The following is a 54,817-nucleotide window of genomic DNA, read 5'->3' on the forward strand; positions in this document are numbered from 1 at the left end:
ACGGCTCACATCAGATCACCGCTTACGCCGGAGCGCAGGGGGCGTGATCCTCATCAGATGAGTCGGACGAACCGACTCTGCGAAACCGGGCCGAGTTGAACGGCCCGAGTCCGCGGTGCGTTTCTTCGCGTATCGACCGAACGGGCTTATACACTTAAGCACGTCGGAACGCTTTGACCGGCCGCGTCTGCGGCCGGTCGGTGCCCCCTCGTAGGGGGCGCCTCGCGTTTATTCGAATGCCCGGGTTGTATTTAACCCCGTCGAAGCATCTACGCCACGTCATGCGGTTTCATGGAACGATCCGCGACGAGCGATTTCGACAGGGAGAGGTAGCGGGGAGGGAGGAACGCGACCGTCGAGTGGCTCGATGGTGGGTCGATATCCGGAAAGTTATCCGATACTTGTCATAGTGAGCCGGTAGGATCCAGAGACTCACGCGTACGGGGAACAGAGGAGAGACGCGTTTTGGAGCGGGCGTGTCGTTTATACCACGGGCGTTTATAAGGGAGGGGGCCACATATAAAAGCGAACGATGACGAACCCTGCAGACTCGATCGAGATTCAGAACGTTGTTGCATCGACGGGTATCGGCCAGGAGCTCGATTTGGAGGCGCTCGCGGAGGACCTCCCGGGTGCTGATTTCAACCCCGACAACTTTCCCGGGCTCGTGTACCGTACCCAGGAGCCGAAGGCCGCCGCGCTGATCTTCCGTTCCGGAAAGATCGTGTGCACGGGCGCAAAGAGCATCGACGATGTTCACGAGGCGCTCGGCATCATCTTCGAGAAGCTCCGTGGCCTCCAGATTCCCGTGGAGGACGATCCGGAGATCACCGTTCAGAACATCGTGTCGAGCGCGGACCTCGGACATAACCTCAATCTCAACGCGCTCGCGATCGGCCTCGGGCTCGAGGACGTGGAGTACGAGCCGGAGCAGTTCCCGGGGCTCGTCTACCGGATGGACGAGCCGGAGGTCGTCATCCTCCTCTTCGGGAGCGGAAAGATCGTTATCACCGGCGGAAAGCGGACCGACGACGCCGAGGAGGCGGTCGAGGAAATCGTCGAACGCATCGAAGGACTCGGTCTGCTCGGCTGACGCGATCGCATCGATCGGTCTGTTCGGTGGCCTCGTCTCGACGGGGAGCGTTGCGGTGACGGTCAGTCGCCCGGAACTGCACCGGCGGTAGTTCGATCCCGAGTGACCGAGTGTGGCCCGACTATGGTTCCGTGTCGTCTTGGGTGAGGACTTCCTTGACGACGCTCGGGTCCTCGAGCAGCTGGTGTTTCGTGTAACTGCCCTCGGCGCTGCCGCCGCTGTGTTTCGACTGTTCGATGATGTCGAGGAACGCGTGTTCCTTCAGGAGGTCGCGGACGCGTCGCAGCGAGAGGCTGTCGGAGCCCTCCTGCCGACAGATGTTCTCGTAGATTTCGTACACGCGACTCGTTCGGAACCCGTCTTGACGCCCGTTCGAAAGCGACAGTAGCGCGAGCGCTTGGAGCACGTATCGCGAGTGCGGCGTCGATCCGCGGATGAGTTCTCGGAACCGATCGGTTTCGGCGCGCTCGCGCGCCTGCGTGACGAACTCCTCGCGGACCGTGGGCTCGCCGTTCGCTTGTGCGATCTCGCCGGCGTATCGGAGGATATCGATTGCCTTCCGCGCGTCGCCGTGTTCGCGCGCGGCGAGCGCGGCGGCGCGGGGGATCGTCGACGGTTCGAGGACATCGTCGTGGAACGCGTCCGCTCGCGCCTGCATGATTTCCCTGAGTTGATTCGCGTCGTACGGCGGAAAGACGAACTCGCGCTCACAGAGGCTCGACTTGACGCGCTCGTCCATTCGGTCTTTGTACTGGATCTTGTTGCTGATCCCGACGACCCCGAGCTTACAGTCGGTGATCTTGCCGGCCTCGCCCGCCCGGGACAGCTGCATCAGGATAGCGTCGTCGTCGAGCTTGTCGATCTCGTCCAGGAGGATCAGGACGACGTCGTACCGCTGGTCGAGGATCCGCCAGAGCCGCTTGTAGTACGTGGAGGTGGAAAGGCCCTTATCGGGGACGTTGATACCGGTCTCTTGGGGGTCGTTGACTCCCTCAGCGATCGTCTGGACCGCCTGCGTCTCCGTGGTGTCCTGCGCGCAGTCGACGTAGGCGAACGTCGCGGTAACGCCCTCCTCGCTGGCGGTCGAGACGAGCCGCTTCGAGACGTACTTCGCACACAGCGATTTCCCGGTGCCCGTTTTCCCGTAGATGAGCACGTTGCTCGGGCTCTGTCCGAAGATGGCCGGATTGACGGCCGTCGCTAAGTCGGCAATCTCGTCGTCCCGACCGACGATGCGCCCCTCGCCCGGTAGATGACTGATCTCGAGGAGTTCCTTGTTCGCGAAGATAGGGTCCTCTCTCGTGAAGAGATCGTCCGCTGCGTCCATGAGAGAGACACCGGGTTTCCGGTGAAATGCGTTCTGTTTCGTGACCGCGTGCGGGGTGGGGTTTGTGGTGAGATCGACGGGTCGAGACACACACCGTGTTTCCGGTGAAACGGGGGTGGGCGGTTGGGGGGTCGGGTGGGAAAGCCGAACAGGCGGTCGAAAAGGACAGGCTGGAACAGGCGGTCAAAAGGACAGGGTGACGACCCGAAGGAGCGTGAGGAGTCGGAAGTAGCAAGCAGCGCGAGAGAAAATACCCCTGAGCGTCGGTGAGCGGCCACTACTGGCACTAGTCGGCGCGGCGCCGACCGGTTGCGCTCTTTCACCGGAAACACGGTGTCCGGAGCCGGAGTCCGGGCGCCACCGCATGAGGAAGGGGGCGCCACCGCATGAGGAAGGGGAGACCGCATTTCCGGTGAAACGCCCGGTGTCGCCCAGCAGGCTGTCGCTCGTCTGGCTTGGCAGACTATACTCTGGAGTAAGTAATAAATCCTGTTGTTTTAGTTCGGTCACAAAGGCCGGCCACCGCCGCACGGACGCTACCCGAAGCCCACCACACCCCCATTTCACCGGAAACACGGTGTGTCTCTCCGATCGAAAACCGAATCCGAACCGCCTGTCGACCTACCGTTCGAGGGAGTCGCGTACCTCGTACCGAACGCCGTCTTCGCGGAGTCGCGTCGTGTGTCGGGAGAGTTCGTCGGTCGACACTAGTAGCAGTACGTCGAGGCCGCGGAGAGCGGCCTGCGAGACGCCCGTCGCGGATCCGAAGCGCACGTCCGGCCGAAGGTCGGCTCGGGTCGCGAGCGCGTACGCTTCGGTCCCGCCGACAGCGACTAACTCCGCCCCGGCAGCGCGATCGGTAATGACGTCGAGAGGGGGCGGACTGCCTTCGGTTACCGCCGGAACGGGAACCACCGTCACCATCCCCGGGTCGTACTCGACGACGCCCTCGAAGTCGGTGACGCCGACGGCCTCCCCCGCCTCACCGCCGGTAACGACGACGGCGGTCGCCGATCCGCCCTCGGGGACGGCGTGTAACACGCCGTCGCGCATCTCCAGTCCGACTTCGTCTCCCTCCTCGACCGATCCGGTCGTCACCGCGGCGTCGACGTCGACGCTTCCCAGAACGTCCTCCGACACCCGGGAAACGAACTCCGAGAGGGCGTCGGTTCGCGTGATGATCCAGTCGACGCCCTCCTTCGTCACCTCGTATCGGCCGCGACCGTGCTTCTCTACGAAGCCCCCGTCGACCAGATCCCGAACGTAATCGCTCACCGCCTGCGACGTCACGCCGATTACGTCCGCGATCTCCTCTTGGCTCACAGCCGGTTGTCGCGCGGCGATCTCGACGAGAACCCGGTAGCGAGTCGCGTCGCGCCTGTTGTCGAGCACTCGCGGTGCGGTCGCTTCCCCCGGATCCTCGCTCGGTCCCATATCAATACTATCGTAGTTGGAAACAAGTAAAATTGGTGTACCCACCGGCGTGGGACGTGCGACAATTCCCACCGGCGTGGGACGTGCGACAATTCCCACCGGCGTGGGACGTGCGACGAACTACTCCTGAGCGTCCACGACGGCGACGCTGGCGAGGTTGACGATGTCTTTCACCTCGTCGCCCCGCTGGAGCACGTGAACCGGTTCGTCCATGCCGACGAGCATGGGGCCGATGGCCTCGGCGCCGCCGAGCCGCTGAAGTAGCTTGTAGCCGATGTTCCCGGCCTCGAGGTTTGGGAACACGAGGACGTTGGCGGCCTCGTCGAGCTGGGAGAACTCGTAGGTTCCGTTGAGGATGTCCTCGACGACCGCGGTGTCGGCCTGCATCTCGCCGTCGACGGGGAAGTCGACGCCGTCGTCGCGCTGGAGGATGTCGACCGCGTCCCGCGGCTTCCGCGTCCCCTCGTTGTCGACGCTGCCGAAGTTGGAGTACGACAGCATCGCCGCGCGCGGCTCGACGTTGAAGCGGCGCGCGAGGTCGGCGGTGTGTCGCGTGACCTCCGCGAGCGTCTCCGCGTCGGGGTCCTGATTGACGGTCGTGTCCGCACAGAAGATGACCCGGTTCTTGAACGTGAGCATGTACACGCCGGCGACGGTGTCGGTGTCGTCTGCGGACCCGACGATCTGAAGCGGCGGGCGGAGCGCGGAGGGGTAGTGGTGGGTGAGCCCGGTGAGCATCGCGTCGACGTCGCCGTTTTCGACCATCACGCTCCCGAGGTAGTTGGTGTCGCGTTTGACGAGGTCGTCCGCCTCCCGCTTCGTGATACCCTTGCGCTTGCGAAGCTCGTACAGTCGGTCGCCGTACCCGGAGACGTCCCGGTCGTCGGGGTCGACGACCTCGGGCCGGAACGAGAGCCCGAGTTCGGCCGCGGTCTTCGAGATGCTGTCCGCGTCGCCGAGCAACACCGGCTCCGCGATCCCCTGCTCGGACAGCTGGTAGGCCGCGCGGATCATCTTCTCGTCGGTGCCCTCTGCGAGCGCGATCCGCTTCGGGTCGCTCTTCGCTTTATTCAGGACGACCCGCATCATCTCGCGGGACTTCCCGAGCCTCGCTTCGAGTCGCTCCCGGTACTTCTCCAGGTCGATCTCGGTTCGGGCGGAGCCGGACTCCATCGCGGCCTCCGCGACGCGCGGCGCCACCTCGAACAACACGCGCGGGTCGAGCGGCTTCGGGATCACGTAGTCGGGGCCGAATTGGAGCGGGTCGTCGCCGTACGCCTTCACGACCGCGTCGGGGACGTCCTTTCGCGCGAGGTCGGCGAGGGCCGCCGACGCGGCCGCCTTCATCTCCTCGTTGATCTCGGTCGCGCGCACGTCGAGCGCCCCGCGGAACAGGAACGGGAACCCGAGCACGTTGTTCACCATGTTCGGGTAGTCCGACCGGCCGGTCGCCATGATCACCGTGTCGTCGCGCGCGTCCTTCGCGTCCTCGTAGGTGATCTCGGGGTCGGGGTTCGCCATCGCGAAGATGATCGGGTCGTCGCCCATCGAGCGGACCATCTCCTGCGAGACGATCCCCCCCACCGAGAGCCCGACGAACACGTCGGCGCCCGCCATGGCGTCCGCCAGGTCGCCGCTCTCGACCGGGCTGGCGAACTGGCTCTTGTACTCGTTCACGTCGCCCGCCTCGACGCGCTCCTCGGTGATGATCCCCGAGGAGTCGCACATCGTGATGTTCTCTTTGCGCGCGCCCAGCGAGACGTAGAACCGGGCCGTCGCGATTGCCGACGCGCCGGCGCCGGAGAAGACGATCTCGATCTCGGAGAGGTCCTTGTCGGAGATGTCGACCGCGTTCATCAGGGCCGCACCGGAGATGATCGCGGTGCCGTGCTGGTCGTCGTGGAACACCGGGACGTCCATCTCCTCGCGGAGCCGCTCCTCGATCTCGAAGCACTCTGGAGCCTTGATGTCCTCGAGGTTGATCCCGCCGAACGTCGGCTCCATCGCCTTCACCGCCTCGCAGAACGGGTCGACGGCGTCGATATCGAGTTCGATGTCGAACACGTCGATGTCGGCGAAACGCTTGAACAGCACCCCCTTCCCCTCCATGACGGGCTTCGAGGCGGCGGCGCCGATGTCGCCGAGCCCGAGGACGGCCGACCCGTTCGAGACGACGGCGACGAGGTTCCCCTTCGCCGTGTACTCGAAGACGGACTCGGGGTCGGCCGCGATGTCGCGACACGGCGCCGCGACCCCGGGCGAGTACGCCAGCGAGAGGTCTCGCTGCGTGTTCGTGGGCTTCGTCGTCTCGATCTCGATCTTCCCGGGCGGATCCTGTCGGTGATACTCCCGCGCGTCGTCATCCAGTCCCATGTCTCCCTCCATTCGTGAACGGAGTAAAAAGCTATCCGAAGGCGTCGAACCCGATATTCGACGTTCGACGATCATCCGACGGTCGCTCACCGGTGCGGAGACCCCGGACGACGCGTACTGACCGGCGAATCACCCCCCGGCCGATTCCGACGGGCCGCGAGCGGCGAGCGTCGACGCGACCGGTGCCAGGTCGGGATCGAACCCGGCGAGCGTCGAGACCTCGAACGCGGTCAGGTACGTCCGCACTACCAGGGTGACCGGGAGCGTCAGGATCGCGACGGCGGCGAGCGCGCAGGCCAGAACGGTCGCGAGAACGACCGCCCCGGTGGTCGTCCCGATCAACGCCCCGACCCCGCCGAGCGGAACCGCCGCGAGGAGGAGCGCGACGAGCCCCGTCACGGCGACGACGCCGCCGACGAACGCGACGGCGACGGCCCGAACGATCCCGACGCCGGCCGCGAGGACGGCGTGAACCGCGAGGTAGGCGGCCACGTCGCCGGGCGATTCGCGGATCGACGCCCACACCGCTCGCCACCCGGCGAGCACGCCCGCGTCGCGGGCGACCATCGCGGGGGCGACGAACTCGAAGGTGAGCCGGGAACCGACGGCCCCGATCAGCGCCAGCGCGACCGCGGACGCGGCGAACGCCCCGACCGCTGCGGACGCGATCGTCGACGACCCGGAGGCCCCGCCGAACGGAATCCCGACCGTTCGCGACGCCGCCGGGTCGACGGCGACCGCGAGCGCGACCGCGGGGAGTCCGGTCGCCGCCGCGAGGGCTGCCGAGAATCCGAGCAGTCCCAAAGCCTGCCGGAACCGGTCGCGGAACGGCCGCCAGAGCGCGACCTCTGTCGTCGCGAGCGCGTCGTAGAAGGCGAGCCGGAACGCGATCGAACACGCGAGGAACACGGAGGCCACGAGCACCGCACCGACCGCGATCCCGGCCAGCAGCGCGGCGTCGAGCCGGGCGAGCCGCTCGGCGCCCGCGGCCGCGACGCGTTCGACGGCCGCGACGCGTTCGACGCCCGCGACGCGTTCGACGCCCGCGGGCACCGACTCGAGCTCGGTCGGGACGGGCTCGCTCCAGGCGCCGACTCCGCCGGCCGAGGCGCCGAGCGACGCCGATCCGACCCGCGACGCTCCGGCGCCCCCGCCCGCCATCACGAGCGCGAGAAACGCGAGCTTCGCCCATCGCACCGCCTCGAAGGGAAAGAGGAACCGCCGCGTCGCGTCGACGGCGCGGTCGACCGCGTCGACGGCGTGCCAGGTCATACCGACCGTTCGCCGGAGAGCGTGAAATAGGCTGGCCACGGATCGGGTTGCCCGTTCGAGGGACGGGCGTGCGACCCGCAGTCGTTTAGGGCGGACGCGACGAACCGCCCCGTATGAAGGTCCGCGGCGAACGCGAGTGCCAGTCCTGTGGCGCGCGGTGGTCGTACTACGAGACGGGCTCCGTCGCGTGTCCGAGCTGCGGCGACCTGCGCAGCGTCGGCGTCGACGCCCGCACCGCCCACACCGACGCCCCCGTCTCGCTCGACCTCGCCGCTCACCGCGAGCGGTTCGGGGACGCGCCCGAGACCCTCCCCCGGTCGGGGACGGACGATCTCCGGTCCGACCTCCGGGAGTACTGCCGGAAGCGCGGGTTCATCGACGGCGGCCGGCTCGCGCCGCTCGACGCGACGTACCTCGCGGCCCGCGAACTGCTGGAGGCCGTCGACTGTTTCGAGCGGCTGCGCGACCCGACCGACGCCGACCGCGAGTACCTCCTCGACCTCCTCGCCGGCGCCGACGACGGCGACCGACCCCCGGCGGACGAGGTCCCGACCGCGCTCCGCGAGGCCCGGGGGATGGCGGCCGTGCGCGCGGTCGAGGCGTATCGCAGCGACGCGCTCGACTTCCTCGACGAACTCGAAACCGGTGCCGATTCAGACGACGCCGATTCCCGCGGTGCCGATTCAGACGACGCCGGCGAGGGCGACGGTCCGGCGGTCACCGTAGAGGGAGAGAGCGCAAAAGCGAGAGTCGGACCGGCTCGCGACGCCTTCGAGCGCCTCCGCGACCGGGTCACGCGCGTCGACGCGCTCGGGGGCGACGTGCCGCCCGCGGCCGCGGACGCCCTCGTCGAGGCCGCAGACGCGCTCGGTGAATACGTCCGAACCGGCGACGAGACGGCGCTAACGAACGCCGACCGCCTGATCGACGACGCGAACGTCGACGACCTCGACCCGACGGGTCGCTGAGACCGACCGCCTCTCGCCGCCGCTCCCGGAGACGCTCACTCCGCGCCGGGCGCGACCACCGCGTTCGAGAGGGTACCGACCCCCTCGTAGGTGATCTCGACGCGCTCGCCGGGTTCGACGAGGCCGGGGTTCGCCGGGCTACCGAACGCGACGCAGTCCCCAGGTTCGAAGGTGAACCGCTTCGAGAGATGCGAGACGACCTCGCGCGGGCCGAACAGCATCAGCTCCGTGTTGGCGTCCTGGCGCGTCTCGCCGCCCACGGTGGTTTCGATGTCGAGACTCGTCGGGTCCGCGTCGGTCTCGACCCACGGCCCCAGCGGCGCCGACCCGTCGAACGCCTTGCGCGCGGTCCGGCCCTGCTGGTCCAGCGCGTCGACGTCGTTCATCACCGTGTAGCCGCGCACGACGTCGGGCACGGCTTCGGGGTCGAGGTCGCGGCACCGCTCGTCGATCACGGCGACCAGTTCGCCGGCGTACGTCAGTTCGTCGGTCCACTCGGGGTACCGGATCGGCTCGCCGTGCGCCAGCAGGCTCGCCGGCGGCTTGACGAAGAAGTCCGGCTCCTCCGGCCGCTCGTAGTCCATCTGTTCGAGCGTCTCGGCGTAGTTCCGACCGACGCAGTACAGCGCGGTCGGGTCGCACGGTGGGAGCAGCCGCCCGTCGCGACCGACCTCGTAGCGGCCGTCGCCGGTGACGACCGCGCCGTCGACGTAGCGGCCGGCGACGGGTCCGTCCGGCGTGAGCAGTCGAGCGAGTCGCATGGGGACACGTCCACGCTGTCACACGAAAAGGCGTCGGTGATCGCGGGCGACCGCGGAGGGGGACGCGGATCAGTCGTCGCCCGCTTCGCCGTCCGCGTCGACCCCGATAACGACTCCCGACCGGATCTCCAGCGCCGTGTCGAACTCCGCCCGGCGACCGCTCCCGGACCCGATCCGCTCGACGGCCGCCTCGTGGGCGCGGACCGCGGCGTCGCGCTCGCGGTCGCTGAGCCCGACGCGGTCGGCCACCGCCACCCAGTGGTCCGGCTCGACGAGGAACGTCTCGCGGTCCGGCTCGGCCGCGATCCGCTCGTAGCGCCGGCGATACGCGTCGATCCTGGGGCCGAGATCGGCCTGGACGCGCGCGAGCAGCGTCGGCACGCGAGCGGCCGGCACGCTCGCGAGCGCGGCCGTCTTCACCAGCGCGGTCCCCTCGATCGGGTACGGCCCGGGATCCCGGCCGGCGCCCTCCCGGTCGCCGCCAGCCCCGGCGTCGGCGTCGTCCGACATCACCCGCCGGCGCGCATCGCCTTCTGCCGGTACTTCGGGAGGAGCTCGGCGAGGACCTCGGGGTCGCCCACGAACTCGGCGGTCACCTCCGTGAGTCTGATGGCGGCCGCCGCGGTCACCTTCTCGGCGCTGAGGGTGACCCGCCAGCCGTCGCCGTCCACGCGGGTCGCCTCCGCGGGGTCGTCGGTCCCCACGAGTTCCCCGCCCAGGTTGCGGAGGTAGTGAGCCGCGAGCCGGCGGGAGATGCCCCGGTACGCCACCGTCTTGCGCTCCCAGCCTTCCTCCGAGACAGGGGGCCCGGGCGAGTCGGCACTCGCGTCGTCGTCGGTCCCCTCCGCCGCCGAGCCGTCGCCGCTCATGCGCCCCCCGCGACCGGCGGGAAGACGGAGAGCCGGTCGCCGTCCGTCATCGGCGTGTCGAGCCCGTCGAGGTGGAGCACCTCGCGGCCGTTCTTCAGGACGTTGATCTGGGGCGCGAGGTCGCCGTCGACGACGAGGCGACCCTCCATCCCCTCGTACTCCGACTCCAGTTCGCGCAGAATATCACCGACCGTGGAGCCGTCGGCGAACTCGGCGTTCACCGTCTTCCCGCCGGCGGCCTCGCGAAACGTCGCGAAGAACCGCAGTTCCAGTTCCATACCCGTAGTTCGGGCCGCGGCGGCTTAAAAGCGGCCGGCCGCGGAAAGCCGCGCCCACGGAGTCGACGCGCCGCCGGTCACAGATCGGACAGCCGGATGCCGTCCTCGACCAGTCGGAAGTTACGCTCGCGGTCGAGGTCGTCGGCGAGCCACTCGTGGTCGTACAGCTGCCCGATGAGTTCGAGGTAGAGGTTCCGCCACGCAATGGCGTAGATGGGCGACTGCCCCCACGCGCGCAGCTCCGGGACGAACTCGTGGTAGGTGCTCGCCTGTGACTCCATGCGCTCGACCGCGTCGGCGACGACCTCGGCGGCCTCGTCCGGGTCCGCGTCCGCGAGGGCGTCGTTCAGGCGCGACTGGATCCCCGTGATGGCGCGCCGCATGTCGCGTTCGGCGGTCCCCTCCTCCTCCGGGAGCGACTCGACGACGCCCTTCGGCACGCCGAGTTCGATCTCTGGCATGCTATCCACTCGGAGGAGCGCGCTCAAAAAACCCGTTCACCCGGCAACGACGATCGCGGCACCGAGCCTCTCGGCAGGGGTCTGGCGAACCCCCCTCACGGCGTCGGCGCGGCCTTCTGGAGCGCGGTCTCGGCGATGTTCCCGCCGTAGTCGGCCGACCGGAGGACGGAGTCGACGACGAGTCCGAGCAGTTGCGCGCGCGTCGGGTCGAGGTCGCGGAGGAGTTCGTCGATGGATCTGACGCGCTCGTCGATCGCCCTGACCCCGGTTCGCGCCTCGTTGGCCCGGCGGGTCGCCGCCTCGGTGTCGTCGTCGAACAGCGCGTCCATCGCCGTGTCGATCACGTCGACGGCGTCGCCGTGGAGGTCGCGTACCGCGTCGACGACCTCGTCGGGCAGGGGATCGTCGATGTTCAGGGTCAGGTGCGCGATCTTCGTCGCGTGATCGCCGATCCGCTCTAGCTGGCGGGCGCTGGAGTGGTAGTCGAAACACTCCTCGCGCGGGAGTCCGAGCTCCTCGGCGGCCTTCGGCGTCCGCAGCGTGGCGCGGAAGATCCGCGAGACGACGAGCCACAGCCGGTCGAGGTCGTCGTCGCGCCCGATCACGTCGCGCGCGAGGTCGTGGTCGCGCTCGGCGAGCGCGGTGATCGCGTCTTCGAGCATCGACAGCGAGATCAGCCGCATCCGGGTGACCGCGTTGTGGATCGAAAGCTCCGAGGAGTCGAGCAAGTCCTGGACGACGACGCGGTCGCGGGTCTCCTCTAACACCTCGAGGCCGACGAGGCTCTGGACCGCGTCGCGGATCGTCGAGCGCTGTTCGGTGGTGATCTCCGCGGCCTCCAGTTCGATGATGTCGAAGCCGCTGACGTACATGGTCGTCACCGCGCGGCGGAGCGCCTGCCCGGTCAGGTTCGCGATGTCCAGCGTTCCCCGCGTCCGCTCCGTCTCGGATCGCGGCGTGAGGAACAGCGAATCGCCGTCCGGGTGGAACTCGATCTCCGTCCCGGCCTCGACGTCGTTGTCGGTCGCCCACGTCTTCGGAATCGAGACTGTGTACGTCGAACCGCCGGTGACCTGAACCTTCCTCGTTTCCATACCACACCCTCCGGAGCGGATCATCTTAATTTTGATCAAAATATATACCTTCGGAAGAGCCCCTATCTGGCGGTTGAATCCGAGCGAAACGGGCGAAGCATACGCTGACGACGACAGTAATGGCTGTCATCCACCGAAGACGCACAGATTATATAGAGATATATAGTATCCGCCACCGTCGGTCGGGGTGCCCTCTCACACCACGCGGTTACGGAGTTCGTCGCCGGCGTCCAATCGCGCCACGTTGTCGGCGAGGATGTCGGCGACGCGCTCGTAGTACTCGGGCGTATGGCCGGCGTTGTGCGGCGTGATCGTCGCGTTCGACAGCCCCCACAGCGGGTGGTCCTCGGGGAGCGGCTCGGGGTCGGTGACGTCCAGCGCCGCGCCGCGGATGCGGTTGTTCCGAAGCTCCGTCACGAGCGCGTCGGTGTCGACGATCGGGCCGCGCGCGATGTTTACGAGGATAGCGTCGGGCCGCATCGTCCGGAGCGCGTCGGCGTCGACCAGCCCCCGCGTCGTCTCCGTGAGCGGACACGCCAGCACGACGTACTCCGCGTCGGTGACGGCCTCGTGGAACTCGTCGAACCCGTACACCTCGTCGGTCGGGCCGCCCTTCTCGGGAGAGTAGCGGACGCCGACCGTCTCGACATCGAACGCCGCCAGTCGCTCGACGACCGCCTGCCCGATGGCGCCGAGGCCGACCACGGCGACCGTCGAACCGTACACCTCCGTCGTCTCGTAGGTGCGCCACTCGCGGCGGGACTGCTGGCGGTACGCCCGGTGGAACTGCCTCGCGTGCGCGATCATGGACCCGACGACGTGTTCGGCGATGTTCGGCCCGTGGACGCCCGAGGCGTTCGTCACGGCGACCCCGTGGTCCGCGAGCAGGTCTCGGGGGAGATGTCCCGTCCCCGCGAACACGCAGGCGAACAGCTCCAGTTCCTCGGCCGCGTCGAGCAGTCCCTCGTCGACGTTGAGGCCGACGGCGACCCGCGCCGTCCGGATCAGGTCGCGCTCCGCCGCCGGTGTCCGCGCTCGTACGATCTCGGCGCCGGGAAGTCGGTCGCGGAGGGCGGCCGTCAGTTCGTCGGGACCGAGTCCGTGAATCGTCTGTCGGAGCACCAGGATATCCGGGTCGCTCATACGGGGAGTCTCGGCGGTACCGATAAAAATTGTGCAGTCGTCGGCCGCCGAGTGTGGCGGCGCGACCAGCGAAGCCGAAGCGGGGAGACCGACGAAGCCGAGCGACGCGACCTACGACAGCGCGGCGTCGAACGCGGCCTGAAGGTCGGCCTTCATGTCGTCGACGTGTTCGATCCCCACCGACACCCGAATGAGGCCGTCGGTGAGCCCGGCGGCGAGCCGCTCCTCGCGCGGGATGGCCGCGTGGGTCATCGCCGCCGGCTGCTCGATGAGGCTCTCGACGCCGCCGAGCGACTCCGCGAGCGTGAACACCTCGGTCTCGCTCACGACCGTCGACGCCTCGTCGAGGGTGCCGGCCAGCTCGAACGAGAGCATGCCGCCGAAGTCGTCCATCTGTTCGGCCGCCAGCTCGTGGTCCGGGTGGCTCTCCAGCCCGGGGTAGTAGACGCGCTCGACCGCGTCGTGGGCCTCCAGCCACTCCGCGAGTTCCATCGCGTTCTCGCAGTGACGGTCCATCCGCACGGGGAGCGTCTTCGTCCCGCGGAGGACGAGGAACGCGTCGAACGGGCCGGGGGTCGCGCCGACGGAGTTCTGGTAGAAGCCGAGCCGCTCGTCTAGCTCCTCGTCGTCGACGATCAGCGCGCCGCCGATGGTGTCGGAGTGGCCGCCGAGGTACTTCGTCAGCGACTGGGAGACGACGTCGGCGCCGTGTTCGAGCGGGCGCTGGAGGTACGGCGTCGCGAACGTGTTGTCGACCGCGCAGAGCGCGTCGCGCTCGTGGGCGATGTCCGCGAGCGCGCCGATGTCGTTGACGTTCATCAGAGGGTTCGTCGGCGTCTCGACCCACACCAGCTCGGTCTCGTCGCGCAACGCCGCCCGGACCGCGTCGTGGTCGGTGGTGTCGACGAACGTCGTGTCGATGTCGTACTCGTCGTACACCTGCGTGAGAATTCGGTGGGTGCCGCCGTACACGTCGTCGCCGGCGACGACGTGGTCGCCCGCGGACAGCAGGTTGAGAACGGTGTTGATCGCCCCCATCCCCGAGGAGAAACAGCGCGCGTGGCTGCCCGACTCCAGCGAGGCGAGGTTCGCTTCGAGGTCGGTGCGCGTCGGGTTCCCGGTCCGACTGTACTCGTAGCCGCGGTGCTCGCCCGGCGCGTCCTGCTCGTACGTCGAGTTCGCGTGGATCGGCGTCATCAGCGCCCCCGTCTCCGGGTCGGGCTCCTGGCCGGCGTGGATCGCTCGGGTCTCGATGCGGCGGTCGTCGGGGAGTTCGCCGTCGCCCTCGTCGGATCGGTCGCTCATGGAGACACCTCGTTTCCGAGGCTGGTGATTCTTCCCCTTCGGACCGACCGGCAGATGAGGCGCGCCACTCGCGGTGTGAGAGTGGATGCTCGGTCAGGGATTTGAACCCTGGTCGTCGGCTGACTTCCGAACCGGCGCCGAGGCGCCGCGTCCGCCGAAAGGCCAACATGATTGGCCGGACTACACCAACCGAGCGCGAACGGTGGTTACGTCGGGGGCGATTTAACTCTTCTCAAGTCCCCACAGCGTGGGACGGCGGCGCACGCGGTCGAGGGCGCAATCGACACGCGGTTGAGGGCGCATCAGCGCACGGTCGAGGGCGCAGTCGGCGTCGTTACTCGTCGACGTCGACCTTCTCGATCTCGACGGCCTCGCGGGGGTCGTCGTTGCGCCCGGTCGGCACCCCGCCGATCTCCTCGACGACGTCCATCCCGTCGATGACCTGACCGAAGACGGCGTGTTTACCGTCGAGGTGCGGCGTGGCGTCGAGCGTGATGAAGAACTGCGAGCCGTTCGTGTTCGGGCCGGAGTTGGCCATCGAGAGGATTCCGGGCCCGTCGTGGGTGAGGTCGTCGTGGAACTCGTCGTCGAACTGATAGCCGGGGCCGCCGCGACCGTTCTCCATCGGGTCGCCGCCCTGGATCATGAAGTCGTCGATGACGCGGTGGAAGACGATCCCCTCGTACAGCGAGTCGCCGCGCACCTCGCCGGTCTTGGGGTCCTCCCACGTGTTCGTCTCCGGCGCGGGCTCCGCGTCGGCCGCGGGGTCGTGACGGGCTAAGCCGAGGAAGTTCTCGACCGTCTTCGGCGCGCGGTCGGCGAACAGCTCGACGACGATAGTGCCGTGGTTGGTCTGAATCGTCACCTGCGGGTTGTCGGGGTCGGAAACCTCTCGTGCCATGCTTTCCGGGAGGGACGCGCGTCGGAAAACCCTGCCCATCCGTGCGGGAAGCTCGCGGACCGCGAACATCCCATTTATAAACGAACGTCGCAGACGCGTCGACACAGGTCCGACCCCCGTTCTGTCCGTCGCCGCGTTCGGACCGCAACGGACCGAGGTCCGACCGCCTCGACGGCCGGTATCGTTTTCTGCCGGGCGAGAGCAGTACCACGTATGTACGACGACATTCTCCTGCCCGTCGCGCCCGGCGGCGAGGCGAACGACGCGATCCCGCACGCCGCCAGCCTCGCCGAGCGGTACGACGCGACGGTCCACGTCCTCTCGGCCGCCGACACCGCCGTCGACACGCTCGCGGGCCCGCGGACCGGCGTCTTCTCCGACCGGCTCGCGGAGGCAGCCGAGGAGCGCGTCGAGGCGGTGACCGCCGAACTGGAGGCGAGAGGCGTCGAGGCGGTCGGGAGCGTCGTCCGCGGCGAGCCGCTGGACGTCATCGAGAACGCGATCGACGACGGCGCCGACATCGTCGTCATGCCGAGCCACACCCGACGGGGGATCCGCCGGCTGCTCCTCGGTAGCGTCACGGAAAAGGTCGTCCGCGTCGCGTCGGTGCCGGTGGTGACCGTTCCGATGGCCGATCCCGACGAGGCCGGGGGAGAGACGAAGCCGACCGACACTGACGAGGACGCGGGCGACTCGACGGACGGCGGCGACGCGTCCGGTCCCCAGTGACGGACGAGCCGACCGCGCGGGAGACGGTCACCCGCGCCTTCCGGGTCGCGTACGACGGCCGTGAGTACGCCGGATTCCAGCGCCAGCCGCACGCGCACACGGTCGGGGACGCGCTCCTGAGCGCGCTCGCCGAACACGGGGTCGTCGACCGCGGATCGGGGGCGACGCACGCGACGCCGCCCGGCTACGCCGCCGCCGGTCGAACCGACGCCGGCGTCTCCGCGGTGGCCCAGACGGTCGCCTTCGAGGCGCCGACGTGGCTCACGCCGCGCGCGTTCAACGGTCACCTCCCCGGGTCGGTCCGCGTGTGGGCCGCCGCCGACGTCGCGGACGACTTCCACGCGACGCACGACGCGGTTCGGCGGACCTACCGGTATCACCTCCACGCCCCCGAGTCCGGAGCGGACGCTCCCTCGAGCGCCGCGCGCCGAGACCGGGAACACGCGGTGGACGACGATCGGTTCCGAACCGCACTCGCGCGGTTCGACGGGAAACACGATTTCCATAACCTGACCGCCGACGAGACGGGAACCGTTCGCGACCTCGACACGGCGGCGACTCGCGAGGGGAACGCGCTCGTGGTCGAGATCGCGGCGGACGGCTTCCCGCGGGCGCTCGTGCGTCGCATTATCGGAGCGGCTCGCGCCGTGGGCCGAGGGACGGCTGACCCCGCGTGGATCGACCGCCTGCTCGACGCCGAACCGATTCCCGGCGAGCGAGGCGTCGGTCCCGCACCGCCGGAGCCGCTCGTGTTGTGGGACGTGACGTATCCCGACGCGGAGTTCGCCGTCGACCGCGAGGCCGCGGAGAGCGCGCGCGTCGCGTTCGGCGAGCGACACCGGGACGCCCGCCACGCCGCGGCCGCGACCGGCGCGGTCCGGGACAGGCTGTTCTCGGCCGCCGAGGAGGTGTGAACTCGATCCGCGAAGCGGCGCCGATCAGGCCGCTGACCCGCCGGTTGGCGTCTCCATCCCGTCGACGCGGACCAGCAGGCTGTTACCGTCGACGTTCGTCGCGTCGACGACGCCCGAGAGCCGCAGTCCGGTCGCGGGCGTCGGCCCGACGGTCACGTGATCGCCCGCGTCGAAGGGACCGACCGGACCCCGGATCACGAGTTCGGCGCGGCACAGCTCCGGGTTCGCGACGCTGGACAGGTCTATCTCCGCGACGGTGACGTCTTCGACGGGGTCGCCCTCGCGCTCGACCGGGGTCGTCGCGGCCTCTTCCAGCCGCTCGATACCGAGTACGTCGTACGCGTCGTCGGTCGGGAGGTAGCCGCCGTCCGGCCCGGCGACCCCCTCGACGAGTCCGAGCGTCCGGAGGCTCCCCATCCGGTTCCGGACCGTCCCCGCGTTGCGGTCGATGGCGTCCGCGATCTCTCGACCCTGTACCGGTGCCTCCCGGCCCTCCGAGAGGTTCACGAGCGCGGTGAGCACCCGTTTCTGACTCGAACTCAGACGAATTTCCGACATGTACGGATTGAAGCGCATTTGACTGATAAATGTTCGTATATAACGACATTATATTCTTAGAAAAGTCTTTGTACGACGTACTTTTCAACAAACGTTACTAAATACGGCACAATTTCTTCGAGATGAGAGATCGGTCTCCGTGACGGGAGCATTCTCCGAGACACTGTTATTATGCCGGATAGAATAAGACGAACATCGACTGAAAACGAGAGATAATTCTGTTATGAGATACAAACGTACTAATTCCTTATACCATCTACACCGCAAGTATTTACCAGCCCGACCGGAAGCGGCGGTCGACAGATGACGATCCAACGCGACGCTCGCGACCGCCCGCAGAGACGCGCCCGTGTTCCGCGAGGAGCCGCCGACGGGCCGGCCCGCCGGACGGCCCGCGCCGGAGGGGAAGATGGCTGACCGCGAGTCGGCGTTCGACCCGGACGGGGCCGCAGACGGGCGTTCGAGGGGAGCCTCCGCGTCGGGCGGCGACCGAGATGCCGCCCGGGCTCGGCCGGTTCCGCCCTCGCTGCTTCCGGACCGGGATCCCGCGGTCGAGCGCGGCCGGGTCCGGTCGTTCGTCGCCGACCGAGTCGACGCCGCGGGCGCCGACGGCGCGGTGGTGAACATGAGCGGCGGGCTCGACTCGACGGTGACGGCCGCGCTCGCGGTCGAGGCGCTCGGCGCCGACCGCGTGTACGGGCTGATCCTCCCGTGTAACAAGGTCGGGGCGCCACACGCCCGGGACGCCGAGGCGCTCGCCGAGGCGCTGGGGATCGACCACGACACGGTCCACCTCCAGCCGCTGTTCGCGCAGTTCGGCGCCGTCGTCCCGGACCGCTTCGACCTCCACGACGAGCCGGTCCGGTCCGGCAACGCCGTCGCGCGCCTCCGGATGGCCGTCGCCTACCTCGCCGCGAACGCGACGGACCGCCTCGTCTGCGGCACCGCGAATCGGAGCGAACTCCTGCTGGGCTACCTGACGAAGCACGGCGACGGCGGGGCCGACCTGTTCCCGCTTGGCCACCTCTACAAGACGGGCGTGCGAGCGCTCGCGACCGAGCTCGACGTGCCGGAGTTCGTCGTGGAAAAGGCGCCGAGCGCGGGGTTCCTCCCGGGCCAGCGCGACGCGGACGACCTGGGCGCCCCGTACGAGGTCGTCGACCCCGTCCTCCACCTCGGCGTCGACCGCGGGCTCGACCCGGAGTCGGTCGTCGAGCAGATCGGGGGAGCCGACGCCGACCTCGACGTCGACCGCGAGCTCGTCGCGGAACTGCTCGGACGCCACCGCGCGACGGCGCACAAGCGGCTCCCGCCGCCGACCCCGGACGCGGACGTGGAGTGATCGAGCGGTCGGCGCCGGTCGGGCCCGACCGCTCAGTCCCAGTCGGCCGGCCAGAGGTCGGCCGCGCGCATCCCCGTCTCGAAGTCGGCCTCGCGGAACGCGGCCGCGAGCTCGTCCCGGTCGAGTCGGGGCAGGTCGCGTTCGGGCGCGGCGAACTCGACGACGAGCAGGGCGATCAGCATCGCGTGTTCGCGGACGTTCCGGTCGTCCACCTTGTCGCGGGTGTCCGCGTGGGTGTGGCCCCAGCCCCGACCGCGGTCGCCCGAGTCGCTGTGGAGCTGGAGCGCCGGCACGCCGCGGCGCACGAACGGCCACTGGTCGGAGAACGGGTGCGGCTGCGCGTCCACCTCGATCGGCCGGCGCGTCGCGGTCGACACCGCCTCCGCGACCGACGCGGCCGCCGTCGAGGCGTGCGCGAGCGCGACCAGGTCGCGGAACCGCCCCGCGCCGTCGACGTTGACCACGCCCTTGACGCGGTCGAGGTCCAGCCGGTCCGCGAGGTGTTCGGCGCCGAGCAGTCCGACCTCCTCGGCGCCGACCGCGACCACGTCGACCCCGAGGGGGAGGGCGGCGTCCGCTAAGACCTCGGCCGCGGTCGCGACCGTCGCGATCCCGCAGCCGTTGTCGAGCGCGCCCTCCGCGATGTCGTGGGCGTCGTAGTGAGCGAGCAGGAGGACGCGCTCGTCGGTGTCCGGCCCGGCGCGCCCGATCACGTTGCGGCTCTCGCCCGGCGTCGTCGACGCCTCGACCGAGAGCTCGGCCCGCGCGACGGACCCCGATCCGCCCGTCGTCCCCTGGCTCGCCGTGTCGACCGCGCCGCCGACGGAGCCGCGCTCGGCGCCGCCGACGGTCCCGCCGACCGCGTACTCGCGGAGCCACGCGCCGGTCTCCTTCGAGACGCCGACCGCGACCGCCTCGGCCTCCTCCCCGAACGTGAGCGACCCGGTGGGCGGTAGCTGCCCGTCGACGTGGTTGACGAACACGAAGCCGACCGCGCCCGCCTCGACCGCGTAGCCGAACTTCTCCATGCGGTGGACGAACCGGCCTCCCTCCGGGGTGGTGGTCGAGGCGACCGCGATCCGACCCTCGACGTCGCGCTCGTCGATCTCCGCCGGGGTGCCGTAGCCGACGTCGACGAGTTCGCCCGCGACGCGCCCGGACGGCGAGTACGGGAGCGCCAAGGCCTCGAACGAGCGCGTGGCCGGCTCGCCGTCCCGGCCCGAGACGGTCACGTCGAGCGACGCCGACCCGCGCTCCCACGCGGGTAGGTCGAACGGCTCCGCGCGCACGTCCGCCAGCCCCGCGCGCTCGAAGGCGTCCGCGACGAGTCCGGCGGCGCGGCGCTCCCCTTCGCTGCCGGCCATGCGGCTCCCGATCGCGGTGAGGTCCGTGAGGAAGCGCCACGGTTCGTCCTCGGTCCAGGTCGCGCCGAGCGCGGGGGCGAGGGCCGCCGCCCGCTCGCGCACGCGGTCGACGGCGGCGCCCGCGCCCGTTCGCGTCGCGTCTGCTGCGTCGTCGGTCATGAGCGTGCCTGCGTCGGTGACGGCTTAAGCGTATGGCTCGCGGCACCGGATCGTCGGGGTCGGCCGGCGTCGGCCGAAACGCTACGTTGAAGTGGGACGGTCGGGTACCTCGAATCGAGCACCGTTGGTCCAGTGGTAGGACATTAGCTTCCCAAGCTAATAGCCCGGGTTCAATTCCCGGACGGTGCACTTCTGACTGACTTCGGCAGTCAACGTTTGCTTCGCTTCGCTCGGCGAACTCCCTACGGCGAGCAGATCGCGAGCCGCAGGTGTGCCGGGGATTCGCGTGGGCGCTGGCTTCTATCCCGGACCGGTGTAGCTGTCGAGCTCGTCCGTTCGGTCCGGGTGTTCTTCCTCGACGTGCTGGTGGACGCGGTGCGTGGCCTGCTCGGGCGCGTTCTTGACGTCGTCGTGCGGGACGTCCGGTTCGAAATCACAGAACGGGCACTCGGAGAGCGTGTCCTGTGACATGCGTTAGCATTGGGTTCGACGCCTGAAAAGCGATCTGACGACGCCGAGCGCGACTGACAGAAACGGAGTCCGGGACGCGGTCGCGTCTTGGAACGCGGTCCCGGCGACCGCTCAGAAGATGTTCGCCTGGTCGTACACGGAGATGCCGGTGTCGGTGATGTCGTACGGCTTCGTCTCGCGGGAGTGGTTCGCGTCGCGGATCTTCTGGATCTCGACGGCCAGGCGCGTCTCGCGGAAATCTGACCCGCGGACGTACTGGAGGACGAACACCGCGTCCGTGAGGTACTCGACGATCCCGTGTCGGGAGGCGTACGCCGTGTCCTCGCTCGCCTCGGAGGTGAGCAGCGTCGTGACGCCGGATTCCTTCAGCGAGCGCGTGAACCCGAACACCTCGGAGCGACGCTTCGCGGGGTGGTCGTACATCATCTCCAAGAGCGAGACGGAGTCGAGCACCAGCCGGTCCGCGTCGAACTCGGCGATGAGCCGGACGAGGTCGTTGCGGATCGACGACAGCGAGTTGGCCATCTCGATGGGGTCGATGGCGACGACCGCGAGGCGGTCCTCAGCGGCGTGCTCGCGGAACGACCACCCCTTCTCGGTCGCCGTGTCGAAGATCGACTCCCGGGTCTGTTCGAGGGTGATGTAGATCCCTTTCTTCCCCGATTCCAAGGCGTGGTTGAGGAACTGGAGCGCGAACGTCGTCTTCCCGGTCCCGGCGCCGCCGATGACGGACAGCAGCGACCGACTGGGCACCCCCCCGAGGATCATGTCGTCGAGGCCGTCGATCCCGATGTCGGTCCGGTCGATTTCCGACTCGAACTCCTCGGGGTCGACGTCGAAGTCGCCCCCGCCACCGCCGGCGTCGGCGTCGCCGCCTCCGAGGTCCTCGAAGCCGAAGTCGTCGTCGCCCGCGCCCGCCGCGCCGCGGTAGCCGCCGAAGGGGTCGCCACCGCCGCCGCTCGATACCGCATCGCCGTCCCCGCCGCCGGCACCGCTTCCGGATCCGCCGCCGCTCCGGCGCCCGCCGAAGGGGTCGTCCGCGCCGAACGGGTCCGTCTCGGCGTTCCCACCGTCGGAACCCGCGTCGACGTCCGCGTCGCCGCCGTCCTCACCGAAGGAGTCACCCTCACCGAAGGAGTCGCCCTCACCGAAGGAGTCGCCCTCACCGAAGGAGTCGCCCTCACCGAAGGAGTCGAACTCCCCGTTATCGGCATCGGCGTCGACATCGCCGAACGCCTCCGCCGGAAGGCCGCCGGCCGCCGAGTCGCCGTCTCCGGGCTCGTCCCCCTCGCGAACGCCACCGAAGGGATCGTCCGCGTCCTCCTCCGCGAGACCGGCTTCCCCGCCGTCCGATCCGCCCGCCGCGTCGACGCCGTCTCCCTCTCCCTCCTCGCCGTCGGGCTCCCGGCCCGCGTCGCCGGCCGGCCGCTCGTCGGACTCCTCGTCGGTCTCGCGTAACGCGCGCTCGAACCAGTCGTCCTCCTCGCTCATCGTTTCCGCCGCCCGTGGGGAGTCGACATGCGCCGAGCAACGCGGCCGAGCGGCTTGAAACTTTCCGGCGAGCTATCAGATTTCGAGAACTCGGTGGGAGCGGTCTGTCCCGACGTCCCGACGCGATTCGCCCGACCTCCCGGTGCGATTCGGCCGATGTCCGCACGCTTTTACCCGGCGGCGGGGATCGACTCCGCATGGAAGTCGGCATCGTGGCGCGAAAGGGAAGCGAGCGGGCGGCGTCGCTCGCGGCGACCCTTCGAGACGTCGTCGTCGAGGCGGACGAGGCCGTCTGGCTCGACGAGGAGACCGCCGCGGCGCTCGCCGCCGGGGACGACGCGCGGCCGGTCGACCGGTTCGACGACTGCGATTTGGTCGTCGCCGTCGGCGGCGACGGGACGTTCCTGTTCGTCGCGCGCAACGCCGGCGACACGCCGATCGTCGGGGTGAACCTCGGGGAGGTCGGGTTCCTCAACGCCGTCCCGCCGGCGGACGCCGCGGCCGCGCTCCGCGCCGAGATCAGAGCGTTTCGCAACGGCGGGCTGGACGTCCGCGAGGCCCCGCGGCTCGCCGCCAGCGCGGGTGACTGGACGTCGACGCCGGCCGCGAACGAGGTGGTCGTTCAGGGCGACCGGCGAGGGCCGGGCGGTGGGATCGACTACGAGGTTCGCGTCGACGGGTCCCGGTACGCCGGCGGCCACGCCGACGGCGTCCTCGTGGCCACGCCGACCGGCTCGACCGCGTACAACCTCTCCGAGCGCGGGCCGCTGATCCACCCCGAGGTGGACGGACTGGTCGTCAACGAGATGGTCGCGGACGAGGGGATGCCGCCGCTCGTTGTCGACACCGACGTGACCGTCACCGTCGAGATCGAGGGCGACGCGGGCGCGACGGTCGTCAGCGACGGCCGCGACACCGCCGCCCTCGACGGGCCGGTCGAGGTGAGCGTCGAGCGGACCGCGCCGCCGATACGGATCGCGGGGCCGCCCTCCGACTTCTTCGAGGCGCTCGGCAAGCTGTCGTGAGCCCGGAACGTGCGCCCTCGGGTCCCGTCGAACGCACCCACAAAGCGTTTATCGGACGCCCGACGACCTGGGAGCGTGAATCGCCGGTCGACGCTCGGACGGTACGCCCTCGCGGGGGTCGCCGTCGCCGCGCTGGCGGCGTTCGCGCTCGCGACGTCTCCCGAGGCGGCGCTCGCCCGGCTCCGCTGGCTCGCCACCGACCCGATACGGTTCGGGCTCGCCGCGGTCGCGCTCGCGGCCGTTAGACCCCTGCTCGCGTGGCCGACGACCCTGCTGGCCGTCGCCGTCGGCTTCGCGTACGGCTGGGTCGGGACCCCGTTCGCGCTCGCGCTCGTCGTCGGCACCGCGCTGCCGCCGTACGCGCTCGCCCGGGCGGGGCGACTCCGACTCCGGGACGACCCCGGAACCGGCGAGGAGCCGGGCGTCGCCGCGCGGTTCTGTCGCGCCGGCGAGCGCTTCGCGGCGGAATCGGGGAGCGTGCGCGCCGTGGCCGGCACCCGCCTGCTGCCGCTCCCCTCCGACGCGGTGACGGTCGGCGCCGCGGCCGCCGGCGTCGGGACCCGATCGTTCCTGCTCGGCACCGCGGCCGGCGAACTGCCGTGGGTGCTCTGCGGGGTCGCGGTCGGCGTCTCGCTCGACCGCCTCGCGGCGGGCGGCGGATCGCTCTTCGATCCGACCGCGATCCTCGGCATGGCCGCGGTCGGCGCGCTCCTACTCGCCGGACCCCTCTACCGGACGTTCCTCGGGCCGGACCCGACGGCGTCGGCGTGACGAGCCGCGAAAACCGCTCCAAGGGCGTCGATCGGCGAACGGATCGGAGAAAGCGAAGATCGCCCGAACGCGTCGTCGCGCGGGCGATCGTGCGGATCGTGTGCCTCTGACGGCGAACGGGTGCCTCGGTTCGGAGACCGACCGCAGCGACGCGCGCATTCCCCCGGTCCCCGAATCCCGGGAACCGACCCAGCCCTGACCCCGAAGCCGCGGTGCGGTCCGCGCTCGCTCCGCGCGAACGGCCGGACGCGACCGCGACTCCAACGGGGGACCGGGGGGATGCGGCGTCGCTACGAGCCGTCGGTCTCGTTGCCGCCGCTCGATCCGTCGCCTTCCGCGTTCTCCGACTCCTCGTACTCGACCTCGATCCCGCTCGGCACCGGTCGGAGGAGGTACCGGCCGTTCCCCCGCAACACCGGCGCGAAGTCGGCCGTGAACGTCGTCCGCGTGTTCTCGCGGACCTCGAACGACTCGTTGAACTTCAGCGGCGCGTCGCCCGGCAGGTCGACCGTCGCGTCGCTCCCGTCGGTAAGCGTCCCGTCGGCCGACGAGACGTCGAGTTGGAGGAACGGGTACGTCCCCGTCCGTAGCTCGCGCTCGTCGATCAGCTTCGTCTCGCCGTTCTGGAGCTCGACGAGGTCGGCCTCCTGCGGCTCGTCGAACTCGAAGTACTCGCGGCCGGCGGCGGCGTCTTCCTCGCCGTCGGTCTCGTTACCGGCGGCATCCGTCTCGTCGCCGTCGGCGGTGTCGGACCCGTCGTCCGCCCCCGCCCGTGTCCCCTCCGGTCCCAACCAGAACCCCTCGACGGTGACGACGAGCGATTCGAAGTCGTCGATGTCGGCGGGCTGGTCGGTGACGGCGGTCGCGAGCGTCCCCGTCGCGCGGCCGACGCAGCCGGCGAGGCCGGTCGCGCCGAGCGCGGCGGCGCCGGTCGCCAGTACGTACGTCCGGCGGTCGATCGCGTCGAAGTCGAGCGTGCGGTCCCGCACGTTACGTGCCCTCCTCGTTCGCATCGGACCCGTCGTTCGCGGCGGATCCGTTACCCTCGCTCGCGCTGTTCCCGGCGATGTCGCTCACGGTTTCCCCGAGGTCGTCGAGCCCGCCGTCGAGGAACTCGTTCACGCTGTCGAGGATGCCGCCGACGAAGTCGGGCACCTGGTCCGGCAGGTCGGTCGGCGGTCCCGCGTCGCCGGGGGCGTCGCCCGACCCGGGAGTCGCCGCGACGGCGCCGGCGGCCGCGCCGGTCCCGATCAGTACCACCGTGGCGAGCGCCACGATCAGCGTCGTTCGGATCGCGTTCATGACGGGCTCCCCTCGGTGCCCGACGCCCTTTAATGTCGCAAGCCGTTCAGCCGAGTTACGCCCGATTTAACCCGGTTTTATCGCCGGAAGACGGTCTGCTGCGGGATTTCTGCCACGAACAGCGGTAGTATATAACAGAACGCCTCGAACGGTCGCGGTCGGCGGCGCGGCCGCGGCCCTCGTCTCGGGAGGTGTCGGCGCGTCTGGCCGATCGCGGTCGACCGAGCCGTCCGGTCAGGGCTCCAGCCGGTTCGGGTCGCGCGGGAACATGATCGCCTCCTTGATGTTGTCGAGGCCGGCGACCTTCTGGACGAGGCGGTCGATGCCGAGCCCGTAGCCGCCGTGGGGGGGCGTCCCGTAGCTCAGCGCCTCGATGTAGAACTCGAAGTTCCCGGTCTCGACGCCCTCCGCTTCCATGACCTCGACCATGCGCTCGACGTCGTGTTCGCGCTGGCCGCCCGAAGAGAGCTCCTGGCCCTTGTAGATGAGGTCGAACTTCCGGGAGGCGATCTCGTCGTCGGGCACGTCCTGCATGTAGTAGAACTTCTCGTCGGGGTAGCCGACGACGAAGAACGCGGGGTGGCCCCGCTCCTCGAAGTGCTCGCCGAGCAGCTTCTCGCCCTTCGTGTCGAGGTCGGTCGGGTCGTCCGGGAAGTGCCCGTACTCGGTCTCCAAGATGTCGAGCGCCTCGTCGAAGGTGATCCGCGGGAAGTCGTCCTCGGGGACCTCCAGGTCGACGTCGAGCAGGTCGAGCTCGCGCTCGGCGTTCTCCGCGACCTCGCGGAGCGCGTGGCGCAGCGACGCCTCCTGGACGTCCATCACGTCGTCGTGGTCGTCGATGTACGCCAGCTCGACGTCGAACATCGCGATCTCGGAGACGTGGCGGGAGGTCGCGAAGTCCTCGGCGCGGAACGCGGTGCCGGTCTCGTAGACGGCCTCGTAGCCGGAGGCCATCAGCATCTGCTTGTACAGCTGGGGGCTCTGCGAGAGGAACGCGTCCTGGTTGTAGTAGAGGATCGGGAACAGCTCGGCGCCGCCCTCGGCGCCGCCCTTCGAGATCAGGGGCGTCTTGATGTCGACGAACCCCTCGTCGTCGAACCACTCCTCCATGGCGGTGATGAGCTCGGAACGCAGCGTGAACACCGCGAGCGTCTCCGGCTTCCGGAGATCGAGCGCGCGGTTGTCGAGCCGGGTGGAGAGGTCGACCTCGATGTCCTTCGAGATCTCGAGCGGGAGCGGGGACTCCGCCTCGTCGATGACCTCGTACTCGGTGGGCGCGATCTCGACGCCGCCGGGCGCCTGGTCGCTCGCCAGGGGCTCGCCGACGACCCGGACCACGTCCTCGGCCCCGACGTCTTGGACGGCCTCGAACAGCTCCGGCTCGCGCTCCTCCTTGAAGACTATCTGGATGAGCCCCTCGCGGTCGCGCACGATGAGGAAGACGAGGCCTCCCAGGTCGCGGATCTCGTGGACGTGGCCGGCGATGGCGACCTCGTCCGCGTCCGGTTCGACGTCCGACGTGTGAATTCGCTCGATCATAACGGACTGCTTACGCGCAACTGGTCGGGCGGCGGTCATAGGCCTGTCGTCTCGACGGCGACGGAACGGGGCGCCGGCGGCCGCTCCGGCGGATTCTCGGGGGCTCTCGGGTCGCGCACACCGTGTCATGTGGTCGCATAACTAACATAATTTTAATACGAAACCGACATATCTGGCGAACGACGGCGCACCCCGCGCCGCGGATCCCGACCATGACCCGTTCCGCCCTCTCGACGCTCGCGCGGTCCGCGAGCGTCGCGTTCCTCGGGTGGACCGGGACCGGCTACGGGATTCCGAATCCACGGTCCGTCCGCCCGACCGCGTGACGCGCGCCGGCTGGGGAGATTTCCCCCGGGACGGACCGCACCCCGTTCTCTCCAGCCGCCGCTGTCCGTCGCGCGCGTCGAGTCGGACGACCGTCACCCTCGCGAGCGCCGCCGTCGGCGACCCCCGTCGTCGCCGGCGCGGCGTTCGAGGACGCGCACCGGTCGCTCCCGGATCGTCATCCGGGACACCGACCGGCCGCGCCGCGTTCGACTCGCGGCGAGGGCGTATGGCGGCAGCCATCCACACGCCGTCGGTCGAGGCGACGGTGACCGTCCGCGTCTCGCAGGCGGCCGCCGGCGACCTCGTCGCCGGCGCCAGAGCACAGATCGAACGAATCGACGGCCTCAGCGTCGAGGCGATCGAGATCGCCGGCCTCCGGCCCGGCCTCAACGACACCACGGTCGAAGCGATCGCCACCCTCGCGGTCGACGAGGGGGCGGCGTCCGACGCCGAGTTCGACGGCGCCGAGCCCGACGGCGCCGACGAGTTCGTCGTCCACCGCGTCCGCGAGCGGCTCGCGGACGGGTTCGGCGTCGACCCGGAGCGCGTCGAGCGGGTCGACCCGCCCGACTGACGGGGTCCGGGACCGCGGTGTTCCAACCTAGTCGCCGTCGAGCCGCTCCCGCACCTCGGCCTCGGCGCGCCGGAGCACCTCGCGGATCGGAAGCCCGGTCGCCGCGGCGACCGCGGCCGCGTCGTCGTACTCTCCGCTGACGTCGTACACCTCCCCGTCCGTCGTCGACGCGACCTTCACCGCCACCTCGTGGTCCGCGCCGCCGACCCGGAGCGTCGCCGTCTCGAACTCGCGCTCGGCGATCCAGCGGTGGCTCGCGCCGGACTGACGCACTCCGAGCGTTCCGGTCTCGCGGGCGAGTCGATCCGCGACCGCCTCGGCGTCCTCCGGCTTACAGATCGCCTTCACGAGGTGGCCGGGGCGGGACTTCTTCATCGTCGTCGGGACGATCGTCACGTCTCGCGCGCCAGCGCGCGCGAGGGTCTCCTGAAGCCCGCCGAGCACCTCCGGTGCCGCGTCGTCGAGATTGGTCTCTAAGACGGCGATGTCGTCGTGAGCGAGCGCCCCACCGCGGTCGTGGCCGACGTGGGGGTCGCGTTTCCCGTCGACCTCGCCGTGTTCGTCGCCCGCCCCTCCCCCGTCCCCGACGAGCGAGCGGAGGACGTTCGGGTGGCGCTCGAAGTCGGCGTCGCCGGCCCCGTATCCGGCGCGTTCGATCGCGAGGTCCGGGACCGAATCGACGCCCTCGGCGATCGCCCCGAGGATCGCGGCGCCGGTCGGCGTGAGCAGCTCGCGATCGATCGGCCCGCCGACGATCCGGAACCCGGCTCGCCTCGCGATCTCGGTCGTGGCCGGGGCCGGGACCGGGTAGGTCCCGTGGCTCATCTCGACCGTCCCCCCGCCGGCCGCGAGCGGCGTCGTGACCACGCGCTCCGGGCCGAGGTCGTCGACCAGCAGCGCCGCGCCGACCACGTCGGCGATCGCGTCGTCCGCGCCCACCTCGTGGAAGTGCGTCTCGTCGAGGTCGGTGCCGTGGACCGACGCCTCGGCGCGACCGAGCAGTTCGAAGGCGTCGAGCGCGGTCGACTCGACCGCGTCGGGGAGATCCATCGACCCGACGAGGTCGACCACCTCGCGGTAGCTCCGCTGGACGCCCGCGCCCTCGGCGTGGGTCTCTGATTCGGCGGTGTCCGTCTCGCGGTCGTGGTCGTGACTGTGGCTATGGTCGTGCCCGTGGCCGTGGTCGTGATCGTAACCGTGATCGTGACTGTGGTCGCGACCGTGGCTGTGGTCATGGTCGTGGTCCGCGTCGGCCTCGACCGCACCGTCGCCGTCGTCGACGAGGACGTCGACGGTCGTCGCGCGGATCCCGTTCTTCTCCGTCTCGCCGATCGCGTACCGAACCGGGAGCGCGTCCCTCGCCGGGGCGAGGGCGTCGGGGTCGGCGCCGGCCGCGATCAGCGCGGCGCAGATCATGTCGCCGGCGGCGCCGGTCCGACCGTCGAAGACGAGCGTTCGCATGATTTCCCCGAGGCGACTGGCGGACAAATACCTCCGGATTCGGGCTTCCAACCGACGGCGAAAAGGCACGCTTACGACGGGGTTTTATGACCGGACTCCGTACCGTGCCATATGATCACACAGCCTACCGTGGCCGCCGATCGGACCGGAGGAATCGGCGGGCCGGAGACGGGCAACAGGCTTATTCCCGGACCGGGTCCAGATACGATCATCCCCCGCGAGGAACCATGAACGAAGTCCAACTCGAAGTCGCGAAGGCGTACCCGAACGACTCGGGACGCGGTATCGCGCGACTCGACCCCGACACCCTGCTCCACCTGAAGCTCTCGCCCGGCGACATCATCGAGATCGAGGGCGCGGAGACCACCGCCGCGAAGGTCTGGCGCGCCGACCGCCAAGACTGGAACACCGACACCGTCCGGGTGGACGGATTCACCCGACAGAACGCGGACGTGGGCATCGGCGAGCGCGTCACCATCCGGAAGGCGGAGGCCGAGAAGGCCGACAAGCTCGTCTTGGCCCCGCCGGAGGATGCGTCGGTCCAGTTCGGTTCCGACGCCGCCGGCATGGTGAAACGTCAGATCCTCAAGCGGCCGGTCGTCGAGCGCGACATCGTCCCGGTGATGTCCTCGACGAACCACCCGTTCATGCGGTCGCCCGGCCAGGCGATCCCGCTGATCGCGGTCGAGACCGAGCCCGACGGCGTCTGCCTGATCACCGAGGACACGGAGGTCGAACTGCGCGAAGAGCCGATCTCCGGGTTCGAGAAGACCGGCGGCGGCATCACCTACGAGGACATCGGCGGCCTTCAAAACGAGATCCAGCGCGTCCGCGAGATGGTCGAGCTGCCGATGAAACACCCGCAGATCTTCTCGAAGCTCGGGATCGAGCCGCCGCAGGGCGTCCTGCTCCACGGCCCGCCGGGCACCGGGAAGACCCTGCTCGCGAAGGCGGTCGCCAACGAGACGTCGGCGTCGTTCTTCTCGATCGCCGGCCCCGAGATCATCTCGAAGTACTACGGCGAGTCCGAACAGCAGCTCAGGGAGATATTCGAGGACGCGAAAGAGGAGTCGCCCTCGATCATCTTCATCGACGAGCTCGACTCGATCGCGCCGAAACGCGAGGACGTCACCGGCGAGGTCGAGCGCCGCGTCGTCGCCCAGCTGCTGACGATGATGGACGGGTTAGAGACGCGCGGGCAGGTGATAGTCATCGGCGCGACGAACCGCGTCGACAGCGTCGACCCCGCGCTCCGCCGGCCGGGTCGGTTCGACCGCGAGATCGAGATCGGCGTCCCCGACGAGGTGGGGCGCAAGGAGATCCTCCAGATCCACACCCGCGGGATGCCGCTCTCGGACGACGTGAGCTTGGACCACCTCGCCGACGAGACGCACGGGTTCGTCGGTGCCGACATCGAGAGCCTCACGAAGGAGGCCGCGATGAAGGCGCTGCGCCGGTATCTCCCCGAGATCGACTTAGACGAAGAGGAGGTGCCGCCGAGTCTTATCGACCGGATGATCGTCAAACGCGACGACTTCTCGGGGGCGCTGAACGAGGTGGAGCCCTCGGCGATGCGCGAGGTGCTCGTCGAACTCCCGAAGATATCGTGGGACGACGTGGGGGGACTCACCGACGCCAAACAGCAAGTCCAAGAGTCGGTGGAGTGGCCGCTCACCTCGCCGGAGAAGTTCGACCGGATGGGCGTCAACGCGCCGAAGGGCGTGTTGCTGTACGGCCCGCCCGGAACCGGGAAGACGCTGATGGCGAAGGCGGTCGCCAACGAGACGAACGCGAACTTCATCTCGGTGCGGGGGCCGCAGCTGCTCTCGAAGTGGGTCGGCGAGTCGGAGAAGGCGATCAGACAGACCTTCCGGAAGGCCCGGCAGGTGAGCCCGACGATCATCTTCTTCGACGAGCTCGACAGTCTCGCGCCCTCGCGCGGGCAGGAGGCCGGGAACAACGTCTCCGAGCGCGTCGTCAACCAGCTGCTGACGGAGCTCGACGGCCTCGAGGACATGGGCGACGTGATGGTGATCGGCGCGACAAACCGTCCCGATATGATCGACCCGGCGCTGCTGCGCTCGGGGCGGTTCGACCGCCTCGTGATGATCGGCCAGCCGGACCAGGAGGGTCGCGAGCGGATCCTCGAGATACACACCCAGAACACGCCGCTCGCGCCCGACGTGAGCCTGCGCGAGGTCGCCGAGATCACCGACGGCTACGTCGGGTCCGACCTGGAGGGGATCGCCCGCGAGGCCGCCATCGAGGCGCTGCGCGACGACGACGACGCCGAGGAGGTCGAGATGAAACACTTCCGGCGCGCGATGGAGTCGGTGCGGCCGACGGTAAACGACGACATCCTCGCGTACTACGACGACATCAAAGAGCAGTTCAAGGGCGGCGGCGGCGAGTCGCTCCGCGACACCGGCGGCCGGATCGGGTTCCAGTAACGCCGGCGACGCGCCTTTCCTGCGGGGACGTTTTGCGTATCGCGCGCGTAGCGGGCGCCATGTCCGACGACGTCACCGTCGACGTGGAGGTCGAAGTGGAGGTCGACCGCGACGAACTGGAGATCGAACGCGGCGACGCCGAACTGATCGAGGCGACCTACGAGGCGAACGGGATCGAGATCGAGGTCGAAGCCGAGGTGGAGACGCATGGGGGCGGTCACGGGGACGAGGAGGCCACGCACGGGGACGACGACGAACACGGAGAACGCGACCCCGAGTAGTCGTCCCCGTCCGAACCCCGAGCGTCTGGTTCCGCGCCTTTTAACCTCGCCAGCGACCAAGCGAGACCATGTCCCAGCCCCGCGTCCCCGGCGGCGACGAGAACGCGCTGGAGCTACCCTGCGGGGAGACGATCGGCGTCGGCGACCTGGACCTCGGAATGCGCGAGTACGAGTGCGACTGCGGCGAGGCGCACGCGGTCGTGATGGACGTTCATCCCCCCGAGCGATTCCTCCCGGAGTTCCTGGTCGAGGTGCTCCGCGAGGCGATCGAGACGACGAGCGAGGAGATGCCGGAGTTCGACACGCCGCACCTGCTCGGCGTGGTGTTAGAGGAGTTTCCGGAGGCCGTCGTCGCGCACGACGCCAGCGAGAACGCGGACGTGGGGTACGCGATGGCGTGGGTCACCCGGTTCGACTCGCGCCGACTCCACGAGATTGTCGTCGAACTTGTCATCGAACTGATGGAACACGCAGTGAGCCACGCCGACGACGACGAGGCGCTGTCGGCGTTCGAGCGGGAGATGGTCGAGTTCGACGTGAGCGAGTTCGTCGAGCAGTACCGCGCGGAGCGCGACCTCGAGGCCGAGGATCCCTACGCCTGAACTCCCTCCGAGCGCCGCTCGAAACACACCGAAGCGCCGGATAACGGCCGTCTCACGGCTCGTGTCTGACAACCGTCCGACTCCTGTCTCACTGAACCCTATATGTTCGGAGACCCTACGTAAGACGTATGAGCGCCGGCGAATACGACCGGTACGACCGGATCCGCGGCGTGCTCGCCGAGGCCGACGAGCCGCTGACGGCGCGGGAGATCCTCGCCCTCGTCGAGGAGTGCGACGAGTGCGAGGCGATCGACAGCCCGCACCGGGTCGCAACGGTACTCGGGCGCCGCGCCGAGCGCGGCGAGGTCGAGGTCATCGCGGGCCGGCCCTACCGGTACCGGCTCGAGACCTGAGTCGGTCGATACGCGGAAGGGGTCCCACGTCGAGGGGCTCGAGGCTCGACGCGGGCTCACGGCCATCGGGACGGACCGAATGCCGTGTAGTACCGACCACCGTGGTACTCGATGACTTTCGAAAATCGCAAACTCGCTGCGAGATTCGTACTCTACCGCCGACCTTATTACGATGAGCGTATTCCGTCCGCGTAATGAGCGAGGACCGGACGATTCTACTCATCGGCAGCGGACCGATCCAGATCGGACAGGCGGCCGAGTTCGACTACTCCGGCGCACAGGCGTGTCGGGCGCTTCAGGAGGAGGGCGCCCGCGTCGTCCTGGTGAACTCGAATCCGGCGACGATCATGACCGACCCCGAGACGGCCGACCGGGTGTACATCGAACCGATCACGCCCGAGGCCATCGCGGAGGTCATCCGGATCGAGGAGCCGGACGGCGTCATCGCGGGGCTCGGCGGCCAGACCGGGCTCAACGTCACCGCCGAGCTCGCCGAGGAGGGCATTCTGGAGGAACACGACGTCGAGGTGATGGGCACGCCGCTCGACACCATCTACGCGACGGAGGACCGCGACCTGTTCCGCCAGCGGATGGAGGACCTGGGGCAGCCGGTCCCCAAGTCGACCACCATCTCGCTGGACGAGGACGAGTCGGTCACCGACTTCGACGAGGAGTACTTCCGCGAGCGGGTCCAGGACGCGGTCGACGCGGTCGGCGGCCTCCCCGTCATCGCCCGGACGACCTACACCCTCGGCGGCTCCGGCTCGGGCGTCGTCGACGAGTTCGAGGAGCTGGTCGAGCGCGTTCGCAAGGGGCTCCGGCTCTCGCGCAACAGCGAGGTGCTGATCACGGAGTCCATCGCGGGCTGGGTCGAGCTGGAGTACGAGGTGATGCGGGACGCCGACGACTCCTGCATCATCATCTGTAACATGGAGAACATCGACCCGATGGGGATCCACACCGGCGAGTCGACGGTCGTTACCCCCTCGCAGGTGATCCCCGACGACGGCCACCAGGAGATGCGCGACGCGGCGCTCGAGGTGATCCGCGACCTCGGCATCCAGGGCGGCTGTAACATCCAGTTCGCGTGGCACGACGACGGCACCCCCGGCGGCGAGTACCGCGTCGTCGAGGTGAACCCGCGCGTCTCCCGCTCCTCGGCGCTGGCGTCGAAGGCGACCGGCTACCCGATCGCCCGCGTGACGGCGAAGGTCGCGCTCGGCAAGCGGCTCCACGAGATCGACAACGAGATCACCGGCGAGACGACCGCCGCCTTCGAGCCCGCCATCGACTACGTGGTGACGAAGGTACCGCGCTGGCCCATCGACAAGTTCGACGACGTGGACTTCGAGCTCGGCACGGCGATGAAGTCCACCGGCGAGGCGATGTCCATCGGTCGGACGTTCGAGGAGAGCATGGTGAAGGCGCTGCGCTCCTCGGAGTACGACCCCGCGGTCGACTTCGACGAGGTGGACGACGCGGAGCTCGAGTCGGGGTACCTCGAACGGCCGACCCCCGACCGCCCGTACGCGATGTTCGAGGCGTTCGACCGCGGCTACGACGTCGACGACGTGATCGACCTGACCGGCATCCACCGCTGGTACGTCGAGCGCTTCGAGAAGATCGCCGACGGCACCGCCGCGGCCGCCGAGGGCGACTTCACCGAGGCGGCGATGGTCGGCCGCACCGACGCCGAGATCGCGGCGACCGCGACGGCCGGCGGCGTCGACGCCGACGTGGGGCGGGTCGAGAGCGAGGTCCCGGACCGCACCTACAAGCAGGTGGACACCTGCGCGGGCGAGTTCGAGGCCTCCACGCCCTACTACTATTCCGCGCGGCTGCCGGAGTTCCTTCAGGGCGCCGACACCGCGGGCGCGGCGGACGAGGTCCGCGTCGACCCGGACGTGGAGAGCGTCGTGGTCGTCGGCGGCGGCCCGATCCGCATCGGGCAGGGCGTCGAGTTCGACTACTGCGCGGTCCACGCGGTGCGCGCGCTCCGCGAGCTCGGAATCGACGCGCACGTGATCAACAACAACCCCGAGACGGTGTCGACGGACTACGACACCTCCGACGGCCTGTTCTTCGAGCCCATCTCGGCCGAGGAGGTCGCCGACGTGATCGAGACGACCGGCGCCGACGGCGTGATGGTCCAGTTCGGCGGGCAGACCTCCGTCAACGTGGGCGAGCCGCTCCGGGCGGAGATCGAGCGTCGCGGGCTCGACTGCGAGATCCTGGGCACGAGCGTCGAGGCGATGGACCTCGCGGAGGACCGCGACCGGTTCAACGTCCTGATGGACGAGCTGGGCGTCGCCCAGCCCGAGGGCGGCACCGCGACGAGCGAGGCGGAGGCGCTGGAGCTCGCCCACGAGATCGGCTATCCGGTCCTCGTCCGCCCCTCCTACGTGCTGGGCGGCCGCGCGATGCGGGTCGTCGAGGACGACGCCGAGCTGGAGGAGTACATCGAGGAGGCGGTCCGCGTCTCGCCGGACAAGCCGATCCTGGTCGACCAGTTCCTCGACGACGCGGTCGAGCTGGACGTCGACGCCGTGGCCGACGGCGAGGACGTGCTTCTCGGCGGCGTGATGGAACACGTCGAGAGCGCGGGCGTCCACTCCGGCGACTCCGCGTGTATGATCCCGCCGCGCTCGCTCGGCGACGAGACGCTCGGCCGGGTGCGCGAGGTCACCGAGGACATCGCTCGCGCGCTCGACACGGTCGGCCTGCTCAACGTCCAGCTCGCGGTGACCGGCGTCCACGACCCCGACGCCGAAAGCGAGGTGTACGTGCTGGAGGCGAACCCGCGCTCCTCGCGGACGGTCCCGTTCGTCTCGAAGGCGACGGGCGTCCCGATCGCCAAGCTCGCGGCGAAGGTGATGACGGACGACCTGACGCTCGCCGACCTCGACGTCGACGAGCAGATCCCCGAACACCGCTCGGTGAAGGAGGTCGTCCTCCCGTTCGACCGCCTGCCGGGCTCGGACCCCCGGCTCGGCCCGGAGATGAAGTCCACGGGCGAGGTGATGGGCACCGCGACCTCCTTCGGGAAGGCGTACGACAAGGCGCAGGACTCGACCGGGAAGCCGATCCCGGAGTCCGGCACCGCGGTCGTCGACCTCTCGGCCGAGGAGTTCCCGGACCCAGGCACCGAGGCGGGCGAGGCGCTCGTCGCGGGGTACGCGGAGCACTTCGATCTGAGCGAGGCGACGGACCTGATCGAGGCGGCCAAGCGCGGCGAACTCGACCTCATCGTCTCGCGCCAGCGCGACCTGCTGGAGGTGGCAGTCGAAGAGGAGATCACCTACTTCTCGACGCACGCCTCCGCGAAGGCGGCGCTCGAAGCGCTCGACCACGCGAGCGACGACCTCGACGTGATGGCGGTCTCGGACCGTCCGAAGCGCGTCGCGGAGTGGGGCGCGGCGGAGTAGCGTCGGAGGGGCGACGCGTCCGTCCGGAGGGGGAACGCACAAGCCGCCCGCCGCCCTCCAGAGCGGTGTGAACGTCGACATTCTGCTGTACGACGGGTTCGACGAACTGGACGGGATCGGCCCCTACGAGGTGTTCGACTACGCGCTCGGCTACGCGGCGGAGGGGTCCGACGGAGACGGCGAGGCCGACGACGACGGCCGCGCCGGGCGCGTCCGCTACGTCACGCTCGACGAACGCGAGGCGGTGACCGCGAGCCACGGGACCCGCGTCGGCGTCGACGGGACCCTTCCCGACCCGGACGCCGACGCTTCCCCCGACCTGCTCGTCGTTCCCGGCGGGGGATGGAGCGCGCGCGACGAGGACGCGAGCGCGTGGGTGGAGGCGCGGAAGGGCGACGTGCCGCGCGCGCTCGCGGCGCACCACGCGGCCGGCACCCGGATCGCCTCGGTGTGTACCGGTTCGATGCTGCTCGCGGAGGCGGGCGTCACCGACGGGCGTCGAGCGGTCACGCACGCCTCCGCGATCGAGGAACTCCGGGAGTCTGGCGCCGAGGTCGTCGACGCGCGCGTCGTCGACGACGGCGACCTGCTCTCCGCGGGCGGGGTCACCTCCGGCATCGACCTGGCGCTGTACGTGGTCGAGCGCGAGTTCGGCGCCGGGGTCGCAGACCGCGTGGCGACCGTCGTCGAGTACGAGCGGCGGTACGAGGTCGCGGCGTAGGTCGCCCGCGACTCAGTCGTCCCCAGCGTCGTCGGGCAGCGGCGCGGCGTCGTCGCCGGTCTCGTCGACCGTGGTCTCGCCGTCGGCGTCGACGGTGATGACGGTGCAGTCGAGCTCGCCGCGGAGGAACGAGTCGATGTCGGGGTCCGAGAGCAGCTTCTGGACCATCCGGCGCCACCGCCCGGCCTGCTTCGAGCCGATGACGACGACGTCGGCGTCCTCGGCGACGATCTCTTCGAGGATCGTCTCCTCGACGAGGAACCCGCGCCGGACGACGTAACGCGCGCGGTCGACCCGGCCGATTCGCTCTTCGACCGCGCGCTTGAGATCGCTGCGCGAGACGCCGCCAGACCGCTGGTAGAGGTCGACGTGGAGGATGGTGAGGGCGGCGTCGCGCTCGGCGGCGACGCGGGCCGCCTCTCGGAGCGTCGCGGCGGAGTGCGACGAGGGAGGGAACCGGACCGGAACCACGACGAGCGTCATGTCGAGTCGGTGGGGCCCGGGGCGTAAATACGCTGTCGATGCGACGGCTCCCCGCGGTCGCCCTCTCGGTCGACCGGCGAGCGCGGTCGGGGTCGAGGACGGCTCAGCCGTGGCCGTCGATCGGGACCGGCTCGTACGGTTCCGCCAGCCAGTCGAGGCTGTTCGCCAGCTCCTGTTCGATCGCCTTCCGCGAGAGCCCGCCAGCGTTGGGGTCGTCGTCGTCCATTCGGAAGTACGCCTTCATCGCGATCACCTGCCGGTCCCGGTCGTACCCGTCGGGCGCCTCGCCGAGGACGCGCTCGCTCTCGCCGGCGTTGTAGGCGTTCGCGGTGTCGAAGAAGTTGATCCCGTGGTCGATCGCGGTGTCGACGACCGCCCGTGCCTCCTCGGCGGAGAGGTGCCAGTCCGCGTCCCCGCCGAACGTGTTCGTCCCGATCCCGATCCGACTCACCTTCGTCCCGGACCCTCCGAGCGTCGTGTACTCCATCCGACCGCCACGCGCGGCGGGGAGGAATTCGTTCGGGTCGCGGCCGCGCCCTCGCGGTGCCCGCGCCTTTTTGTCTCGGCCTCCCGATACGCCGGTAATGGATCGACAGGGAGCGCGGCCGTCGACGGAGGGGTGAGGTGGACCGACTCCCCACGAAGGGGCTCTCGCCGCTCGCGAGTCGGGTCGACGACGTGCTCGCGCGGTACGGCTACGAGATCGGCCCCGCCATCGAGGCGATCGACGACGCCGTGACCGGGTACGGCGGCCTGTTCGACCCGGGGACGAGCGACGGCGAGATCCGGACCGCGGTTGAGGCGGTCCTGGCCGCCGACCCGCCCGCCGAGGGCGACGGCTCGTGGGGCTCCGACGACCGCAGTGTCGTCCTCTACGTCGACGGCAGCTCCCGCGGGAACCGGGGGCCTGCCGGCGCGGGCGCCGTGCTGCGGACCGACGGCGAATCGGCGGTCCGGTTGGGGCGACCGGTCGGGAGGGCCGGGAACAACACCGCGGAGTACGCGGCGCTCCACCTGGGGCTGGAGGCGCTGGCCGCGCGCTGCGACCCCGCCGCCGTCGAGGTCCGCATCGACTCGCGGACCGTCACCGACGACGTCTGGGGGAGCGGCGACGGCGTCGATTCGGCCGCGCCGTACCGGCCGGCCATCCGGGACCGGCTCGCGGCGCTGTCCGCCTGCGACTGGACGCACCTGGCCGACAGCGACCCCAACCCGGCGGACGCCCGGGCGGCGGTCGGCGCCGACATCGCGGCGCTCGGCCCGTGATTCGAGCCCGAAGACGGCCGCTACGACCCGTCTACCTCTCCGTCGGCCGAGACGAGATCCTCGGCGCCGGTCGGCGCCTCGAGCCGGACGGGATGACGCGTGTGCCGCGCGTGCGTCTCCGCCCAGCGCCGGGCCGGCCGCTCCGCGAGGAACCGCTCGCCGTCCGGGCAGCGCCGACACCGAGCGGTCCACGGCGTCACGTCGTCCGGGTAGTGGCCGGTGTGGCGCTCGTGGTCGAGCGCGAACTGCTCGACCGCGTGACCGCCGGGGTCGAGGTCGTCGAGCTCGCGGTCGAGATTCCACTCGCGGCCGCACCGCTCGCAGGAGACGGTCGGTTCCTCGCGGTCGCCGTCGGAGAACGCGTCGTCGGTCACGGGTGCGCTTCGGGCCGCGCGCACTTGAACGGCGACCGGGCCGCGCCTCGACCTCGCCTCACAGCGCCGGCGGCTCGCCGCGACCGATCACGATCTCCTGGCCCTCGACGTCCTCTAAGGCGGCGACTCGACCGCCGATCTCGACGCGGCCGGTCTCGGTCTCGACGACCAGCGACGCCACCTCCTCGGTGTCGACGAACGCGACGTCGACCACCTTTCCGCGGACCGTCACCTCCTCGCCGGTCTCGATGTCGCGCCCCTCCACGCTCGCGTAGAACTCCTCGCCGTCGAACTCGCGGACGTCTTTCACGGCGCGGCGGATCGACGCGTAGCGGCGCGGGAAGGGACGTTCCTCCCCGTCGGCGGCGAGCGTCTCGGCGGTCGTCCAGAGGACCGTTCCGAAGAAGCCGGAGACGAGGAAGCCGAGCGCGGAGCGGTTGAAGATGACGCCGTATCGCTCGCGGTCGTCGCGCAGCGCGTCCTGAGTGGCGTACACGGAGTACTCCCCGTCCCCGACCGCGAGGACCGGCGTGGTGATCCCCCGCCGAGCGCGCGCGATGGTCGCGACCTCTAGGTAGTCGAACTCGGCCGGGTCGGGCGCGTTCGACGCGGGCGTGACGAGCAGTTCGACGCTGACGCCCGCGGCGACTTTCGCGGCGAGCTCGTCGCGGAACCGGCGGAGGAGGCCGGGCGTGAGCGAGACCGCGAGCTCGTACTCCGCGTTCTCGATCACCTCCTCGAGGTACCGGAGGATCGTCGAGCGCGACTTCACGAGCGACACGGCCTCGGTCTCGCGGGTCGGCGCGGTGTAGCGGGCCTCCAGCTCGTCGACCATCTCCGCGAACGACGAGCGCAGGTCGCCGAAGGCGTCGTCGGGGTCGACGGCGACGATCTTCATCGGCCGCGACTCGCGGAGTTCGACGAGCCCGCGGTCCGAGAGGCTCCGGACGGTGTCGTACACCCGCGGCTGCGGGATGTCGGTCCGGTCGGCGATGTCGCTCGCCGTCAGTTCCCCGTGTTCCAACACCGCGAGGTACGCGTCGATCTCGTACTCGCCGAGGTTGAATCGGTCCCCGACGCGATCGAGCGTGTCCCGGAGATCGTCGGTCATATCGGAAGAACGGGGGCGGGGATTATAGCTTTTTACTATGAGTCGAGTTGTACGCGTTTTCGGAGCGTCCTCTATCGGTGTGGACCATCCGGTCTGCCGTCGGTGGCGGACAGTGTGTTGTCCGATTCGCTCCCGGCCGTTCACGGTGGGATTCTCGCCTCGCAGAACGGCGGCGAGCCACGTGCGCAGCCTCGGTGCGCGTTCGGCGGCGCGGGTACCACGCCGCTCGGCGGGGCACGCGCCGACCGTCCGCGGGGAGAAACGCTTTTTCGGGTGGCCGACGGCGGATCGGCTATGGTACTTCCGGCAGGGGCGCCGACTCCGGGGGTGGTCTCGCGACTCACCGAGGTCGCCTCCCGAATCGCGAACCTCCCGGGAGCGGGGCTCCTGACCGTCGTCGCGTCGGTGGCGGTCGGCGTCGTCCTCGCCAACTTCCTCGTCAGACTGATCGGCCGGCCGGTCGCGCGGCGCGTGTCGCGGCAGAGCGTCGCACAGACGATCGTCCGCGGCGTCCGGGCGGGGACCATCGGCGCCGCGCTGCTCGTCGGTCTCAGCGCGGCCGGGTTCCGGTTCTCGGACCTCCTCCTCGGGACGGCGGTGTTCTCGGCCGTGATCGGTATCATCCTCGCGCCGCTGGTCGGGAACTTCATCAACGGCGTGTTCGTCCTCGCCGACCAGCCGTTCGAGATCGGCGACATGATCGAGTTGGAGGACGGGACGGCGGGGTTCGTCGAGGACATCACGATCCGGTACACGAAGATATTCACCCTCGATAACACCTTCCTCGTCGTCCCGAACGGAACGATGCGCGAGCGCGACGTGACGAACCTCTCGGCCGAAGACGAGCGGACCCGGCGCTCGATCGACGTCCTCGTCACCTACGAGAGCGATATCCCGGAGGCGCGCCGCCGGATCGAGCGCGCGGCGCGCGACTGCGAGGCGGTCATCGACGGCGGCCCGGACATCCGTATCGGGGTGGCGCGGTACATGGCGAGCCCCGACTGTCGGCTCCACGAGTTCGGCGACAACGGGATCCTCCTGCGGCTCCGCTACTGGGTGAAAAAGCCGTACAAGCTGCCGAAGGTCCAGTCGGACGTGAACACGAAGATACGCCAGCGGCTCGGGGATCCGGAGGCGAACGTCACGATGGCGTACCCGCACCGGCACCTCGTCTTCGACGACACCTCCGGCGTCGCCCGCGTCGAGGCCGGATCCGGGACGTCGAAGGGCGTCGATCCCGACGCGTCCGCGGCCGCCACCCCGGACCTCAGCGACGACGACGCCGCGGGCTCGGACCGGCCCGGAACCGACGCTTCCGCCACGTCGAACGACGGCGGCGCCCGGCACGACCGGAAGGACCGGGGCGGCGGCGGGGCGGGGCGGTGATCGGATCGGAAGCCTGATAGAGCGCCCCCGGCGTTTGTACGGCAGTGAGCGACGAGCCCGCTGCCGATCCCTCCGATCCGTCGGACTCCTCCGACGGGCCCGACGACACGTCCGCTGACGCCGCCGACCGCCGCGAGGCCGACGAGCGCAGCGACGCGCCCGGCGACGACGACGGCCCGCTCGACGACGAGTCGATCACCGAGGGGAGCCTCCTCCGACCGCTGTTCCGCTTAGCGTGGCCGATCGTCGTCATCCAGCTGTTACAGGTGACGTACAACATCGTCGACACCCTCTACCTCGGCCGGCTCTCGGCGGAGGCCGTCGGCGCGATCAGCCTCGCGTTCCCCCTCATCTTCCTGCTGATCGCGGTCGCCGGCGGCTTCACGACCGCGGGCGCGATCCTCGTCGCGCAGTACACCGGCGCCGACGGCGACGGGTCCGCGGGGCTCGTTGCGGGACAGACGATCTTCACCGTCTCGGTGCTGTCCGTGTTCATCGGGATCGGCGGGTACTTCTACACTCGACCCGCCCTCGAGGTCCTGCCGAGCGACGCCGAGACCGCGGCGACGGTGATCCCACTCGCGGCCGACTACATGGAGGTCATCTTCGCCGGGATTCCCCTGATGTTCGGCTTCTTCGTCTTCTCGGCGCTGATGCGCGGCTACGGCGACACGCGGACGCCGATGGCGGTCATGTTCGTCTCCGTCCTCCTGAACGTCCTGCTCGACCCGTTCTTCATCTTCGGGTTCGACGGCAACCCCCTGTTCGAGTGGCTCGCCGCGGTGCCCGGCCTCGCCGCGCTCGACCCGGTCGCGCTTGAGGCGACCCTGCTCTCGGCGACGGGAGTCACCGGGATCGGCATTCAGGGCGCCGCGCTCGCGACGATCCTCTCGCGCGGCGTCGCGACCGCCATCGGGCTCTGGATCCTGTTCGGGACGGGCTACGGCCCCGACGTGACGCTCGGCCACCTCGCGCCCGACCTCGACTTCATCCGGGACATCTTCCGGCTCGGGCTCCCCTCCAGCGTCGAGCAGACGACGAGCGCGCTCGCGATGATCACACTCACCGCGATGATCGTCACCTTCTCGCCGCCCGTCGTCGCCGCCTACGGGCTCGGCAACCGCCTCATCTCGCTCGTCTTCCTCCCCGCGATGGGGCTCGGCCGCGCCATCGACACGATGGTCGGGCAGAACCTCGGCGCCGACCGCGCTGACCGCGCCGCCAAGGCGGTGAAGTTCGCCGCCACGACCGGCGCGGGCGTGATGTTCCTCGTCGCGGTCGTCGCCGTCGCGTTCACCGAGCCGATCGTGGGCGCGTTCCTCGGCGACGTCCCGGACGCGCCCGAGACCATCTCCTACGCGGTCGAGTACGTCCGGATCCGGTCGGTGGAGTTCGCCTTCATCGGCGTCTCGCAGGTGATCTTAGGCGCGTTCCGCGGCGCCGGCAACACGAAGACCGCGATGGTCATCTCGATTCTCACCCTCTGGGTGGGCCGAGTCGCGAGCGTGGGGTACCTCGTGTTCGTCGCCGGCTGGGGCGAGACCGGCGTCTGGGTCGGCATGGCGCTCGGGAACGTCCTCGGCGCCGTCGTCGGCGTGGCGTGGTTCTCGCGCGGCACGTGGACCGAGCGCTACATCGAGGACCCCGACCCCGGCGTCGACCCGCTGGGCGACGACTGACGCCCCGGATCAGTTGCGATCCGTCACGAGTGAGATATTCCGACCCAATCGCGCTCAATACTGGGGTAGCGATGAGAGATTGCGGGAGTGAGTATAGTACATCATGAGTGAGGTCATTTATGATCCACCGCCACCCCACCCATGACCACACTCCACATCACCGTCGGCGACCGAGAACAGCTCCGTGAGGACGCACTCCAGTTCGTCCGGGACGTCGAGGACGACGACCAAGACGGAAAGGCGACGCTCCAGTTCGGAACCTACGACGACTTCGTCGACAGCCTCACGCCGCTCCGCCTGAATCTCGTCCGAGCGATCGCCGAGGAGGCCCCCGAAAGCATGCGCGAAGCGGCGCGGCTCGTCGAGAGAGACGTGTCCGACGTCCACTCTAACCTGAAGCAGCTGGAAGTACTGGGTATCCTGACGCTCGAAGAGGGCGGCCCCGGCGGCGCGATACAACCGGTCGTCCCATTCGACCGCATCGAAGTCCACATGGACTACCCGCTCATCGATGACGGGGATGCCGACAGCGCCCCCGCGAGTGCGTAATCGGTTCGTCTCAAGCTTGGAGGATTCTCAGCGATCAATTCGCACTCTTCAGCGACCAGCCGTTTCAGGCGAATATACGTCTGAAGAAGAGATTTCAGCTGAGCCGACGCTCCGATAACCGGTCGCCTGTGCGCTCAGTGTCTGAACAGGTACACCGCGTCGTCGTCGCGCAGCAGACAGAACCGCGCGCCGTCGTTCTCGGGGAACGTCGTCCCGCTCTGTCGGGTGACGAACAGGCGCGAGAAGGCGTCGTCGCACACGGGACACGCCATCCCCTCGCGGTTCGCCCAGAGGCTCGTCGCGCCCGCGTCGCGGAGCTGTTTCAGTTCGTGGCGGTGGTCGTGGACGTCGAAACTCGTCATGGGCGGCGATTCGCCGGCGGGGTGTTGAACGTGTCCTCGCGAGTCTCAGTTCGGAGAACGCGCGGTCAGCTCTTCAGTCGCATCGGCTGTTTCTCCCCGTAGGTGAGCGTCCGCCACACCCACTCGACCGGGCCGAACCGGAAGTACCGCAGCCAGAGCACGGACAGCGGGACCTGGACCGCCCAGATGGCGACGACGATCCCGTACTGCTCGACGCGGCTGACGTACCCGAACAGCCCGAAGCCGTGGCCGTAGAAGATCGTGGTCGCGATCACCGTCTGGAGGAGGTAGTTCGTGAACGCGGTCCGCCCGACGGCGGCGAACGCCCGCGTCACGGGACCGTCGGGGCGCCGCTCCGCGTACAGCATGACGAGGCCGAGGTACCCGCCCGCCACGAGGAAGCTCCCGACGAAGTTGAACTGGAGGTAGAACAGCGCGGCGTCGGCGCTCCAGTCGTTCGCCTGGATGTACGCGACGCCCGCGACGACGACCGCGAGGCCGACGACGCCGACGCCGACGAGCCGGCGGTATAACCGCCGCGACCGGTCGCCGGTCAGGACGCCCCACTTGTACAGCGCCATGCCGAGCAGCATGGTGCCGCCGATCTGCCAGAAGCTCTGGACGATCCCGACCTGTCGGTTGAACGCGGTCGGCGCGCGGTGGTCGAACTGTTCGAGCCACCCGCCGCGGTAGGCCATCACCTCCCGTCGGATCGCGGCCTCCGAGGGCGCCCAGAACCCCCTGACGGCCTCGGGACCGAGCGACACCGCGGCGAACAGCCGCAGGCCGACGAAAAGCAGCAGGCAGCCGACGCCGAGCGCGGCCAGCTTCCGGGCCTCCAGATCGCGAACGAACACCAGGAACAACCCCGAGAGGCCGTAGGCCACGAGGATGTCGCCGTACCACAGGAGGTAGGCGTGGAGGAGTCCGATCGCGATGAGCACCGCGGTCCGGCGGTAGTGGAGCCGGACGGCGTCCTGTCCCTTCCGCTCCTTGCTTTCGGTGAACAGGACGATCCCGGCGCCGAACAGGGCCGAGAACAGCGTGATGAACTTGTTCTGCGCGAACACGTGGCCGACGAACCAAGCCCAGTAGTTCGCGCCGGTGAAGTCGCCGTACGTGGTTGGGTTCGTCAGGGTCGACTCCGGCATCGCGAACACCCAGACGTTGATCACGAGGATGCCGAGCAGCGCGAACCCCCGGAGCGCGTCGAGGCTGGTGATCCGTTCGGAGGGCGGCGTCGGGCCGGGATCGCTGGTCACGAGTTATCCGACGGAAGTGCCCCCAGCACCGAATAGGTTCCCATCGCGGAACGGCTCAGTCCAGTCGGACCGCCGCGCCGGTCTCGGAAGAGCGGTAGATCGCGTCGATGACGCGCTGGACGCGTAACCCCTCCTCGACGGTGTTGATCGCCGGCGCCTCGTCCGCGGCGACCGCCTCGAGGAAGGTCGCCTGCTCGGCGGCGTGGGCGTCGCCGTCGCGCGTCTCCACGGTCGCGTCCGAGAAGTGGTGGCCGCCGCCGACGGCGGCCTCGTGGACCGTGAGGTCGCCGCTGCCGCGGTCGAACGTCGCGCCCGCCTCGGTGCCGCGAACGACGAACTCATCCGTCGCCGGGCGGTTCGTCGCCCACGCGACCTCCAGTGACACCGTGGAACCGTCCGCACCGCGGATGAACGCGGACGCGGAGTCGTCGACGTCGAACCCCTCGGGGCCGGCGTCGTCGCCCCACATGTGGACGTACGCGTAGTCGTCGCGCCCGCCGAACTCCGAGCGCGTCTCGCCCGAGACCTCCACGACCTCGGGGTGGTCGAGGAAGTAGAGGGCGAGGTCGATCGCGTGGACGCCGATGTCGATGAGCGCGCCGCCGCCGGCGACGTCCGCGGACGTGAACCACGACCCGCGACCGGGGACGCCGCGCCGCCGCACGTAGTTCGCCTCGACGTGGGTGGTCTCGCCGAACCGCCCCTCGTCCTGGTAGTGTTTGATCACCCGGACCGGCTCCGCGAACCGGTTGTTGAACCCGACCATACAGAACCCCTCGGCCGCGCGGGCGGCGTCCGCGATGCGCTCGGCGCTCTCGAGCGAGTGCGCCAGCGGCTTCTCTAAGAGGACGTCGAGCCCGGCCGAAAGCGCCGAGGTCGCGTACTCCTCGTGGAAGCGGTTCGGCGTGGTAACCAACACGGCGTCGCACGCCTCGTAGAGGGCCGCTTCCTCCTCGTAGGCGGGGAGGTCGAACTCCTCGTGGAACCGCTCTCGGGCGTCCGCGTCGATGTCCATCCCGCCGACGAGGTTCGCGCCGCGCTCGGTGAGCTTCGTCGCGTGGTGGGACCCGATACCGCCGAGGCCGACGATCCCGACGGCGACGTCGTTCGGATGCGTCATGGACGGGATTCACAACGGGAGTTGTTAAGGCTCACGTCCCGTCGCGCGCGCCGCGAAAGCGACAGTTCGCCCCCCGGAACGACCGGATCACGCGGCCGGGAAGGCGATGACGGCGGCGATCGCGCCGTCGACGACCGCCGTCGCGCCGTCGGTCATCGCGGGCGACAGCGAGTCGACGACGTCGAAGAGGTCACCGAGCGCGCCCGCGTTCTCGGCCAGCCCGTCGCGCGCGTCGAGGAGCGCCCGGAACCGCTCGGGCTCGCGGGCGATCACGAACCGACCGACGGACGCGCCCGTGACGAGGAACGCAAGGGCGGCGAGCGCGCGCGATATCGCGAGCAGCTTCAAGAGGACGGGGAGCGCCAACGCCACCGCGAGCGCGGCGACGACTCCGGTCACGACCTCGCCGAGCGAGCCGCCGTCGGCGAGGTCGACGACGCCCGCGCCGGAGAGCAGGACGAAGCCGCCGACGGAGAGGGCCAACAACCCCCAAATGAACGCCGCCAACAGCCGGACTGGACCGTCGTAGCCCCTTCCGGGATCGTCCGGGACGTCGTCGTGAACCCACGGGTTTCGCATACGCGCACTCGGCGTCGGGCCCACATATAGATCGCTTCAGATCTCGGAAACGCTCGGTGTGAAACGGAGCGGTCACTCCCCGGGTCGGGGTCCCGTCATCCACTCGCTCGCCTGCGGCTCGTTCGGGTCGGTGACGACCTCGACGAGCGCGGGCCCGTCCCGAGTCCGAGCGCGCTCGACGGCGTCACCCACCGCGTCGCGCTCGCGGACGCGCTCGGCCGGCAGGCCCATACCCGACGCGACCGCGACGAGGTCGAGACCGGTCTCCCCCCAGCCGTAGGCCCCCTCGGAGAAGTCGTACGAGCGCGACGCCTCCTCGCTGATGATCGCGTAGTCGTCGTTGTTGAGCGCGACGACGGTGACGTCTATCCCCTCGCTCGCAAGCGTGTGAAGTTCGTGAACGCACATCATGAGCCCCCCGTCGCCGGTGAGCGCGACGGCGTCGCGGTCGGGGTTCGCCAGCTTGGCGCCGATCGCGGACGGGACCCCGGTGCCCATCGTCGCCCACGAGCCCGGGTTGACGTACGAGCGCGGCCCGGACGCGGGGAACGAGACGAGCGTCCACAGCCGGAACCCGCCGGCGTCGGCGGTGACGACCGCCTCCTCGGGGACCGCGTCGCGCACCGCGGAGAGGGCTTCGACCGAGCGGAGCGGGCGGTCGTCGCGGTCCCGGTCCTCGGAGAGCGCCGCGAACCGGTCGCGGTCGGCCGCGCGGACCGCCTCGGCGCGCTCGGCGCCGTCGCGGTCGCGAGGCGGCGCGCGCTCGTCGGCGAATTCCTCGTCGAGCGCGCGCAGGAAGCGGTCGGCGTCGGCGACGACGCCGAGGTCCGTCTCGTAGCCGAACCCCACGTCGTCGCCGTCGAGCGTGACGTGGATCAGCGTCTCCGGCATCGCGACGGACCACGAGGCGGTCGCGACCGCGTCGAGGTCGGAACCGACGACGAGCCCCGCGTCGGCGTCCGCGAGGAGGTCGCGGAGCTCCGCGCTCGCCCCGCCACAGAGGACGCCCGCCGACAGGGGGTGCGTCTCCGGGAGCGTCCCCTTGCCCTTGTACGTCGTCACGACCGGCGCGTCCAGCGCCTCGGCGACCGCTCGGAGCGCGTCGCTCGCGTCCGATCGCCTGACGCCGCCGCCGGCGAGGACGACGGGCGCCGTCGCGTCGGTCAAGAGGTCGGCGGCCTCTGCGACCGCCTCCGCGGGCGGAGCCGGCGGTGGCGAGGGGCCGCAGTCGCCCACCGCCGGCTGGGGCGTGCGGCCCGCGAGGACGTCCTTCGGGATCCCGACGCGGACCGGGCCCTGCGGGTGTTCGCGGGCGGTCCGGATCGCCTCGGCGACCGCGGGGACCGCGCCCGCGGGCGAGTCCACGAGGACGTTCTCCTTGACGACCGTGTCGTACGTCTCCGGGGGCGTCTCGTGGATGCCGTCGCCGCCGCGCACTGAGCGCTCCGTCTCGACGGCGAGGTGGAGGAGAGGGACGCAGTCGTTCAGGGCGTTCTTCAGCCCGTTCATCGCGTTCGTGTCGCCCGGGCCGGGGACGACGCAGGTGGCGGCCATCGCGCCCGGCGCGCTCGTCTCGGCGTACCCCCACGCCTGATGGGGGACGGCGGTCTCGTGGCGGGCGACGACGAACCGCGCGTCGCGGTCGGCGAGCGCCCGGTTCAGCGGGAGGGTCTGCTTTCCGGGGATGCCGAAGACGGTGTCGACGCCGCGGTCGAGCATGGCGTCGACGACCGCCTCCGCGACGGTCGGGGGCTCGGCGTCCCTGTCGGCGGCGGGCGAAGGCTCGTCGGCGTCCATGTCGCGAAGTCGCCGGAGCGGGTGTTGAAAGCTTCGCCCGCCGACGGGCCGCGAGCGGTCGGCGGGGACCCGGCGGGGCGCGGTCGGGGGAACGCCTCGGAGGCGCGGCGACGTCTCCGGTCACACGTACACTTATGCTCGCGTGCGCTGACATATGGTATGTATGCGCTTACCAGAAACTCGTGACCTGTTCGCGAGGAAGCTACAGTTTCCGGCGCCCCGAGACGAGGTGCTGGAGACGGTCGGTGACACGGAGCTGTCGCCGCCGGACGGGGAGTCCACGACGATCCGGGCGGTCATCGATCGATCGGACGTCGAGACGTTCGACTCGGCGGACGACCTCTACGACACGCTGATGCTGCTCGTCGGCGCCCAGTTCATCGGCCGCCGGTACTACGACGACCGCGGCGGAATACCGGGGGACGAGGAGAACGAGGTGAGCTTCTGATGTCCGTCACGCTCGTGTCGGGAGTCAACGGCGTCGGTCTCTCGAGCGTCTGTCAGGCGGTCCGACGCGGACTCGGAGACGGGTACAAGCTGATCAACTTCGGGGACGTGATGCTCGAACAGGCGGCGACGATGGGCATCACGACCGAGCGGGCCCAACTCGGCACGCTCTCGCAGACCGAGACGCGTCGCCTCCAGCGTCGCGCGGGCGAGTTCGTCGCCGAGGAGGCGGAGACGACGAACGTGATCCTCTCGACGCACCTCGCGGTCGAAACGCAGACCGGCTACGTCCAGGGGCTCCCGGTCGAAGTGCTTCAGGACGTCTCGCCGGACGCGTTCGTCCTCGTGGAGGCGGAGCCGGCGACGATCCTCGAACGGCGGCGAGAGAGCGACCGCGACCTCGACGGAGTCACCGAACGTCAGATCGACTTCGAGCAGGACCTCAACCGCTCCGCGGCGCTCCAGTACGCGAGGGACCGGAACGCGCCCGTCCGGTTCGTCCAGAACGAGGGGGAGATCGAAGCGGCGGCCGAGCGCCTGACGGACTCGCTCTGACCGGGCGACCCGGGTCGACTCACGCCGCGGGCCGAGGGGACCGCGTCGCGGGCTACTCCGCCACGTTCGTCTCGCGGACGCGGACGCCCTTCCGACCGAGGTGGCGCATCTGGCGCTGGGCGAACTCCTCCTCGCTCGACCCGCGCGTCGCGAGGACGTAGACGAGCGCCGAGCCGGTCGGCCGCATCGTGCGACCGGCGCGCTGCGATCCCTGTCGGCGGGACCCGCCCAGCCCGCTCGCGACGACGGCGAGCTCGGCGTTCGGGAGGTCGATCCCCTCGTCGCCGACCCGGGAGACGACGAGGACGTCGAGGCCGTCGCCGTCGGTACCGTCAGTGCTGCTGTCCTCGGCCCGGAACCGGCGGAACAGCTCCGCCCGCTCGTGGTGGGGCGTCTCGCCGCTGATGAAGGGGGCCCCGAGCGCGTCGGCGATCGCGTCGCCGTGGTCGAGGTACTCGACGAAGACGAGCGCCTTCTTCTCGCGGTGGGCGGCGAGCAGGTAGCGGATCTCCTCGACCTTCGCGGGGTTCTCGGCCGCGAGCCGTCTGCGCTCCCGGCCGTCCGCGGCGGCGTACTCGTTGCGGGCCGTCTCGTCGCGCCACGGGACGTAGCGGATCTCCACTTCCGGCTCCTGGACGAAGCCCGCCTCGAAGAGGGAATCCCAGTCGGCGCCGATCGGCTGGCCGATCAGAGTGTAGACGTCTTCCTCGCTCCCGGTCTCGCTGACGGGCGTCGCGGAGAGCCCGAGCCGGTGTCGGCTCTGGAACTCGGCCGTCCGAGAGTAGACGGGAGCGGTGACGTGGTGCACCTCGTCGAAGCAGATCAGTCCCCACTCTCGGGAGTCGAAGAGGCTCCGGTGGCGGTCCATCCCGGCGATCTGGTAGGTCGCGATCGTGACGGGGCGGACGTCCTTCGTGCCCCCGTGATACAGTCCGACGTCCGCGGGGTCTATCGTGGAGTGGTCGAGCAGTTCCTCGCGCCACTGGTCAGCGAGTTCGCGGGAGGGGACCAGGATGAGGGTCTCGCCGCCCACGCCCGCGATCGTCGCGATCGCGGCGACGGTCTTGCCGGACCCGGGCGGCCCAACGTACACGCCCGACTTGCGGTCGAGGAACGTCTCGACCCAGGTCGCCTGGTACTCGCGGAGGTCGGTCGTGAGGTCGATCTCGACCGGGTCGCCGGTCTCAAGGTCGCGGTCGTCCTCGACGGGGTAGCCCGCGTCGTAGAGCGCGCGCTTCACCGCGGCGACGGCGTCCTCGTTGACCCACGCCTCGGTGTCCGAGATGGGCGCGCGGAGGTGGTCGTCGTCGAGGTGCTGGTCGGCGACGTTGCCCATCAGGTTCTCCGAGGCGGCCTCGAGCACCACGTAGCCGTCCGCGTGGGTGTACAGCCGGAACCGGTGCGCGCGGCGCCACTGGTCGCGCACCCACTCCTCGAGGTGCTCGAACCGCCGCGGCAGCACCGAGCGGAGCGCGTCGACGAGCGCGCCGGCGTCGTCGAACGGCGCGGCCCACACGTCCTCCTGCCGGATCCGGTAGAGGTACCCGCGGGTCCCCGGCTCGGTGCCGGTGGTGTCGACGAGCTGCGCGAACTGCGAGAGCCGCGCCCGGGTGTACTGCGTCGGGCGGTCGACGACGATCTCGCGGCGCTTCGGGAAGGCCACGACGCGCTCGCGGCTCGCCAGCGCGCCCCAGTCGCGCGGGTAGAAGACGACGGGGTCGGCCTCGACATCGAGCCGGTCCACGTCGCCGCGGTCGACGAGCGCGGCGAGCGCGTCGCGGGCCGCGGCCTGCGTCGTGCCGAGTCGCCGGGCGACCTCGCTCGCGGTCGCGACCGGGCGCTCCTCGGCTTCGAGCGCCTCGTGGAAGCGGTCTAAGGAGAGATCGTCGTCGGAGCTGTCGGGGTCGGGCGTCGCGTCGTCGTCGGGAGCGTCGCCTCCGGAGTCATCGCCGGCGTCGTCGCCGGTGTCGTCGGTCATCACCGCCGCTTCGGCCGCGACGCGGAAATGGATAGCGTCACTGGTCGACGCCCCGGCGGTCGACCGCCCCCGGCACAGTCAGCCGTCTCCGACACAAGACATATACGGCGGATTCGAAAAACCCCCGCCCCCATGCTCGACGCTGAATTCGAAGTGTGTACCGAGTGCGGCAACCTTCACATGGAAGGCGGGGCCGGTCCCCGTGACGTATCGGAGTGCGCGGTATGCGGCGGCCGCGTGAGCGACGTCGAACTCGACGACATCATCGGATTGTGAACGGGTCCGGCCGAGTCGACGCCGCCTCCGAAACGGCGGGCGGGTGTGTTATCTATAAATAACTGGGCCAGGGCGGGTTTGCTCGTCCGACGGCGGCCCGAGCGGCCGCGTCGTCACCGATCTGGCTGGATCGACTTCGGAAATTCAGCTGCTGTTTATACGTAACCACTCTCGCCATCGCGGAGAACACCTCTGAAGTCTCAACCGTTCGTTTATGAGTGGCTTCTGACGAATCGACGGTGAACGCCGCCGAAGTCCCACCCGACCGCAACCGCACCGCACCTCACGCCTCCCCAGCCTCGCGGTTCGCGCTCTCGGAGCGCTCACCGCTCCCTCGCGCGTGCCGTCTCGCGGTCGTCGGAGCGACCGCTCGCAGGCACACGCCGCCGCACAGCCGAGCCGTTCGCGAATCGCGTGAACACCCGGGAATTGCTTGGAAACAGAGCCGCCTGCTATCGTCCCGGCGACCGCTGCCGACACCGTCGCGAGGTGATCCCCTCCTTCGAGCGGAACCGACAGCCGCAGTCGGTACAGCGCACGAAGGGGTCGCCGGGAGCGGTTTCGAGGCGGTGAGCGCCCACCTCGAACGGGCGGGTCACGGCCCGAGGTCGGATCCGGTCCGGAATCGGCGTCGAGGCCGACTCGCTCAGGGCGGCCCGCACGGCGATGGTGTCGACGTCGACCCAGTCCCACCGGGACGCCTCGAGGGCGGCCTCGCGGTCCGCGACCTCGGTCCACCCGGTGACGACGACCGGGGAGTTCGTCTCCGTGTCGCTCACGACGACGACGAAGCGGACGCCGCCCTCGACGAGGGCGAACCGCCAGCCGTCGGTGTTGTTCCACCGGAGCTGTCCGCTCCGGATCGCGTCGCTCACGGTGCGCGTCGAGACGTACCGACCCGGCTGTTCGAGCCGCTCGCGGAAGTGGTCGGTGAGCGCGTAGAGGGAGGGGTCGCGTACCGGAGGGTCCTCCGGCGTTCGGGCGGACGCCTCTCCGCCGTTGGCGGAATCGACCGACCGATAGTCCGTGGGTCGGTCGGGTCGGCCGGCCCGCTCGCGGCGGCGCGCCGGCGACTCCGGCGGCGACCGAGGCCGCACGTCGTCCTCTCGGCTCGCGGCGGCGGTCGTGGAAGCGGTCCGACGCTCCGTCGATCCGGGCCCGAGGGGCTCCGCGTCCCCCGACCCGCCCTGTCGGGATGCCACTACGACACCGTACCGAGCGCGCTCTTAAGTGTGTTACGCCGACGCAGGGGAAGCGCCCGTTTCGACCCCGAACCGGCGGAACGACTCGCAGGCATCGCCGTCGCCGTCGGCGTCGAGGGCGTGCGGGTCGCCCGGCGACCGGTCGAGGACCGCGTTCGCCTCCGCCCGCGTGTCGAAGTCGCCGCAGTCGTAGTCGCCGTCGGGCGGCAGCGGCGGGAGGTCCGCGTCGTCGACCTCGCTCGGCTCGGTGGGGTAGTCCGACTCGTCGAACGCCCAGAGCCCGACGCCGCGCTCCCTCGCGTCCGCCTCGGCCGCGGCGTACGCGTCGCGTTTCGCGAACTCGGTGTCGTACAGCCGCGCGTACCCCTCCGTGAGCAGGCGCTCGTTGAAGTCCTCGCCGTCCACGTACAGCACCGCGAGCAGGCGCCCGTAGCTCCCCCGGCGGTCGCCGCCGGTCACGACCGTGACCGCCTCGCCGGCGAGCTCCGACGCCGCGAACGCCGACGCCTCGTCGCCCCACGCCCGGAGGTGCGCCCGGCCGGCGTCCGTGTCCGGGATGCCCTCGAACTCGCCGGGAGCCGTCGACCCCGCGCTCGTCTCGGGCGTGTCCACGCCGAGCAGCCGGACGGTGTCGACCTCGCCGTTCGGGAACTCGACCGCCATCGTGTCGCCGTCGACGACGCGGACGACGGTGCCGGTCCACGCCGTGTCGTCCGGGTCGTTCGGGTCGACGCCGTCCGGGTCTTCCGGCGGCGAGTCGAGGTCGGCGGGCGGCGGGTCGGCGCCGAGGTCCGGGACCGGCGCGCCGGCGCAGCCGGCGAGCGCGACGAGGAGGACGACGGCGATCGACCGCCAGCGAACGCTCATACCCGCTCGTCGCCGGGAGTCGTGAAAAATCGGGTGGTGGTGTCGTCCGCCTCGCGCTCGACCGGGATCAGCCCTCGGGCTTGTCGACGATCACGCAGGGGTTGGCCCGACCGATCGAGCGCCAGTCGTCCTCGTCGACCGCCTTCCAGAAGCTCCGGGGCCTCCGAGAGAGGGCGTCCTCGATCGCCTCGTAGGTGAGGAGGTTCTCGCCGTCGAGCACGAGCTCGAATCGCTCGGGATCGATGTCCGGGTCCTCCAAGTACGCCCGTCTGGTGTGGCGGTTCGGGTAGTTGAAGATCAGGCGCCCGCCGGGCGTAACCCGTGAGTACAGCGCGTCGAGGGCCGACCGGACGTCCGCGACGTAGTGGAGCGTGGCGATACACGTG

General features: G+C 69.9%; 54 protein-coding genes, 2 tRNA genes and 1 pseudogene (1 of these 57 cut by a window edge). 22 read left to right on the top strand and 35 right to left on the bottom strand.

Annotated elements, in window-relative coordinates; all coding sequences use genetic code 11:
• Positions 1–532 precede the first annotated feature (532 nt).
• Positions 533–1,093, top strand: coding sequence for a TATA-box-binding protein (locus EXE45_RS02860; RefSeq protein WP_004046033.1), 561 nt, complete (start codon positions 533–535; stop codon positions 1,091–1,093).
• A gap of 121 nt (positions 1,094–1,214) precedes the next feature.
• Here EXE45_RS02860 and EXE45_RS02865 read toward each other — a convergent pair whose 3' ends face one another.
• From EXE45_RS02865 to EXE45_RS02880, 4 genes are all read right to left on the bottom strand, one after another.
• The gene (locus EXE45_RS02865) at positions 1,215–2,420 is read right to left on the bottom strand and encodes a Cdc6/Cdc18 family protein (RefSeq protein WP_137693472.1); all 1,206 of its coding nucleotides are present in this window, start codon (positions 2,418–2,420) and stop codon (positions 1,215–1,217) included.
• Between the two features lie 621 nt (positions 2,421–3,041).
• Positions 3,042–3,854, bottom strand: coding sequence for a MarR family transcriptional regulator (locus EXE45_RS02870; protein ID WP_092924320.1), 813 nt, complete (start codon positions 3,852–3,854; stop codon positions 3,042–3,044).
• Positions 3,855–3,974: 120 nt separating this feature from the next.
• Positions 3,975–6,227 carry an NADP-dependent malic enzyme gene (locus tag EXE45_RS02875; protein ID WP_092924317.1) on the bottom strand — a complete coding sequence of 751 codons (2,253 nt, stop codon included), beginning with the start codon at positions 6,225–6,227 and terminating at the stop codon, positions 3,975–3,977.
• A gap of 129 nt (positions 6,228–6,356) precedes the next feature.
• Entirely contained in the window at positions 6,357–7,499 is a 1,143-nt protein-coding gene (locus tag EXE45_RS02880; protein ID WP_137693473.1) for a hypothetical protein, read from the bottom strand.
• A 113-nt stretch (positions 7,500–7,612) separates the two neighbouring features.
• Between EXE45_RS02880 and EXE45_RS02885 the strand changes: the two genes are divergently transcribed.
• Positions 7,613–8,467: a hypothetical protein gene (locus EXE45_RS02885; RefSeq protein WP_092924311.1), complete on the top strand. Its 855-nt coding sequence runs from the start codon at positions 7,613–7,615 to the stop codon at positions 8,465–8,467.
• 35 nt (positions 8,468–8,502) lie between these two features.
• Here EXE45_RS02885 and EXE45_RS02890 read toward each other — a convergent pair whose 3' ends face one another.
• From EXE45_RS02890 to EXE45_RS02935, 10 genes are all read right to left on the bottom strand, one after another.
• On the bottom strand, positions 8,503–9,228 hold the full coding sequence (locus EXE45_RS02890) for a fumarylacetoacetate hydrolase family protein (protein WP_137693474.1): 726 nt from the start codon (positions 9,226–9,228) through the stop codon (positions 8,503–8,505).
• Between the two features lie 69 nt (positions 9,229–9,297).
• On the bottom strand, positions 9,298–9,738 hold the full coding sequence (locus tag EXE45_RS02895; RefSeq protein ID WP_137693475.1) for a hypothetical protein: 441 nt from the start codon (positions 9,736–9,738) through the stop codon (positions 9,298–9,300).
• Positions 9,738–10,097 (bottom strand): hypothetical protein, encoded by a 360-nt coding sequence (locus EXE45_RS02900; RefSeq protein ID WP_137693476.1) that lies wholly within the window; start codon positions 10,095–10,097, stop codon positions 9,738–9,740. The genes EXE45_RS02895 and EXE45_RS02900 overlap by 1 nt, the downstream gene beginning before the upstream one ends.
• Positions 10,094–10,375, bottom strand: coding sequence for a ubiquitin-like small modifier protein 1 (locus EXE45_RS02905; RefSeq protein ID WP_092924299.1), 282 nt, complete (start codon positions 10,373–10,375; stop codon positions 10,094–10,096). The genes EXE45_RS02900 and EXE45_RS02905 overlap by 4 nt, the downstream gene beginning before the upstream one ends.
• Positions 10,376–10,452: 77 nt before the next feature.
• A complete protein-coding gene (locus tag EXE45_RS02910) occupies positions 10,453–10,836 on the bottom strand; it encodes a hypothetical protein (RefSeq protein WP_092924291.1) in 384 nt (127 codons plus the stop codon).
• Positions 10,837–10,931: 95 nt separating this feature from the next.
• Positions 10,932–11,930, bottom strand: a complete 999-nt coding sequence (locus EXE45_RS02915) for a phosphate uptake regulator PhoU (protein ID WP_092924288.1) — start codon at positions 11,928–11,930, stop codon at positions 10,932–10,934.
• Positions 11,931–12,125: 195 nt separating this feature from the next.
• On the bottom strand, positions 12,126–13,073 hold the full coding sequence (locus tag EXE45_RS02920) for a D-2-hydroxyacid dehydrogenase (protein ID WP_137693477.1): 948 nt from the start codon (positions 13,071–13,073) through the stop codon (positions 12,126–12,128).
• A 111-nt stretch (positions 13,074–13,184) separates the two neighbouring features.
• Positions 13,185–14,378, bottom strand: a complete 1,194-nt coding sequence (locus EXE45_RS02925) for a cystathionine gamma-synthase (RefSeq protein WP_092924282.1) — start codon at positions 14,376–14,378, stop codon at positions 13,185–13,187.
• An 86-nt stretch (positions 14,379–14,464) separates the two neighbouring features.
• Positions 14,465–14,573, bottom strand: a tRNA-Glu gene (locus EXE45_RS02930).
• Positions 14,574–14,712: 139 nt separating this feature from the next.
• Positions 14,713–15,279, bottom strand: a complete 567-nt coding sequence (locus EXE45_RS02935) for a peptidylprolyl isomerase (RefSeq protein WP_137693478.1) — start codon at positions 15,277–15,279, stop codon at positions 14,713–14,715.
• Positions 15,280–15,492: 213 nt separating this feature from the next.
• Here EXE45_RS02935 and EXE45_RS02940 point away from each other — a divergent pair, with 213 nt between their 5' ends.
• Both EXE45_RS02940 and truA read left to right on the top strand, forming a co-directional pair.
• Positions 15,493–16,008 (top strand): universal stress protein, encoded by a 516-nt coding sequence (locus EXE45_RS02940; RefSeq protein WP_092924276.1) that lies wholly within the window; start codon positions 15,493–15,495, stop codon positions 16,006–16,008.
• Positions 16,005–16,922 (top strand): tRNA pseudouridine(38-40) synthase TruA, encoded by a 918-nt coding sequence (truA, locus tag EXE45_RS02945; protein ID WP_092924273.1) that lies wholly within the window; start codon positions 16,005–16,007, stop codon positions 16,920–16,922. The genes EXE45_RS02940 and truA overlap by 4 nt, the downstream gene beginning before the upstream one ends.
• A gap of 24 nt (positions 16,923–16,946) precedes the next feature.
• Here truA and EXE45_RS02950 read toward each other — a convergent pair whose 3' ends face one another.
• Positions 16,947–17,480, bottom strand: a complete 534-nt coding sequence (locus EXE45_RS02950) for an Rrf2 family transcriptional regulator (protein WP_137693479.1) — start codon at positions 17,478–17,480, stop codon at positions 16,947–16,949.
• A 409-nt stretch (positions 17,481–17,889) separates the two neighbouring features.
• Here EXE45_RS02950 and nadE point away from each other — a divergent pair, with 409 nt between their 5' ends.
• Positions 17,890–18,822, top strand: coding sequence for an NAD(+) synthase (gene nadE, locus EXE45_RS02955; RefSeq protein WP_137693480.1), 933 nt, complete (start codon positions 17,890–17,892; stop codon positions 18,820–18,822).
• Positions 18,823–18,854: 32 nt separating this feature from the next.
• On the opposite strand, the gene EXE45_RS02960 is transcribed toward nadE, so the two are convergent.
• Complete coding sequence (locus EXE45_RS02960; protein WP_092924267.1) at positions 18,855–20,345, bottom strand: M28 family metallopeptidase; 1,491 nt, start codon at positions 20,343–20,345, stop codon at positions 18,855–18,857.
• A gap of 118 nt (positions 20,346–20,463) precedes the next feature.
• Between EXE45_RS02960 and EXE45_RS02965 the strand changes: the two genes are divergently transcribed.
• Positions 20,464–20,534 (top strand) — tRNA-Gly (locus tag EXE45_RS02965).
• Positions 20,535–20,645: 111 nt separating this feature from the next.
• Here the strand turns inward: EXE45_RS02965 and EXE45_RS19570 are convergent.
• Both EXE45_RS19570 and EXE45_RS02970 read right to left on the bottom strand, forming a co-directional pair.
• Positions 20,646–20,816 carry a hypothetical protein gene (locus EXE45_RS19570; RefSeq protein WP_157746005.1) on the bottom strand — a complete coding sequence of 57 codons (171 nt, stop codon included), beginning with the start codon at positions 20,814–20,816 and terminating at the stop codon, positions 20,646–20,648.
• Between the two features lie 111 nt (positions 20,817–20,927).
• Positions 20,928–22,307, bottom strand: coding sequence for a KaiC domain-containing protein (locus EXE45_RS02970; protein ID WP_137693481.1), 1,380 nt, complete (start codon positions 22,305–22,307; stop codon positions 20,928–20,930).
• A 197-nt stretch (positions 22,308–22,504) separates the two neighbouring features.
• Here EXE45_RS02970 and EXE45_RS02975 point away from each other — a divergent pair, with 197 nt between their 5' ends.
• Both EXE45_RS02975 and EXE45_RS02980 read left to right on the top strand, forming a co-directional pair.
• Entirely contained in the window at positions 22,505–23,332 is an 828-nt protein-coding gene (locus EXE45_RS02975) for an NAD(+)/NADH kinase (protein ID WP_137693482.1), read from the top strand.
• A 75-nt stretch (positions 23,333–23,407) separates the two neighbouring features.
• Positions 23,408–24,103: a VTT domain-containing protein gene (locus tag EXE45_RS02980; RefSeq protein WP_137693483.1), complete on the top strand. Its 696-nt coding sequence runs from the start codon at positions 23,408–23,410 to the stop codon at positions 24,101–24,103.
• Positions 24,104–24,393: 290 nt separating this feature from the next.
• Here the strand turns inward: EXE45_RS02980 and EXE45_RS02985 are convergent, their stop codons facing one another.
• The 3 genes from EXE45_RS02985 to aspS form a co-directional block, all read right to left on the bottom strand.
• Positions 24,394–25,116: a DUF4382 domain-containing protein gene (locus EXE45_RS02985; protein WP_394348142.1), complete on the bottom strand. Its 723-nt coding sequence runs from the start codon at positions 25,114–25,116 to the stop codon at positions 24,394–24,396.
• The gene (locus tag EXE45_RS02990) at positions 25,094–25,405 is read right to left on the bottom strand and encodes a hypothetical protein (RefSeq protein ID WP_092924252.1); all 312 of its coding nucleotides are present in this window, start codon (positions 25,403–25,405) and stop codon (positions 25,094–25,096) included. The genes EXE45_RS02985 and EXE45_RS02990 overlap by 23 nt, the downstream gene beginning before the upstream one ends.
• A gap of 234 nt (positions 25,406–25,639) precedes the next feature.
• Entirely contained in the window at positions 25,640–26,944 is a 1,305-nt protein-coding gene (gene aspS / locus EXE45_RS02995; protein WP_092924249.1) for an aspartate--tRNA(Asn) ligase, read from the bottom strand.
• Between the two features lie 553 nt (positions 26,945–27,497).
• On the opposite strand from aspS, the gene EXE45_RS03000 reads away from it, so the two are divergent.
• Entirely contained in the window at positions 27,498–27,845 is a 348-nt protein-coding gene (locus EXE45_RS03000; protein ID WP_137693485.1) for a hypothetical protein, read from the top strand.
• 27 nt (positions 27,846–27,872) lie between these two features.
• On the opposite strand, the gene larC is transcribed toward EXE45_RS03000, so the two are convergent.
• Positions 27,873–29,306: a nickel pincer cofactor biosynthesis protein LarC gene (gene larC / locus EXE45_RS03005; protein WP_137693486.1), complete on the bottom strand. Its 1,434-nt coding sequence runs from the start codon at positions 29,304–29,306 to the stop codon at positions 27,873–27,875.
• Positions 29,307–29,533: 227 nt separating this feature from the next.
• On the opposite strand from larC, the gene EXE45_RS03010 reads away from it, so the two are divergent.
• From EXE45_RS03010 to EXE45_RS03035, 6 genes are all read left to right on the top strand, one after another.
• Positions 29,534–31,756, top strand: a complete 2,223-nt coding sequence (locus EXE45_RS03010; protein WP_092924239.1) for a CDC48 family AAA ATPase — start codon at positions 29,534–29,536, stop codon at positions 31,754–31,756.
• A 59-nt stretch (positions 31,757–31,815) separates the two neighbouring features.
• A complete protein-coding gene (locus EXE45_RS03015; RefSeq protein ID WP_092924236.1) occupies positions 31,816–32,037 on the top strand; it encodes a hypothetical protein in 222 nt (73 codons plus the stop codon).
• Between the two features lie 68 nt (positions 32,038–32,105).
• Positions 32,106–32,639: a DUF5815 family protein gene (locus EXE45_RS03020; protein ID WP_092924233.1), complete on the top strand. Its 534-nt coding sequence runs from the start codon at positions 32,106–32,108 to the stop codon at positions 32,637–32,639.
• Between the two features lie 128 nt (positions 32,640–32,767).
• Entirely contained in the window at positions 32,768–32,992 is a 225-nt protein-coding gene (locus EXE45_RS03025; protein ID WP_086221077.1) for a hypothetical protein, read from the top strand.
• A 194-nt stretch (positions 32,993–33,186) separates the two neighbouring features.
• Positions 33,187–36,417: a carbamoyl-phosphate synthase large subunit gene (carB, locus tag EXE45_RS03030; RefSeq protein ID WP_137693487.1), complete on the top strand. Its 3,231-nt coding sequence runs from the start codon at positions 33,187–33,189 to the stop codon at positions 36,415–36,417.
• A gap of 67 nt (positions 36,418–36,484) precedes the next feature.
• Positions 36,485–37,138 carry a DJ-1/PfpI family protein gene (locus EXE45_RS03035; protein WP_137693488.1) on the top strand — a complete coding sequence of 218 codons (654 nt, stop codon included), beginning with the start codon at positions 36,485–36,487 and terminating at the stop codon, positions 37,136–37,138.
• A 12-nt stretch (positions 37,139–37,150) separates the two neighbouring features.
• On the opposite strand, the gene EXE45_RS03040 is transcribed toward EXE45_RS03035, so the two are convergent.
• Entirely contained in the window at positions 37,151–37,621 is a 471-nt protein-coding gene (locus tag EXE45_RS03040) for a universal stress protein (protein WP_092924224.1), read from the bottom strand.
• Positions 37,622–37,766: 145 nt separating this feature from the next.
• Positions 37,767–38,108: pseudogene (locus EXE45_RS03045) on the bottom strand (aldo/keto reductase); the annotation flags it as partial.
• Positions 38,109–38,245: 137 nt separating this feature from the next.
• Here EXE45_RS03045 and EXE45_RS03050 point away from each other — a divergent pair.
• The gene (locus EXE45_RS03050; RefSeq protein ID WP_137693489.1) at positions 38,246–38,887 is read left to right on the top strand and encodes an RNase H family protein; all 642 of its coding nucleotides are present in this window, start codon (positions 38,246–38,248) and stop codon (positions 38,885–38,887) included.
• A 20-nt stretch (positions 38,888–38,907) separates the two neighbouring features.
• Here the strand turns inward: EXE45_RS03050 and EXE45_RS03055 are convergent, their stop codons facing one another.
• Together EXE45_RS03055 and trmB are read right to left on the bottom strand one after the other, a co-directional pair.
• On the bottom strand, positions 38,908–39,261 hold the full coding sequence (locus tag EXE45_RS03055) for a hypothetical protein (RefSeq protein ID WP_092924218.1): 354 nt from the start codon (positions 39,259–39,261) through the stop codon (positions 38,908–38,910).
• A 58-nt stretch (positions 39,262–39,319) separates the two neighbouring features.
• The gene (trmB, locus tag EXE45_RS03060) at positions 39,320–40,372 is read right to left on the bottom strand and encodes an HTH-type sugar sensing transcriptional regulator TrmB (RefSeq protein ID WP_092924215.1); all 1,053 of its coding nucleotides are present in this window, start codon (positions 40,370–40,372) and stop codon (positions 39,320–39,322) included.
• Between the two features lie 294 nt (positions 40,373–40,666).
• Here trmB and EXE45_RS03065 point away from each other — a divergent pair, with 294 nt between their 5' ends.
• The 3 genes from EXE45_RS03065 (at position 40,667) to EXE45_RS03075 (ending at position 43,986) form a co-directional block, all read left to right on the top strand.
• Positions 40,667–41,758, top strand: coding sequence for a mechanosensitive ion channel family protein (locus EXE45_RS03065; protein ID WP_137693490.1), 1,092 nt, complete (start codon positions 40,667–40,669; stop codon positions 41,756–41,758).
• A gap of 44 nt (positions 41,759–41,802) precedes the next feature.
• On the top strand, positions 41,803–43,437 hold the full coding sequence (locus tag EXE45_RS03070) for an MATE family efflux transporter (protein ID WP_092924209.1): 1,635 nt from the start codon (positions 41,803–41,805) through the stop codon (positions 43,435–43,437).
• A gap of 141 nt (positions 43,438–43,578) precedes the next feature.
• Positions 43,579–43,986, top strand: a complete 408-nt coding sequence (locus tag EXE45_RS03075; protein ID WP_092924206.1) for a transcriptional regulator — start codon at positions 43,579–43,581, stop codon at positions 43,984–43,986.
• 134 nt (positions 43,987–44,120) lie between these two features.
• Here EXE45_RS03075 and EXE45_RS03080 read toward each other — a convergent pair whose 3' ends face one another.
• From EXE45_RS03080 to EXE45_RS03100, 5 genes are all read right to left on the bottom strand, one after another.
• Positions 44,121–44,348, bottom strand: coding sequence for a flagella cluster protein (locus EXE45_RS03080; RefSeq protein WP_092924203.1), 228 nt, complete (start codon positions 44,346–44,348; stop codon positions 44,121–44,123).
• Between the two features lie 65 nt (positions 44,349–44,413).
• Entirely contained in the window at positions 44,414–45,610 is a 1,197-nt protein-coding gene (locus EXE45_RS03085) for a DUF418 domain-containing protein (protein WP_137693491.1), read from the bottom strand.
• Positions 45,611–45,665: 55 nt separating this feature from the next.
• A complete protein-coding gene (locus tag EXE45_RS03090; protein WP_137693492.1) occupies positions 45,666–46,730 on the bottom strand; it encodes a Gfo/Idh/MocA family protein in 1,065 nt (354 codons plus the stop codon).
• Between the two features lie 87 nt (positions 46,731–46,817).
• Positions 46,818–47,309 (bottom strand): hypothetical protein, encoded by a 492-nt coding sequence (locus EXE45_RS03095; RefSeq protein ID WP_137693493.1) that lies wholly within the window; start codon positions 47,307–47,309, stop codon positions 46,818–46,820.
• A 72-nt stretch (positions 47,310–47,381) separates the two neighbouring features.
• Positions 47,382–49,106, bottom strand: a complete 1,725-nt coding sequence (locus EXE45_RS03100; protein ID WP_092924191.1) for a thiamine pyrophosphate-binding protein — start codon at positions 49,104–49,106, stop codon at positions 47,382–47,384.
• A 163-nt stretch (positions 49,107–49,269) separates the two neighbouring features.
• On the opposite strand from EXE45_RS03100, the gene EXE45_RS03105 reads away from it, so the two are divergent.
• Together EXE45_RS03105 and EXE45_RS03110 are read left to right on the top strand one after the other, a co-directional pair.
• On the top strand, positions 49,270–49,554 hold the full coding sequence (locus tag EXE45_RS03105) for a hypothetical protein (protein WP_092924188.1): 285 nt from the start codon (positions 49,270–49,272) through the stop codon (positions 49,552–49,554).
• Entirely contained in the window at positions 49,554–50,108 is a 555-nt protein-coding gene (locus EXE45_RS03110) for an adenylate kinase (protein ID WP_092924185.1), read from the top strand. Before EXE45_RS03105 ends, EXE45_RS03110 begins: the two co-directional genes overlap by 1 nt.
• Positions 50,109–50,160: 52 nt before the next feature.
• Here EXE45_RS03110 and EXE45_RS03115 read toward each other — a convergent pair whose 3' ends face one another.
• Positions 50,161–52,086 carry a DEAD/DEAH box helicase gene (locus EXE45_RS03115; RefSeq protein WP_137693494.1) on the bottom strand — a complete coding sequence of 642 codons (1,926 nt, stop codon included), beginning with the start codon at positions 52,084–52,086 and terminating at the stop codon, positions 50,161–50,163.
• A gap of 132 nt (positions 52,087–52,218) precedes the next feature.
• Between EXE45_RS03115 and EXE45_RS20285 the strand changes: the two genes are divergently transcribed.
• Entirely contained in the window at positions 52,219–52,362 is a 144-nt protein-coding gene (locus EXE45_RS20285) for a hypothetical protein (RefSeq protein WP_017344624.1), read from the top strand.
• 452 nt (positions 52,363–52,814) lie between these two features.
• Here the strand turns inward: EXE45_RS20285 and EXE45_RS03120 are convergent, their stop codons facing one another.
• The 3 genes from EXE45_RS03120 to EXE45_RS03130 form a co-directional block, all read right to left on the bottom strand.
• Entirely contained in the window at positions 52,815–53,564 is a 750-nt protein-coding gene (locus EXE45_RS03120) for a hypothetical protein (RefSeq protein WP_137693495.1), read from the bottom strand.
• Positions 53,565–53,597: 33 nt separating this feature from the next.
• A complete protein-coding gene (locus EXE45_RS03125; protein ID WP_137693496.1) occupies positions 53,598–54,431 on the bottom strand; it encodes a thermonuclease family protein in 834 nt (277 codons plus the stop codon).
• Between the two features lie 67 nt (positions 54,432–54,498).
• Positions 54,499–54,817, bottom strand: partial view of a trans-aconitate 2-methyltransferase gene (locus tag EXE45_RS03130; RefSeq protein WP_137693497.1) — the 3' end only. 338 nt of this gene lie beyond the right edge of the window; only the last 319 of its 657 coding nucleotides appear in the window; the start codon falls outside the window, past its right edge — the gene reads right to left on this strand; it ends in the stop codon at positions 54,499–54,501.

The organism is Halorubrum sp. SP9, assembly GCF_005435015.1.
Classification (GTDB): Archaea; Halobacteriota; Halobacteria; order Halobacteriales; family Haloferacaceae; genus Halorubrum; species Halorubrum sodomense.

What these genes read in the sequence shown, in the direction of transcription:
- EXE45_RS02860 (WP_004046033.1), top strand. Translation starts at nt 533, where the DNA reads ATGACGAACCCTGCAGACTCGATCGAGATTCAGAACGTTGTTGCATCG.
- EXE45_RS02865 (WP_137693472.1), bottom strand. Translation starts at nt 2,420, where the DNA reads ATGGACGCAGCGGACGATCTCTTCACGAGAGAGGACCCTATCTTCGCG.
- EXE45_RS02870 (WP_092924320.1), bottom strand. Translation starts at nt 3,854, where the DNA reads ATGGGACCGAGCGAGGATCCGGGGGAAGCGACCGCACCGCGAGTGCTC.
- EXE45_RS02875 (WP_092924317.1), bottom strand. Translation starts at nt 6,227, where the DNA reads ATGGGACTGGATGACGACGCGCGGGAGTATCACCGACAGGATCCGCCC.
- EXE45_RS02880 (WP_137693473.1), bottom strand. Translation starts at nt 7,499, where the DNA reads ATGACCTGGCACGCCGTCGACGCGGTCGACCGCGCCGTCGACGCGACG.
- EXE45_RS02885 (WP_092924311.1), top strand. Translation starts at nt 7,613, where the DNA reads ATGAAGGTCCGCGGCGAACGCGAGTGCCAGTCCTGTGGCGCGCGGTGG.
- EXE45_RS02890 (WP_137693474.1), bottom strand. Translation starts at nt 9,228, where the DNA reads ATGCGACTCGCTCGACTGCTCACGCCGGACGGACCCGTCGCCGGCCGC.
- EXE45_RS02895 (WP_137693475.1), bottom strand. Translation starts at nt 9,738, where the DNA reads ATGTCGGACGACGCCGACGCCGGGGCTGGCGGCGACCGGGAGGGCGCC.
- EXE45_RS02900 (WP_137693476.1), bottom strand. Translation starts at nt 10,097, where the DNA reads ATGAGCGGCGACGGCTCGGCGGCGGAGGGGACCGACGACGACGCGAGT.
- EXE45_RS02905 (WP_092924299.1), bottom strand. Translation starts at nt 10,375, where the DNA reads ATGGAACTGGAACTGCGGTTCTTCGCGACGTTTCGCGAGGCCGCCGGC.
- EXE45_RS02910 (WP_092924291.1), bottom strand. Translation starts at nt 10,836, where the DNA reads ATGCCAGAGATCGAACTCGGCGTGCCGAAGGGCGTCGTCGAGTCGCTC.
- EXE45_RS02915 (WP_092924288.1), bottom strand. Translation starts at nt 11,930, where the DNA reads ATGGAAACGAGGAAGGTTCAGGTCACCGGCGGTTCGACGTACACAGTC.
- EXE45_RS02920 (WP_137693477.1), bottom strand. Translation starts at nt 13,073, where the DNA reads ATGAGCGACCCGGATATCCTGGTGCTCCGACAGACGATTCACGGACTC.
- EXE45_RS02925 (WP_092924282.1), bottom strand. Translation starts at nt 14,378, where the DNA reads ATGAGCGACCGATCCGACGAGGGCGACGGCGAACTCCCCGACGACCGC.
- EXE45_RS02935 (WP_137693478.1), bottom strand. Translation starts at nt 15,279, where the DNA reads ATGGCACGAGAGGTTTCCGACCCCGACAACCCGCAGGTGACGATTCAG.
- EXE45_RS02940 (WP_092924276.1), top strand. Translation starts at nt 15,493, where the DNA reads ATGTACGACGACATTCTCCTGCCCGTCGCGCCCGGCGGCGAGGCGAAC.
- EXE45_RS02950 (WP_137693479.1), bottom strand. Translation starts at nt 17,480, where the DNA reads ATGTCGGAAATTCGTCTGAGTTCGAGTCAGAAACGGGTGCTCACCGCG.
- nadE (WP_137693480.1), top strand. Translation starts at nt 17,890, where the DNA reads ATGGCTGACCGCGAGTCGGCGTTCGACCCGGACGGGGCCGCAGACGGG.
- EXE45_RS02960 (WP_092924267.1), bottom strand. Translation starts at nt 20,345, where the DNA reads ATGACCGACGACGCAGCAGACGCGACGCGAACGGGCGCGGGCGCCGCC.
- EXE45_RS19570 (WP_157746005.1), bottom strand. Translation starts at nt 20,816, where the DNA reads ATGTCACAGGACACGCTCTCCGAGTGCCCGTTCTGTGATTTCGAACCG.
- EXE45_RS02970 (WP_137693481.1), bottom strand. Translation starts at nt 22,307, where the DNA reads ATGAGCGAGGAGGACGACTGGTTCGAGCGCGCGTTACGCGAGACCGAC.
- EXE45_RS02975 (WP_137693482.1), top strand. Translation starts at nt 22,505, where the DNA reads ATGGAAGTCGGCATCGTGGCGCGAAAGGGAAGCGAGCGGGCGGCGTCG.
- EXE45_RS02985 (WP_394348142.1), bottom strand. Translation starts at nt 25,116, where the DNA reads ATGCGAACGAGGAGGGCACGTAACGTGCGGGACCGCACGCTCGACTTC.
- EXE45_RS02990 (WP_092924252.1), bottom strand. Translation starts at nt 25,405, where the DNA reads ATGAACGCGATCCGAACGACGCTGATCGTGGCGCTCGCCACGGTGGTA.
- aspS (WP_092924249.1), bottom strand. Translation starts at nt 26,944, where the DNA reads ATGATCGAGCGAATTCACACGTCGGACGTCGAACCGGACGCGGACGAG.
- EXE45_RS03000 (WP_137693485.1), top strand. Translation starts at nt 27,498, where the DNA reads ATGGCGGCAGCCATCCACACGCCGTCGGTCGAGGCGACGGTGACCGTC.
- larC (WP_137693486.1), bottom strand. Translation starts at nt 29,306, where the DNA reads ATGCGAACGCTCGTCTTCGACGGTCGGACCGGCGCCGCCGGCGACATG.
- EXE45_RS03010 (WP_092924239.1), top strand. Translation starts at nt 29,534, where the DNA reads ATGAACGAAGTCCAACTCGAAGTCGCGAAGGCGTACCCGAACGACTCG.
- EXE45_RS03015 (WP_092924236.1), top strand. Translation starts at nt 31,816, where the DNA reads ATGTCCGACGACGTCACCGTCGACGTGGAGGTCGAAGTGGAGGTCGAC.
- EXE45_RS03020 (WP_092924233.1), top strand. Translation starts at nt 32,106, where the DNA reads ATGTCCCAGCCCCGCGTCCCCGGCGGCGACGAGAACGCGCTGGAGCTA.
- EXE45_RS03025 (WP_086221077.1), top strand. Translation starts at nt 32,768, where the DNA reads ATGAGCGCCGGCGAATACGACCGGTACGACCGGATCCGCGGCGTGCTC.
- carB (WP_137693487.1), top strand. Translation starts at nt 33,187, where the DNA reads ATGAGCGAGGACCGGACGATTCTACTCATCGGCAGCGGACCGATCCAG.
- EXE45_RS03040 (WP_092924224.1), bottom strand. Translation starts at nt 37,621, where the DNA reads ATGACGCTCGTCGTGGTTCCGGTCCGGTTCCCTCCCTCGTCGCACTCC.
- trmB (WP_092924215.1), bottom strand. Translation starts at nt 40,372, where the DNA reads ATGACCGACGATCTCCGGGACACGCTCGATCGCGTCGGGGACCGATTC.
- EXE45_RS03065 (WP_137693490.1), top strand. Translation starts at nt 40,667, where the DNA reads ATGGTACTTCCGGCAGGGGCGCCGACTCCGGGGGTGGTCTCGCGACTC.
- EXE45_RS03075 (WP_092924206.1), top strand. Translation starts at nt 43,579, where the DNA reads ATGACCACACTCCACATCACCGTCGGCGACCGAGAACAGCTCCGTGAG.
- EXE45_RS03080 (WP_092924203.1), bottom strand. Translation starts at nt 44,348, where the DNA reads ATGACGAGTTTCGACGTCCACGACCACCGCCACGAACTGAAACAGCTC.
- EXE45_RS03090 (WP_137693492.1), bottom strand. Translation starts at nt 46,730, where the DNA reads ATGACGCATCCGAACGACGTCGCCGTCGGGATCGTCGGCCTCGGCGGT.
- EXE45_RS03095 (WP_137693493.1), bottom strand. Translation starts at nt 47,309, where the DNA reads ATGCGAAACCCGTGGGTTCACGACGACGTCCCGGACGATCCCGGAAGG.
- EXE45_RS03100 (WP_092924191.1), bottom strand. Translation starts at nt 49,106, where the DNA reads ATGGACGCCGACGAGCCTTCGCCCGCCGCCGACAGGGACGCCGAGCCC.
- EXE45_RS03105 (WP_092924188.1), top strand. Translation starts at nt 49,270, where the DNA reads ATGCGCTTACCAGAAACTCGTGACCTGTTCGCGAGGAAGCTACAGTTT.
- EXE45_RS03110 (WP_092924185.1), top strand. Translation starts at nt 49,554, where the DNA reads ATGTCCGTCACGCTCGTGTCGGGAGTCAACGGCGTCGGTCTCTCGAGC.
- EXE45_RS03115 (WP_137693494.1), bottom strand. Translation starts at nt 52,086, where the DNA reads ATGACCGACGACACCGGCGACGACGCCGGCGATGACTCCGGAGGCGAC.
- EXE45_RS20285 (WP_017344624.1), top strand. Translation starts at nt 52,219, where the DNA reads ATGCTCGACGCTGAATTCGAAGTGTGTACCGAGTGCGGCAACCTTCAC.
- EXE45_RS03125 (WP_137693496.1), bottom strand. Translation starts at nt 54,431, where the DNA reads ATGAGCGTTCGCTGGCGGTCGATCGCCGTCGTCCTCCTCGTCGCGCTC.